Genomic DNA, 52223 nt, shown 5'->3' on the forward strand with positions numbered 1-52223 from the left:
CTGTTTCCGAATAACCATGATTCGATCTCGTATTGGTGTAAAACTGACCACTCGCACCGAGTTTTTGAAGCGATCAGGCTAAATCATTTTTTTACTTCGTAAACGGGATTCCCTTCAACTTCAAAATAATCTTGGCCATATATAAAAGGAATATACCAGCCACCACGCTTGACAGTGACATTTGATAGTCCTACAGCACCAGGTTTCTGTTCGATAGCATTATCCATGGCTTCTTTGATATTTGGAATGCCTGTTGGGAAGAAAATAATTATGTGTTTCACATCCTTATCTTTTAAGCGCACACTTTCATCAACTCTATGGAGTGTTTTTTTAATATCCATATTTTTTGTTGATGCGATAGTAAAATCGCCAATTCTGTTTGTGCATCCAGAGCAAAATAACATTATTAAAGACAACGTCATAATTTTTTTCATTATTACTCCTTTCTAAAGTTGTTCGTTTGACTATAAGCAGAAACTATAAATGACGTTTATTCAGGCATGGAATTTTAAGAATGGTTTCGTTCTATGACTAATGATAGGGGAAGCATTCTGGCGCAGGAGCCGTCACTACAGCATCCGCACCGAGCCAACCTATTTAGACAAGATTCGTTGCGTTCGTGTACACGAGAAGTGTTATCTGCAGGAAATGGGTGTTGAAGGAGCCGGTGTCTTGTTATGGCTCTGCTGTGGAGCGGTGGGTGTTCGTGATGGCACGTTGGCCAAATGACCGAGTGTTGCATGCTCATTCCCTTTGCGATCCATGTTGTTTACAACGACGTTTTTTCGTTAATCCTATTTCAGAGTAATCGGCAAGAATATTTGGAACTAAAGTCTGTTTTGCCATGCAATGGATGAAAGGCTTTGGGGTAACCGCGCTCTATGTCATTCCGACCACGAGGGCACAAACGGAGGAAAGTTTGCGTAATTCTTTAAAATCAACAACTTGTGAATTGATTGCGCTAATGTGGTGAATAGCCCGAGACTTCCAAGGTTTCTGCATTGATCTTTGCCCCTATACCTCTTTGACACTACACTCCTGCAGCGCCCGCCCCGGCAGCCAAACCAATCCGAAAAAGCTCGCCAACCCCGCCGTGCCCATGAGGGCGATGATGGCGGCCATGGCAAGTGGGGTGCCGCTGTGCAGGTGGCCGACGAGTATGCCGGCGGCGGCTGCGATCGACATTTGCACCATACCGAGCAGGGCCGAGGCGGAGCCGGCTATCTGGGGGAATGGTCCGATGGCGCCGGCGGTGGACTGGGGCAGCACGATGCCCACGCCGATCATGTAGAGCATCATCGGTAGCATCACCGCCAGCGCTGTGAAGATTTGCGCGAGCGCCAGCGCGGCCATCAGCGCACCGCCGAGGGTGGCGATCACGCCGCCGATCAGCAGCAGTCGGTTGATGCCGAGCCGGCGGCTCAGGCGGCCGGCGAACAGTGTGCCGGTTATGTAGCCGCCCACGGCGAGGGTGAAGTAATAGCCGAAGTGCTGCGCGGAGATGCCCAGGAACTCGATGAGCACGAACGCGGCCCCGGAGAGGAAGGCAAACAGCCCGGCGAAGGTGAAGGCGCAAGCGAGCATGTAGCCGACGAATTCCCGATGCCGCAGCAGAAAGCGGTAGTTGCGCACGATCGAGTGCAGGTGGATCGACTGGCGCTGCGCCGGTGCCAGTGGTTCCGGCAGGGCGAGCCAGAGCAGCGCCGTCGCGGCAAGTCCGTAGGCCGCGAGAAAGATGAACACCGAGGGCCAGCCGAAGGCCGCCAGCAGGTAGCCGCCGCCGATCGGTGCCAGCGCCGGGGCGAGCGCTGTGGCGGCGCCGAGATAGGAAAGGATGCGGGCCGCCTCCAGCGGGCCGTGCACGTCGCGCACGGCGGCGCGCCCGAGCACCGGTCCGGCCGAGCCCCCGAGCGCTTGGAGGAAGCGGAAAGCGATCACGGCCTCGATGGATTGCGCCAGCGCGCAGGCGAGGCTCGCCAAGGTGAACAGCACCAGCCCGACCAGCAGCGGTGGTTTGCGCCCGAAGCGATCGGAAAGTGGTCCGTAGACGAGCTGGGCCAAGGCGATGGCGATCATGTAAACGCTGAGGGTGAGCTGGGCCTGCGCCGGGGTAGCGTTCAGCGCCGTTGCCATGGCGGGCAGCGCTGGTAGGTACATGTCCGTTGCCAGCGGACCGAGGGCAACGAACGATGCCAGCGCCAGCGTTGCCGCAGTGGAGCGCAGTCGCAGCATTCCGGTTTCCCCGTGTATTACTGAACGGCGTATTTGAATGTGTTTCCGTGCGGGTGTAAAAAAGGAGCCTTAGCAAATAGGACAAGCCCGTTCGGCGCGCTCGAGGGTAGCATGGCCGGCCGCAGCGTGGGTCGATAGACTAAGGACGCGCGTGGCGCGCCGGTATGCGCGGTCGGTCGGGCTGTTTCGAGCTATCACAACAAAGGACGTTCGTGTGAAAATCCTCATTACCGGGGGCGCGGGATTCATCGGCTCGGCGCTCGTACGCTATCTGATAGGGGAGACCGAGCACTGCGTGGTCAATGTGGATGCGCTGACCTACGCGGGCGATCCGAGTACGGTGGCCTCGGTCGCGCAAGACCCGCGGTACCGGTTTTATCATACCGATATCTGTGATGCGGCCGCGCTGCGCGCGTTGTTTGCCAGTGAAAAGCCGGATGCGGTCATGCACCTGGCGGCGGAATCGCACGTGGATCGCTCCATCGACGGGCCTGCCGAATTCATCCGCACCAACATCCACGGTACGTATTGCCTGCTCGAAGCGGCACGGGCCTACTGGACGGAACTCGCGCCGACCGAGCAAGAACGTTTTCGGTTCCACCACATTTCCACCGATGAGGTGTTCGGCGCGCTTGGTGCGAACGGCTGTTTCACGGAAGCAAGCCCGTACCGGCCCAACTCGCCGTATGCGGCAAGCAAAGCCTCATCCGATCACTTGGTGCGTGCCTGGTGCCACACTTATGGTTTCCCTGCGGTACTCAGCAATTGCAGCAACAATTACGGGCCGTATCAGTTCCCGGAAAAGCTTATTCCGTTGCAGATCACCCGCGCGCTTGCCGGTCGTTCGTTGCCCGTGTACGGCGATGGCCGTAATGTGCGGGATTGGTTGTTTGTCGACGATCACGCCCGCGCCCTGGTGCGCGTGCTGACCCGCGGCCGCGTGGGGGAGAGCTATAATATCGGCGGCAACGCCGAGCGCACCAATCTGCAGGTGGTGGAAACGCTGTGCGCGCAGCTCGATCGCCTTAGACCGCAGACGCAGCCCCATGCGCGCTTGATCGAGTTCGTATCCGACCGCCCCGGCCACGATTTCCGCTACGCTATCGATGCCGGCAAGGTACGCCGGGAGCTGGGTTGGTCGCCGGAGGAGAGCTTTGACTCCGGGCTCGAGAAAACCGTGCGCTGGTATCTGGACCGCCCGGATTGGTGTAATCAATTGGCGGCCAAATACGACGGTGTACGTCTCGGCCTGAAAGACGCCGCTGCCCAGCCGGTGCCCTTGTCCGGACGGCAGGGGGCTTGACCATGGCGATGCGGCCGCGGCGCAAGGGGATTATTCTCGCCGGCGGTGCCGGTACTCGGCTGTATCCGATCACCACCGCCGTTTCCAAGCAGCTCCTGCCGATTTACGATAAGCCGATGATTTATTACCCGCTCACTACGCTCATGCTGGCGGGGATCCGGGAGTTTTTGCTCATCTCCACGCCTGAGCACACGCCGTTGTTTCAGAAGCTGCTAGGCGACGGTGCGCAGTGGGGGGTGAGCATGAGCTATCAGGTGCAGCCACGCCCGGAAGGATTGGCGCAGGCGTTTTTGATCGGTGAGCGGTTTATCGACGGCGAGCCCTGCGCGCTCGTTCTGGGCGACAATGTCTTTCAGGGGCACGAGCTCAGTCAGCTCGTCGATAGAGCCGCTCAGCGGGCGGAGGGCGCGACCATATTCGCCTATCCAGTCACCGATCCGCAGCGCTATGGAGTGGTGGCGTTTGACGGCACCGGTCGCGCCGTGAGCCTTGAGGAGAAACCGGCCAAGCCGCGCTCGCGTTATGCGGTCACGGGTTTGTATTTCTACGATTCCGCGGTGGTCGAGATCGCCAAGGCGGTGCGCCCGTCGGACCGTGGCGAGCTGGAGATCACCGACGTCAATCAGGCTTACCTAGAGCAGGGGCGGCTTTCTGTGGAGGTGATGGGTCGGGGGTTTGCCTGGCTCGATACCGGCACCCATGAATCCCTGGCCCGGGCGAGTGCGTTCATCGAAACCATCGAGACGCGCCAAGGTCTGCAGGTCGCCTCGCCGGAGGAAACCGCCTACCGCATGGGCTACATCGATGCCGAGCAAGTGCGCCGGTTGGCCGAGCCGCTGGCGAAGACCGATTACGGGCAGTATCTGCTGCGCATCCTGCATGAACGCGTCTTCTGAGCAGGGCTTGATATGGATTTCATCCCAACCCGCTTGCCTGATGTCATTCTCATCAAACCCCAGGTGGCCGGTGATGCGCGGGGATATTTCATGGAAACCTGGCACGAGCGTAAATTCCAAGACGCGGGGCTCGATGTCCGCTTCGTCCAAGACAACCACAGCCGCTCGCGGCACGGCATATTGCGCGGCTTGCACTACCAGATCCGCCAGCCCCAGGGCAAACTCGTGCGGGTAGTCTCGGGGGCGGTGTTCGATGTGGCAGTGGACCTGCGCCGCAGCTCGCCGAGTTTCGGCCAATGGGTAGGGGTCGAGCTCTCCGAGGAGAACAAGCACATGCTGTGGATACCGCCCGGATTCGCCCACGGCTTCTACGTGAGCGCAGAGCACGCCGAGTTCGTCTACAAGTGCACGGATTTTTGGGCGCCGCAGCACGAGCGCACCATTCGCTGGGATGACTCCGAGCTTGATATCGCCTGGCCTATCCCGACTCACGCCGCGCCGCTGCTCTCGGAGAAGGATCGCGCCGGGGTGGCCTTTAGCGATGCGGAGCTGTTTCCATGAAAGTGCTCGTCACGGGCGCGAATGGGCAGCTGGGGCGTGCGCTGGTGCGGCTGGCGCCCGCCGGTGTGGAGTTGCTGGCGTACGGCCGTGACGCGCTCGATGTCACGCAGCCGCAGAGCGTGCCGCGCGTGCTCGCCATGGAGCCGGCGGTGATCGTCAATGCAGCCGCCTACACTGCCGTGGATCAGGCGGAGACCGAGCGCGCGGCGGCCTATGCGGTCAATGTCGGTGGGGCGGAACACATGGCCCGGGCCGCTCGGGAGCTCGGCTGTCGGTTGGTGCATATCTCCACCGATTTCGTTTTCGACGGTGCGCAGGGTCGCCCCTACACGCCTGAGAGCAAGCCGAATCCGCTGAACGTGTACGGCGCCAGCAAGCTCGCCGGGGAGCAGGCGGCGCAGGCGATCAAGCCCGATGCGCTCATTTTGCGCACCGCCTGGCTTTACGGGGAGACAGGGAGCAATTTCGTGCACAGCATGCTGCGGCTCATGCGCACCCGTGCGGAACTCCACGTCGTGGATGATCAGATCGGTACGCCCACGGCTGTCGCTGGCCTTGCGCAATGCGTTTGGCGGGCGATCGAGGGACGACTGCTGAGCGGAATACAGCACTGGACAGACGCGGGCGTGGCGAGCTGGTATGATTTTGCCGTCGCGATTCGGCAAACGGCGATGGCGTTGGGTTTGCTGCAGCGCCCCGCAGCCGTGCTGCCGGTGCCGAGCAGTGCATATCCGACCCCGGCGTCCCGGCCGGCTTTCAGCGTTCTGGATAAGACAGCCACATGGCGCGCGCTGGCTTTGACCCCAGGGCATTGGAGCGCCGCCCTGGCCGACACCTTGGCGGCAGTGGCGAAGGCTGGCGGCGATTCTTAGCTTGGGGCCCTAGTAAAATGATCCGCCTATTGCAAAAATGGCAGCCGAGTGGAAGCAGGGCGGTTTGCTGAGACACGCCGTGAATATATCCTTGTAGGCGCGCAGGGGCCATCCGGGCGGCCTACGTTCTCAGTAGACCACCCCCATTTGCACATCGGCGCTACTTACGCTCAGGTCCGTACGTGTGCCAATATTGCCCCAGCAGATAAACTAGAGTGTTGCGTGTGTGAGCGGGGTATTAGATAAGCTGCGGCTGCGCGGGCACAGCATTGCCATTGCTATGGCGGTGGTGGTGCTGCTCGCACAGCTCATCCTTGCTCAGCATGGTGCGGCCCACCTGCCCAGTGCGGGACACGACCATTGCCAGATCGCGCAGCTCGCGCATTCCTTCGCCGCACCACTTCCCTCGGTCCCCTTGCAGTTCGTTGCTCCTCGTTTCCAACAGCCATATCGGATCGGTTCGCGGCCCGCCGTTGTGCAATCGGAACCGCGTCACGGACCGCCGATCCGCGCCCCACCGGTCGTCTCCCATTACCGGCTCGTTTCCAAAGCATAAGCGCTGGTCCAAGCGGCCCTGAGCGGCGCGCTTTATTGCAGTTTTCGGGGAGACGCAATCTGATGCATCGTCATGCAGCCTGCTTGTTGCTGGCTACGCTGGTATCTGTCGGCGCGTCGGCACAAAACATCGATGGCGACGACGGTCCGGTCATGCTGGAGCCACTGAGCATTACCGCGCGGCCACCGGGCTCGCAAAGCCTGGAGCACACCGCGCAGCCGGTGAGCATTCTCTCCGGCGAGGAGCTGGAACGCCGTCAGGCCAATACCCTTGGCGAAACCTTGAATCGGGAGCCGGGCGTGACCGGCACGCAATTCGGCGCCGGCGCCAGCCGGCCGGTGATCCGGGGCCTTGGCGGTCCGCGCGTGCGCGTGCTGCGCGACGGCATCGGCACGCTCGATGTCTCGACCATCAGCCCCGATCATCAAACGAGCGTCGAACCGTTCCAGGCCGAGCAGATCGAGATCATGCGTGGCCCGGCTACGCTGCTGTACGGCAGCGGTTTGTCGGGCGGTCTGGTCAACGTCACCACCGGCCGGATTCCCGAGTATGTGCCCGAATTCGAGGCCAACCTGCGCGGCCAATACGAATCGGCTAATAACGGTAAGCTGGGGGGCGTGCGGGTGAGGGGCGGCTTTGATCAATTGGCCTTGCACTTCGATGGTCTGACTCGCGACACCGATGACTACAGGGCTGCGAACGGCACTGTAAAAAACAGCTTTGTCGAGACCCAGGAAGCCAATCTTGGGACCTCCTGGGTCGGTAGCCGTGGCTTTTTCGGGTTTTCCTTCGGTCGGTACCAAACGAAGTATGGCATTCCAATCGATCCGCAGGAGCCGGACGAGGCGGTCTTCATCGATTTAGATCAGAATCGTTGGGACCTCGCCGGCCGCCTCGACGATCCATTCGCTGGTCTGCGCAGTATCAGTATTCGCGCCGGTTATAATGACTACCATCATACCGAGTTCGAGGGTCCGGGTGAGGTCGGCACGGTCTTCAAAAACAAGGCTTGGGAGGGGCGGCTCGAATTCAATCACAAGCCCGTTGGTCCGCTGACTGGTACCGTTGGCGTGCAATATGTCCATCGCGACTTTAAAGCCACAGGTGAAGAGGCTTTCGTGCAGCCGGCCAAACAACGAACGGTGAGTATGTTCTTGTTTGAGGACACGGATTGGCGCGACTGGCATTTCGAGGTCGGCGGTCGCGTCGAGCACCAGGCTATCGACCCGAGTATGACCGGAGACAATGACATCAATCATACAGTTTATAGTCTTTCCGGTGGTGCTATCTGGAATTTTACGCCAGGGTATGCCGTAGGCTTGACGGCTACCCGCGCGCAGCGGCCGCCGGCACTGGTGGAGCTGCTGGTCGGCGGACCGCATTTCGCCACTGGAACATTTGAAATCGGTGATACGCGGCTGAATGCGGAGACCTCGAATAACCTCGATCTGAGCTTGCGCAAGACCGATGGGCGTCTGACGTGGCGCGCCAATGTGTTCGTCAACCTGATCGATAACTTCATCTTTGCGCAATCGCAAGATCGCGACGGTGACGGGTCTGCCGACCGGGTCGACGATGAAGGCAATCCCGGCGGTAATTTACTGCTGGTCGATTACACCCAGACCGACGCCTTGTTCTTCGGCGCAGAGATGGAGGCCTTATACGGGTTGTTCGACAATGCCAACGGGACGCTCGATGCGCGATTGTTCGGGGATTGGGTCCGCGGCCAACTCAGCGGCGGTCCCGATCTGCCGCGCATCTCACCGGCGCGGTTGGGCTTTGGTCTCGATTATCACCGCGGTCCGCTCGAGGCCAATCTCGAGACTACGCAGGTGTTCACCCAAAATGCAACCGCCCCGCTCGAGACGCGAACCGGCGGCTATACCATGCTGGATCTTGGGCTTAGCTATACGTTGTATGTCGATCCGCTGGAGACGAAGGTGTTTCTGCGCGGCAGGAATTTGCTGGATGAAACTGCCCGGCGGCACAACTCCTTTATCAAGGACCGGGCACCGCTGCAGGGACGTTCGGCCATCGTCGGAGTCAATATCCAGTTCTGACAGCTGCGTTTCCCTCGTATTCGGAGTTTCCTGCGCCTGGATCGGGACCGGGCAGGTTTTGTGATGGTGTGCTCATTCTTTTTTCGACTGGATGAGTAGGTTAAGGCTTCCCTGGAGTCGACTCCCTTCAAGACTCGAAGGCAAGGATGAAAACCCTGTTAACCAAGGAAAACACATCATGGGCATCAGTATCAGCATCGTCGCCGGTCACGACAAATCCGCATCAAGCGTAAACGCCACCGGAACCGTGCAGCACGTCATTACGGATCAGGAACGGACGACTTTCCATCTTGGCGATAAGCAACTCAAGGACGCCGTCAAGGCGTATTTCGGGAAAAGCCCGAACGACGTGTACTTGCATAGCCCGACGCCGTGGGGTGATCTCTACAAGAAGTACAGTTGGCCGCAGGTCCAAATGATCCTGGTCGTCCAGAGCGCGGAGATTCTCGGCATCACCTCGGAGCCGGTGATCGTCAAGACTCAGGAGTTCGTGAATAATAGCCGCCAGAAAGGCACCTTTAACGTTGCCATCACGGAGTCGGTGAACAACACCACGTCCTCCAACTGGAGTACCGGCGGCACGCTTACGATCGGGCAGAAGTTCTCCTACGGTGTCAAGTTTCTCGGTGCCGGGGCCGAGGGGGAGACTTCGCTGTCGTACAGCCAGTCGTGGGGAGTCGGGGGGCAGGAGTCGAAATCGATCACTGTAGGTTCATCGTCCGGGGTGAGTGTAGAGCTTGATCCCGGCGAGTCCGTTCTCGCCGAGCTCTCTGCCAGTCGGGGCGTGATGAAAGTACGAATTCGCTATAACGCCTACCTCATCGGCAATACAGCCGTGAATTACAACCCCACCTATAAGGACCATCATTTCTGGAGCTTGGGTGTCGCGGGTGTCATGGCGAAAGGCGGCATTACCAATTCGGTGCAATCGACCGAAGACATCGAGATCGGTTATTACTCCAATTCCAAGATCGAGCTCAAAGATAAGGCGACGGGTGCCTTGAAGGCCGCCTACAATATGGCCGACGCGCCCGGGCAATCGGCCGCGGAGTCTCGCCAGCCTGCTCTCGATGAGGCCTAGTCCCTGCTGAGGGTTTGACTGCTGCGCTCGCCGCGGCGCGCAAGTGTCATCCGCTCTCGAGCACGAAGGCGTTGGAAAACCGCCATGACCAACGGCTGCCCACGGCGCTCCTCTTTAAAAGTAGGGAGGGGGTGGTGGGCAGCCTTATGAGCTGTTCAAGACACTTGCGCTCGGGGGCTTTGACCATCTGGAGGTGGATTTCGACGAGCGGGCTCGACCGGAGCTGACCGGCTTGCGCGCCAGCGGCGACCGGGTAGGCGTCAGCGGTATGAGCGACGGTACTGCGGACCAACTCTACTTCGCTCTGCGGGTGGCTGCGATCGAGGAATGCCTGGGCAAGGCGCCTGGGTTGCCGTTCGTAGCCGACGATCTGTTTGTCAATTTCGATGACGCACGCGCGGTGGCCGGGCTGGAAGTCTTGGCGATGCTGGCACGCCGCACGCAGGTGTTATTTTTTACTCATCACAGGCATCTAGTGGGACTGGCTGAGCGCGCTTTCCGAGGGCGACTGCGGGCGGTAGAACTCTGAGTGGGTTGGTTCGGTGAGGCTTGGGTCATAATTAGTTGTTTTTTATCAGCCATTTAATTGAAAAATGTTTTTATAAAAAAACTTAAATGGGTGATTAATGGTCTTTGGACAAGTGATCTCTCCAAGTATTACATAATAAATTCAATAAAAACAGCATTATATAAATTATTTTAGTTTTGTATCGGTTTTGGCATGTGATCTGCATTTATTTAAGCAACGAGAGCGAGACGGCTCTCGGAGCTGAAGGGCAGACGAGCTTTTGATCGACAACCGAGACCATTCTTAGGAGAGCAAGACCATGGCGAACATCATGATCCGTGATTTGAATGCGACCGAGACTCTGGACCGGCAGGCGAGCTTGCGGGTGAAGGGCGGCTGGTACGGCGGCCACCTCATGCCTCACATGCACCACTCACTAAGCTTGGATAAGAAGTTCACCAAGCAGATTCAGGTGGCCCAGGTCAACAACACGGCAGTCGGCATCAAAGGGCCTGGCGTGTTCAACTTGAACGGCACCATCGTCCAGAGCCAGAGCGCCTGAGTTTAGCGGCTCTACAACTCACTCTCACGCGGCAGGGATCAACTCGATCCCTGCCGCATCGTTTAGTTAACCAGCCCCCGTTAGTGCTTGACCCCGATTCCAAACTATCGCGCCTGCGTTGGCTCGCCTGTCCACGCAGCCGATCCTTTGGGGTGAAATGTTAAGTGCAGCCTGTAAAATGAGTGGTATTAGGAAAGCGGATTCAGCGCTTTTTGTCATCTCGGCGCGGTAAAAATCAGCCGAAGCACGCAGCTCGAGGTCGGCCCACGGTTTGCTGTCTGGGGCAAGCCGCGCCTGCGGGGCAGCATTCGAGGTATGATGCAAGAGGCCGCGATCCTTAGAAAAAACGACTTGGGCGGAAAAGCCCGCTCCAGTATTCAAAAGCAGCACGTTTATTAACAGAGCAGGCGAGGGTTGGAAAATGGATATCTCAGCAACGATCGAAACCAGTAAAGGGAGCATTCACCTTAAGCTGTTTGCGGATGCGGCGCCCGTTACCGTAGCCAATTTCGTCAATCTCGCGCAGAGAAATTTCTACGATGGTCTTTTCTTTCATCGCGTGATCCCTCATTTCATGATTCAAGGGGGGTGCCCGTTGGGCACGGGGACCGGCGGACCGGGGTATAAGTTTGAAGATGAGTTCAGCCCGACGCTTTGCCACGACAAACCCGGTGTGCTCTCCATGGCGAATGCGGGGCCGGGTACCAACGGCAGTCAGTTTTTCATCACCCACACGCCCACTCCGCATCTCGATGGTGCCCATACGGTGTTTGGTGAGGTGGTATCGGCTGCCGATCAAGAGGTCGTGGATAGCATCCAACGCGGCGATACGCTGGTGAGCATTTCCGTACAAGGCGATGTCGCCGAGCTGCTCGGAGGGCTGCAGGACCGAGTCAAGGAATGGAACACAGCCATAGACCGCAACTTTCCCGCCCTGGCCAAATAATTTGAGGGCGCCCAAGGCGTTGTGATTGCCTGGAGCTGATCACAACGCCCTTCTCCGGGCGGACATTGGCGCGCCGAGCTGTTGCTTATCGCGCGGATCGTCCCACTATAGGCTGGTTCGCATACCCAATAAAAACCAATCAGCCCGCTTTCACTTCTTGTGGGAATTTCATGCGCCAGGCTTCGAACCCACCGTCCATGCTGTACACGTCGGTGAAGTTTTTTTCGACGAAGAAGTGGGCTGCGCTCAAGCTGGTGTTGCCGTGATAACAATAAAGAATTAATGCCTGATCACGATCTGCAGCCTCGAGAAAGCCTGGCAGGCTTTGTTCGTTCAAGTGCGCCGCATTGGGAATATGCCCCTGTTGATAAGAGTGTTCGTCCCGGATATCGGCAACCTGGCAATCCTGTTCCTGCATCATCGTATGGGCTTGTTCGGGGGAAAGGTGCTTGAATCCTGGCATGGCTTGGCCTGTTGGTTGGTAAAACAGTGATGATGATCAAGAAAATTAACAGTTTGGCTTTCTATGCCTGGCTCGCCCAGTGTACGCATTTTAAGTCAGTCGGTCATCTTGGAGCTGGACTCGGCTCAAGGTTGTACGGGGAATGGGCCCATCCATGTCAGGCATTGAGAATCACCCGCAGTCAAACTAATATTCGTAATGTATTTATATAAATGAACAGCGGTCAGCGGCCGGAAGTGCCAAGGAGGGTTGCCGAGTTAGTAGCAAGTCCGTTAGCGGAGAGATAAGTCATGGTTACGGCCATTCAACGTCTCAGGCAAGAGCATCGGGATTTATCCCGGCTGCTCGATGTGCTTGAGCGGCAGCTGGATGCCATCCGTGGGGAGCGAACTCCCGATTATCATTTGATGCGGAATATTCTGCATTACCTCATGGAGTACCCTAACCACTATCACCATCCCTATGAAGATTTGGTGTATGACCGGCTCGCCGAACGCGTGCCGGGCATGGCCAGTGTGGTCGAATATTTCTTTGCAGAGCACGACCGACTTGCCACGCTCGGTTGGCAAAGCCTGACCCTTGTCGAACGGGTGTTGAATGAAGATCTCGTCGCGCGTGCGGAAGTGCACGCCTCTGGGAATGCCTTCGCGCGTGAGTACCGGGCTCACATGCAACGTGAGAACGAGGAGATCCTCACGGCGGCCGAGACATCGCTAACGGCGGTGGACTGGCTTCAGATCGAGACAATGTTTCATCGCCGACCGGACCCGCTGTTTGGACCCGAGGTCGCAGCGGAGTATCAGGCGCTGCACGATTGCATCACGATCGAGACCGCTCAGCGCGAGTCCGGCCGGGCGGGTGAGTCGTATTGCAGCGCCTGCGCAACGGATTAATGAAAAAGCAGTGAAGGAGGGAGACAGATGGGATTCGCGCTGTCGAACATGCAACTGACGAGCACCGCGTTTACGCACCACGGCAAGATACCCGCACGGTACACCGGCGAAGGGATCGACGTCTCGCCGCCGCTGGCATGGGTCGGTGTGCCCGAGGGCACGCAATCGTTCGGCGTGATTTGCCATGATCCCGATGCGCCTTTGGTGAAAATGGGCGCGTACGGCTTCGTGCATTGGGTGCTCTACAATCTTCCCGGTACGATGACGGGCTTGGAGGAGGGCAGCAGCGAGGGCACGCTGGGGTTTACCGATTTCGGCAAAGCCGCCTATGGTGGACCGATGCCGCCCGAAGGTCACGGCACCCATCATTACTTCTTCTGGGTACTCGCCTTGGATCAGGCATTAGGCTTGGCGCCGGGGCTTACTCTGGGGCAGTTTCTCGAGCAGGCTGAGCCGCACGTGCTGGGCATGAACCGGCTGGTCGGAATATACCGACGCGGCTGAAACCTTTGCTCGATTTCACTGCGCCAGTTGCTACCAGGGCGCTCGACGGTGCGAGGACTTCGGCAAACGGGGCTGGGGTGCGGTTATGCGATACCATCACTCGCCAACCCCAAAAATCAGCTCCTGCTGCCGGTAGGCACCAGCGAAATTAGATTTAGAGTCAGGGAACGTTTTGTTTTGCGCGGCCTACCCTACCAGGGCAGGATACTGCCATCTGAATGCCAGAAGGTACCGGTGTTGCTCAGGTTCAGCTCATCCAGCCGCTGAACCAGTCGCTCGGCCGCTTCTTGCGGTTCGATATGTCCGCTATGGTGGGTCATATCGGTACGTACGTAGCCGGGGTGCAGAATGGCCACGGCAATACCCCGGGGTTTCAAATCGATCGCCAAGGATTTGCCAGCGGCATTGAGGCCGGCCTTGCTGATCCGGTAGCCGTATTTCCCGCCGGAAGTGTTGTCTTCGATCGAGCCCATACGCGAGGTGATCAGCCCGATTTTGCCCTTGCCTGCCATTCGATCCAGTAGGGCGAAGGTTACCTGTAATGGGCCCAAGGTGTTGATTTCAAGCTGCTCGCGAATCGACGCGAAGTCCATGGCAGTTGGGGTTTCGCTGCGCATGATGCCGGCGTTGTTACAGAGGATGTCGATGCGAGCCGCATCAAGCGCCGCACGGAGTCGCTGGACGTCGGCGGTCCGGCTGACATCGATCCCTTCGATTATCCGCACGCCGAGCCCCTCGAGCCCTTCGGAAGGCTGACGGCATACGGCAATGACTTCGTCGCCGCGGTTTTTCCAGGTGCGGGCCAACGCCAGTCCGATACCGCGATTCGCGCCAGTGATTACGACGGTCTGGCTCATAAAGGTCTCCTGCTTGACAGAGTGAATGATCGAGCGGTTTACAGCCGAGGCGCCGGGACCCACGCAAAATATGGCCGACTAAATAGAGGCGCCCTGGGGCGTTCGCAGGCCGAGGCTTCAATTCGCATGAAATATATATGATAACGTGCGTATTTGTATACGAAAAATTGCATCGCACTCAGGCTTGCCGCGAGCTGTTGTATCTTTCTACTATCGGGTGTGTCGCGTGGCTGGCCTTGCCGGTTGATCGCGGCCGGCGTGTCTGTTGGAGACCGCACCGGTAATGATGACAGCCAGCTATTTGGCGCAATAATCAGCGCGTGCAAATCGGATCATTGGTCTTTCTTGGGGGTTGTGAAAAGGATAAGGGAGATTAGGATGGCGAAAAGAATGCCGTCAGACTAAGGGGGTGGCATATAGCCAAGGAATGAGAACCAAGATGCATCGGAAACTCGCCGCACTGCCCCGTCGCACGAAGCAACTCATTATGGTGGGGGCGGATATGGCCATGCTGCCGCTCGCGGTATGGTCCGCGTTTGCTCTGCGCTTCGGTACTGTCGCGCCGCCCTACCTGGATCGCTTTTGGTGGCTGTTCATAGCCACGCCGCTGTTGACCATCCCGATTTTGTATGCACTCGGTCTGTACCGGGCCATAGTGCGCTACATGAGCACCCAGGCGGTCTTTGCCGTGGTAAATGGGGTGGGACTATCGGCGCTGCTGATCATCGCGATGAGCCTGATGCTGGACATGCGTGGCCTGCCCCGCTCGGTGGTGCTGCTGTATGCGTTGTTTGCCTTACTCTATATCGGGGGCAGCCGGTTTCTCATCCGCACCTCGCTGCAAAGCCTCATTCGGCGGCGTACCAATAAGGAGCCGGTCGTTATTTATGGGGCCGGGGCGGCGGGCCTGCAAAGCGCGGCCGCGCTGCTCAATGGTAACGAATACGAGCCGGTGGCCTTCGTGGACGACAATCCGGCTCTGCAGGGCATGGTGATGCACGGCATCAAAGTCCACTCTCCCGAGCTTCTGTCGAAGCTGGCCGCGGCGCTCGAGGTTTCCTATGTGTTGCTGGCTATGCCTTCGTTGTCGAGGCTACGGCGCAATGCCATCTTGGACCGATTGGAGCCGTTGCCGGTCCGAGTGAAGACCTTGCCCGGCCTGGCGGATCTGGTCTCGGGGGCAGCCCGAGTCGACGAGTTCCGAGAAGTTGACATTGAAGATTTGCTGGGGCGTGACCCGGTGATCCCGCAGCAGCGGTTGTTAGGGCAATGCATCCACGGCAAGGTGGTCATGGTTACCGGAGCCGGGGGGACGATCGGTAGTGAGCTGTGCCGGCAGATCCTGCGCCTGGCTCCGCAGGCACTGATCTTATACGAGCTCTCCGAGCCCGCCTTGTACCGCATCGAGCAGGAGTTGCAGCGTATCGTGCAAGCCGAAGGCATAGCCGCGGAAGTGGTTCCCTTGCTGGGCTCTGTCACGGAACGCGCGATGCTGCGGCGGGTGATGTCCGGTTGGGGTGTGCACACGGTCTACCATGCCGCGGCCTATAAGCACGTGCCCATCGTCGAGCATAACTACATCAGCGGAGTGCGCAACAACATATTCGGCACCTGGTATGCCGCCGAGGCGGCGCTGGCGGCCGGAGTCGAGCGTTTCGTGCTGGTTTCAACGGACAAGGCCGTGCGCCCGACCAATGTCATGGGGGCGAGCAAGCGCCTGGCGGAGTTGGTGCTGCAGGGGCTGCACGATCGAGGTACTCGGGAAGGTGGGCCGGCGACCCGATTTTGCATGGTTCGGTTCGGCAATGTGCTCGGCTCCTCTGGCTCTGTGGTACCGCTGTTTCGCGAGCAGATTCAAAGCGGCGGCCCGGTTACCGTCACCGACCCGGAAGTTACCCGGTATTTTATGACCATCCCCGAGGCGACCGCGCTCGTTATCCAGGCGGGTGCCATGGGTCAGGGTGGAGATGTCTTCGTGCTGGATATGGGTGATTCGGTGAAAATCGTAGATTTGGCCCGCCGCATGATTCATCTGGCGGGCTATGAGGTGTGCGACGAGGAGAACCCCGACGGTGACATTGCCATCACATTCACCGGTCTACGTCCGGGCGAGAAGCTCTATGAAGAGCTTTTGATCGGCGCTGTCGACGCTCCTACGCAGCACCCGATGATTCGGCAGGCCCAGGAGTCATTTCAGCCTTGGCCCCAGCTGCAGCCCCACCTGGATAAGCTGTTGCGAGCCTGCGATCGGTTCAACTGCGAGGCGGTACGCAAGCTGCTCTTGGAATCGGTGAGCGGGTTCCAGCCGACGCCGGATATCCATGATCTGATCTGGCAGCGCGAGCCCCGGCCGTCGGTGGCGATTGTCCGGCATATCGAAGAAGGGCTTGCTGTCGCCGCCTCTCGCGCGCAGCCCCCCAAATCTTAGGACATTAGAGAAAGGGTCAGATCAGAAACGGTCAAGCGGGGCTTGTGTTTGCGCGTTCCCTCTATAGGGTTTCGCTTATAGCTGAACGTTCGCAGCCGGAATCGGTTGCCGTTAAAAGTGGTACCCTGATCTTGTACGTCGCTGCCAGGGTGCGTGACGATGAACAAGCTGACCGCGGTCATGCGCTTGGCGCGCGAGGCTCTGCGCTTGCCTCACCCGATCGATCCGGTGCGTGCGCCGCGCCGGCGCTGGATGCCTTCCCTTTGGGCCAGCAAGGTTCCGCTGCGCCATCGGGAGAATTTCGCCGAGATTTTCCGGGCGCTAAACGAGAACCGGGACAACCTCGATTACGCCTGGCGCATTCTCAACCATGGCGTCTGCGACGGCTGCTCGCTTGGCACCACGGGGCTGCGCGATTGGACGATGGAAAACATCCATCTGTGCAATGTCCGCCTGCGCCTATTGCGGTTGAACACGATGCCGCCGCTCGATGCCGCCCAGCTGGCGGATGCGGGCGCTTTGCAGCGCTGGCGCGCGCGCGATCTACGCGCGCTAGGGCGCCTGCCCCATCCCATGATCCGCCGTCGGGGTGAGCCGGGATTCAGGCGGATCTCGTGGGAGGCAGCGCTGTCGCTCATTGCCGAGCGGATCCGGGCGAGTCACCCGGAACGGTTGTACTTTTATATGACCAGCCGCGGCGAGCCGAACGAGAATTACTACGCCTTCCAGAAGGCCGCTCGCGCCATCGGCACCAACAATGTCGATAATGCCGCGCGCATCTGCCACTCGCCGAGCACTTTTGGTCTCAAGGCCACCCTCGGGGTCGGCGCCACCACTTGCAGTTATCGCGATCTCATCGGCACGGACCTGGTCGTCTTCGTCGGCTCCAACGTCGCGAACAACCAGCCGATGATCATGAAGTATCTCTACTATGCCCGTAAGGCCGGTACCCAGGTGGCGGTCATCAATCCCTACCGGGAACCGGCGCTCGAGCACAACTGGGTTCCTTCGGACCTGGAAAGCGCGCTGTTCGGCACGCGGATGGCCGACCGCTTCTTCCAGATCTCCGCCGGTGGCGATATCGCCTTTCTCAACGGTGCGCTCAAGGCCATGATCGAGCAAGACTGGGTCGATCATCGTTTCATCGCCGAGCACACGCGCGGCTTCGACGAGCTGCGTGCGCTGGTCGAGACCATGAGCTGGGATGCGCTCGCGCGCGTAAGCGGCGTTCCCCGAGAGCAAATGCAGGCGTTCGCCGAGATGCTCTCCCGGGCGGCGCGGGCCGTGTTCGTTTGGGGTATGGGAATCACTCAGCATGCCCGCGGCGAGGAGAACGTTTATGCGCTGGTCAATCTCGCCCTGGCCAAGGGCTACGTCGGTCGGGAGGGCTGTGGGCTGATGCCCATCCGTGGCCACTCCGGCGTGCAGGGCGGCGCGGAGATGGGCGCCTACGCCACCGCATTCCCCGGTGGGCGCGCCGTGGATGCGCAGAGCGCACGGCAGATGGCCGAGCTTTGGGGATTTGCGGTTCCCGAGCAACCGGGCCTGACCACGGCGGAGATGATCGGCTCGGCGTTGGCTGGCGAAATTGACGTGCTCTGCTCGGTCGGGGGCAGCTTCAACGAAGTGCTACCCGATCCGAAGCAGGTCAAGGCGGCGCTCGCCAACATTCCCCTGCGGGTGCATTTCGATATCGTGCTCGCCTCGCAGATGTTGATTGAGCCTAAGGAGGTTACCCTGCTCCTGCCGGCGGCAACTCGCTACGAGATGCCGGGCGGGGTGACCGAAACGACGACGGAACGGCGTATCATCTTCAGCCCGGAAATCCCCGGCCCGCGCATTGGCGAGGCGCGACCGGAGTGGGAGGTCTATTTGGAGCTGGCCCGGCGGGTGCGCCCCGAGCTCGCCGATCGACTGCAGTGTTCCGGGACGCCGGCGTTGCGTGAGGAGATCAGCCGGGTCGTCCCACTCTACCGCGGCATAGAGGCGCTTACTCGACAGGGCGATCAGGTGCAGTACGGCGGACGCCACCTCTGCGCCGGCTGGAAGTTTCCAACACCTGATGGCAAGGCTCACTTCATCACCGTACCCTTAGGCTATGAGGCGCCGCTCGATGGGCGCTTCCACGTGGTCAACCGCCGGGGCAAGCAGTTCAATAGCATCCTGCATGAGGAATCGGATCCCATCAACGCCAAACCGCGGGATGCCATACTCGTTAGCCAACCCGATCTCGAGCGCCTGCGGCTGTGTGAGGGCGATGAGGTCGTGCTGGAAAACGAGCACGGCGCCCTTTGCGGTCGATTGTTCGCCGCACCGGTGAGCGAGGGTACCTTGGAAGTGTATTGGCCGGAGGCGAACGTGCTGGTTAACCCGCAAAACCGCTCCGCTCTGGCGCGGATCCCGGCTTACCGGGATGTGACCGCTACGCTGCGCCGCTGCGAGCGAGAACATGACAGCGCGCTCAAATCCAGCGCGATGCGCCTATAAGCTCTGCTCATGAGCGCTTCTGACGAACTCTCCAAACTCTACGCGGCGGATCCGATGCTCGCCTACGACTCGCAACGGATTTCGCGGACTGCCTCGATTGCCCGTCGGCGGGTCATTGAATACCGTAATCAGCGGCTCCAGCGGCGCAGTGACGAGGTGGTCGGCGAGGAGCCTCTGGAGATCCGAGTGGTTACTTGGGAAAAGGGTGCCCAGCGCCGGCATTGTCTCGCGGTGACCATGCGTACGCCTGGGGCGGACTTTGAGCTGGCGGCCGGTTTCCTATTCTCGGAGGGAGTGATCGGAGATCGCACGGCCATCGAGCGGATAGCTTATTGCACCGATACAGGCGAAGCGCAGCAATACAACGTAGTCAACGTGTTTCTCAAACCGCCGGTGCAATTCGATCTCAAGCGGCTCAGCCGCAACGTTTACACTACCTCGAGCTGCGGCGTTTGCAGCAAGGCGGCGTTGGAGTTCGTGGAAAATATATGCTCCCGACCACCGCTCGGTCCGTCGCCTCTGACACCGGCCTACTTGTTCCGCCTGCAACGTGCCATGCGTGCATCCCAGCCGATTTTCTCGCGCACAGGTGGTTCCCATGCGAGCGCTTTGTTCGACCCGCAGGGTGAACCGATACTGCGGCGCGAAGATGTCGGCCGACATAACGCCACCGATAAGCTCATTGGTGGCTTGCTCTTGCAGGATAGGCTCCCGGCCTCCGATACCACCATCGTATTCAGCGGCCGAGCGGCCTTTGAGCTGGTGCAAAAAGCGCTGTTGGCGGGAATCCCCAAGCTCGTCTCCATCGGTGCACCGACGAGTTTGGCCGTCGATCTCGCCAAGCGCTATGGCGCGACGCTGGTCAGTTTTTTGCGCAAGGACCGCTTTAATGTCTACACCGGGGAGGAGCGCATCGATCGGGGTGCTGACGGGAACGGGTGATCGGGTGATCTGGTCGGCAGGATTCGCGGGTTACCCCGCCGCGCCGGTTGATGTGTGCCTGTGTGGTTTTTGCTCCGCTATCCAGGGGATGGAGGCATCATGAAAATTCTAGTCACGGGAGGCGCCGGCTACATCGGCTCACATGCCGTTCGCCAGCTTGTCGCCGCCGGCCACGAAGTCGTCGTCTACGATAATCTATCCACCGGGCACCGTTGGGCGGTAGCTGATGCGCCGTTGGTCGAGGGGGATTTGGCAGAGCGCGAGAAGTTATCCCAGCTCATGGAGCGCAGCCGTTTCGAGGCGCTGATCCATTTTGCCGCCAGCACGGTGGTTCCCGAATCGCTTGCTGTACCGCTCGCCTACTATACGAACAATACGGGCAATACGCTCGGCCTGCTCGAGCTCATCGATCGCCATCGCATACCTTGGTATGTCTTTTCCTCTACGGCGGCGGTTTACGGCCTGCCGGCTGCTTGGGCGGTAACGGAGGAGGCGCCGTTGGCGCCGATCAACCCCTACGGTGCCTCCAAGATGATGAGTGAGCGTATCTGCCAAGATCTGGCGGCTGCTTCGGAACTGCGTTACGTGATTCTGCGCTACTTCAATGTCGCCGGTGCCGAGCCCGCGGCGCGGATCGGTCAAGCCACTCCCCATGCAACTCACCTCATCAAGGTCGCCTGTGAAGCGGTGCTCGGCGTCCGTTCGGGACTGAAGCTGTATGGGACCGATTACCCAACCGCCGACGGGACCTGTATACGCGACTACATCCATGTCGAGGACCTTGCCCGTGCCCACGTGATGGCGCTGGAGTATTTGGCGGCGGGCGGTGCGAGCGAGGTTCTCAACTGCGGCTACGGGCATGGCTACAGTGTGCGTGAGGTGCTGGATCGGGTGCGGGTCGTCGCGGGCGTGGGCTTTTCGGTCGAGGAGGCCGGCCGGCGGCCTGGCGATCCGCCTGCCTTGGTCGCCGACAATACCCGCATCCGCCGAGTGCTCGGCTGGCAACCGGTGTATGATGATCTGGAACAAATCGTCGTTCATGCACTGGCCTGGGAGCGGGCTTATCAAGCAATGCGGCAACGTGCCTGATTCGGTGAAATCGGCGCCGTGCTCATTCGACTCGTCGCGATCCCACTCAGCATGTCGACGCTTGATGAGGGGCTACAAGCTTGCCCGAATCGAAGGTGCGCGGCATTATGCGCGGGCCGGCCGTCGGTCGACTCGAAGATGAGAGAGTGAACAGCGCCTTGCCCGGAGACTACGATGTGGTGGTCGCGGCGCCTTTCGGCGCAATTGCCGTGCGTTGCGAGGCGGCGGCAATCACTGAGCTCGAATTGTTGAGTCGAGCGGTTGCATCAACGCGGGCCATGAGCGGTTTTGCCGCGCAAGTAACGGCAGAACTCGAGGCTTACCTTAGAGACGGCCAGCATCGCCTGGCGTTGCCGGTACGCGCGAATGGCACGGCGTTCCAACGCCGAGTATGGGAGCGTTTGCGGCGAATCCCGGCTGGCGGCGTCTGTACGTACGGCGCATTGGCCCAGGATCTGCGCACCTCGGCGCGTGCGATTGGTGGGGCTTGTCGCGCCAATCCGGTGCCGTTGGTCGTTCCCTGCCATCGGGTCATCGCCGCCGGCGGAATCGGTGGCTTCGCCGGCTTTCTCGAGGGCAGTATGCTCGCAGTCAAAAGCTGGTTGCTCGAGCACGAACGGAACTAGCGTTTGTTATAAAGAGCCGCTGCGCTTGAATTAGTACATACGCGCGCCCATTTCCATCGGACTTATCGAATTCGGCTATCACAGGTTTAGGGGTTGATCAGACATGACCGTACAGGCAGAGAAAGAAACACTCGAGTTTCAAGCCGAGGTTCAGCAGCTGTTAAAGCTAATGATCCAATCGGTGTACAGCAACCGCGAGGCTTTTTTGCGCGAGCTGATTTCCAATGCCTCGGACGCCACCGACAGGCTGCGCTTTGACGCGCTGCGTGACGAGTCGCTGCTCGAGGACGATCCGGAACTCAAGATTCGGGTCGATTTCGACCTCACCGAGCGCACCATCACAGTGAGCGATAATGGCATCGGCATGAGCCGTGACGATGTAGTGAACAACCTCGGCACGATCGCTCGTTCCGGGACGCGTGCCTTCATCGATTCGCTCACCGGTGACCAGGCGCAAGACGCCCGGCTCATTGGCCAGTTCGGGGTCGGCTTCTACTCGGCGTTTATCGTCGCCGACCGAGTCACCGTGCACACGCGCAAAGCTGGCGAGGATCCTGATTACGGCGTGCGTTGGGAGTCCGCCGGCGAGGGCGCCTACTCCGTGGAATACGAGCACCGTACCCAACGCGGTACCGCGGTGGTGCTGCATCTGCGCATGGACGCCGAAGAGTATTTGGATGGGAAACGGTTGCGGGAGATCATCCGACGCTACTCCGACCACATCTCGCTCCCGATCGTCATGCCGGCGTTGCCGACGGACAAAGCCAAGGACGAAACTAAAGAGGGTGCGGCCGCCGAGCCTAGCGAGCAACCGACTGAGGAAACGGTCAATCGCGCCTCCGCACTTTGGATGCGCCCCAAGATCGAGATTTCCGATCCGGAGTACATCGAATTCTACAAGCACGTCGCCCATGACTACGAAGAGCCACAGAATTGGGTTCATTACAAAGTCGAGGGTACGCACCCCTATACAGCCTTGCTCTATATTCCCAGCCTACGCCCGCTTGATCTGTATGCGCGGGAGCAGACCCGTGGGGTGAAGCTCTACGTGCGCCGGGTGTTCGTGATGGAGGACACTAAACACCTGATGCCACGTTACTTGCGCTTCGTGCGGGGGATCGTGGATACCGATGATCTACCGTTGAACGTCTCCCGCGAGCTGCTCCAGCACAATCGCCTGATCGACACCATCCGTGCCGGCTCGATCCGCCGAATTCTAGAGTTGCTGGAGAAAATGGCGAAAAAGGAGCCTAAAAATTACCAAGAGTTTTGGACACGCTTTGGTACCGTACTCAAGGAAGGCGTGGTCGAGGACACCAGCAATCGAGAACGCATCGCCGGTTTGTTACGCTTTTGCTCGACGCATGATACCAGTGACCAAGCCAACGTTTCGCTGGAAGACTACATCAAGCGCATGAAACCCGAGCAGAAGGCAATCTACTATGTGACAGCGGAGACCTTGGGCGGGGCGCGCCGGAGTCCGCATCTCGAGGTCTTTAACAAGAAGGGGCTGGAGGTGTTGCTGCTCCACGAGCCGGTGGATGAGTGGTTGGCGGCCTATTTGCTCGAGCACGATGGCAAGCCGTTGCACTCGGTCGCCAAGGGTGAGCTTGATCTGGGCGGGTTGGAAGATGCCGAGAGCAAGGCGGCCTTGCAGCAGGCTCAAGAGGAATACAAGAAACTAGTGGGGCGGTTGCAGGAGACGCTCGATGAGCGTGTCTCTGATGTACGGGTGAGTCACCGATTGACCGATTCGCCAGCGTGCTTGGTGGTGGGCGAGCACGAACTCGGCGCAGGGGTGATGCGCATGCTACGCTCTGCCGGTCAGCCACTGCCAGCCGGGAAACCGGCCCTGGAGATCAATCCGGAGCATGAAATCGTTCGCCGGCTTAAGGAGGGGCAGGATGATGGACGCTTCGAGGATTGGGCGCAATTGCTCTTCGAGCAAGCCGTGTTGAACGAAGGCGGGCAGCTGGAGGATCCTGCGGCATTTGTCCAACGTTTGAATGGGCTACTCAGTACGCGTTACGCTTGCGACTAATCTTGCGACTAATCTTGCGACTAACGGATGGTCGCGTTATAAGACTTGGATGCGCCCTGTTTGGGTAAATAGGAACATGGCCTGCGGGGCGCGTTGCTCCATTCTGTATCGGCCAAGGGAAGCGCATGGCCCCGCAAATAATTTCTGAATCCCGCGCGGCCACTTTCGACCTGAAAGGTCGGATGGTGACCCTAACGGTGCTGCGTCTGAGTAGTACTGATATCGAAACCCTCCTCAGGCAGCTGGATGAGCGAATGGCGGCCGCGCCCGATCTGCTTCGCGCGTTACCGCTCGTCCTCGATCCACAGGTGGTTGCTGCGGAATTATCGGCATCGCGGCTGGCGGCGTTGCTCGTGGAGCTGCGCCGCAGGGCGCTGGTGCCCATTGCGCTCAGAGGTGAGGGGGAGGATCTCGAGCGATTGGCCACCGAGACCGGCTTGGGGATCCTGCGGCAGCTCACCGACAGTCCAGAGCCACAGCGTCACGATGGGTCGGCTTCGCCTTCGGAGGCGAGTTCGGTGCCGGGGCGCATCGTGCACCAACCGGTGCGCTCCGGCCAACAGATCTATGCCCGCGGCGGCGATCTGATCGTTCTCTCATCGGTGAGTCCGGGCGCAGAGCTGCTTGCCGATGGCAACATCCATGTTTATGGTGCATTACGGGGACGTGCGTTGGCGGGTGTTCAGGGCAATACCGAGGCGCGAATTTTCTGTCAAAGCTTGAACGCGGAGCTGATCGCCATCGCCGGGCACTACCAGGTGAGCGAACAGATCGGTGAGGCCGATCGGGGCCGCCAAGTGCAAATCTTCCTGCAAGGCGATTCGTTGTACGTTGCGCCCCTTGGCTAAAGGGTTGCTGAGGGGTTTTCGGGGGGAACGTGGCGAAAATCCGCTGGGCCGTCGATCGTATAAGCAGAGGGCTGGTATAGCCACCGAATCCTCGGGGGAGGGGAACAACGTGACGAGAATCATCGTCGTGACTTCTGGCAAGGGTGGGGTAGGGAAAACCACCACGAGCGCCGCTTTTGCAGCCGGGTTGGCAAGTGCCGGTAGACGAACGGTTGTGATCGATTTCGATGTAGGACTGCGCAGCCTGGATCTGATTATGGGTTGCGAGCGCCGAGTGGTCTACGACTTCATAAACGTCATCAACGGGGAGGCGGCTCTCAACCAGGCCCTGATCAAAGATAAGCGCGTCCCCGGACTCTTTATTTTGCCGGCCTCGCAAACTCGGGATAAGGACGCGCTTACTACGGAGGGGGTGGAACGGGTGTTGGACGAACTCAGCGAAGAGTTCGATTATATCATCTGTGACTCACCGGCTGGTATTGAGCGCGGTGCCTACCTTGCCATGTATTTCGCCGACGAGGCCATTGTGGTGACCAACCCGGAGGTCTCTTCGGTGCGAGACTCCGACCGGGTCCTTGGGCTGCTGGCCAGCAAAACCCGACGTGCCGAGCGTGGCGAGCCGTCGGTACGAGAGCGTTTGCTGGTGACCCGCTATGCACCATCACGGGTGGGCAGGGGCGAAATGCTCAGCGTCGAGGACGTCCAGGAGATCCTGGCCATCGAACTGCTGGGCGTTATACCGGAGTCTACGACGGTGCTCAATGCCTCCAATTCCGGCATGCCGGTAATATTGGAGGCACGCTCCGATGCCGGCCAAGCTTACCAGGATGCAGTGGCGCGCTTCCTCGGTGAAGAGCGCGAGCATCGGTTCTTGACCGAGAAGAAGGGGTTGTTCGGACGGCTCTTTGGGGGCTCTAGCGCATGAGTTTTTTGAGCTATTTCCGCTCCCAGCGTAAAAAGAATGCGTCGAGTGCGTCGCTCGCCAAAGAGCGGTTGCAGATCATCGTCGCCCGCGAACGCCTGCAGTGCGCTGGGGGGCCAGACTATCTGCCCATGCTGCAGGATGAGCTGCTGGCGGTCGTTCGAAAGTATATCCAGGTTGACCGCAATGCCGTGCGCATGCAACTGGATCAGGAAGGTGACTGCGAGGTCTTAGAGCTCAATATCACCCTTCCGGACGACCCGGAGACTTCCGTCCGGGTACGTTGAGCCCAGTCGCCAGGGTCAGCGAAACCACAGCAGCGCGGTTTTTGAGGGCGTTCGCGAATAATCAGCGGCGGTCGCTGAGATGGGTGACGTCCACTTGCAGTTGCAGTTTCTGACCGGGCTGCAGAAATTGCCCCTGGGGTAGGTCGTTCCAGCGCCGCAACTCGCCGACGGTCACCTTGAAGCGTTGGGCGATTTGATAAAGCGAATCACCGCGTTGGACCGTATACCGGATCAGCTGGATCGCTTCTGAAGGCTGCGTGTGGGTAAAGGCGACCGAGATCGGTCGTGTCTTTTGCAGAAGCAGGGGCTGTCCTGGGTGGAGTGCGGTGTCCGGAGCGATTTGGTTCAAACGGCAGAGGTGGTTCACCGTGGTCTGGTGCGCTTGGGCGATTCCCCACAGGCTATCACCACGCTGGACAGTATAGATCACTGGGTGATTCGAAGCGCGTTGGCCGTTCGGGTTGAGTGCAGCAGCGGCGACGGTAGCGGATCGCCGGGTCAGCGGTATGACCAGATGGCTACCGGTGCGGATGCGGCTGCTGCGCAGCCCGTTGATGGTTTTCAGGACGGCGGGCGTTGTATGATAGCGCTGCGCAAGCGCGCTGAGCGTATCGCCTCGCGCTATCCGATGGCGCCGCCAATGCATGCGTTCCTCCGGCGGGATTGCGTCGAGTCCTTGCTTAAATTGCTTCACCCGGTCCACCGGCAACACCAGCCGATGCGGGCCATCCGGTGCCGTCGCCCAACGGTTGTAGCCAGGATTGAGCTGGTAGAGCTCGGCAACACTAAGGCCGGCGAGCTGCGCGGCCAACGCCAAATCGATCTGCGAGCGGATTTCCACCACGGCAATCGGAAGCTTATCCGGTATCGTCGGTAGCTTCAGGCCATAGGCGAGCGGTGTGGCGATAAGGCTTCGTACGGCGAGCAGCCGCGGGACGTACGTTTCGGTTTCGGAGGGCAGATCAAGATGCCAGAAGTCCGTGCGTTGGTCCTGGGCGGCGTTGCGTTCGACCGCCCGCAGGACAGTGCCTTCGCCCGCATTATAAGCGGCGATGGCCAACAGCCAATCGCCGGCGAAAAGTTCATTGAGCCGCTGCAGGTAATCGAGAGCAGCTTGGGTGGCGGCGATCACATCGCGCCGACCGTCATACCACCAGTTCTGTTGGAGACCGTAGTATTGCCCTGTGGTTGGAATGAACTGCCAAATACCCGCGGCCTGCCCCGCCGAATAGGCGAATGGGCGGAAAGCGCTTTCGACGATTGGTAGCAGCGCGATCTCCGTCGGCATGCCGCGTTGTTCCAACGCCTGTACGATGTAGGATAGGTAAGGTCGGGCACGCTCGGCGATGCGGTCCACGAAGTCTTGACGACCGGAGAAATACTCGATTTCTTGGCGCACCAATGGCTGTTCACTAGCCTCGGGCAGTACAAAGCCTTTTCGTATGCGGGTCCACAGATCGGCTGAGCGTGCCGGCGGCGCCGTTGTGGGCAGATCGCTAGGCGCGTCGTTTTGCGGCGCGCTGTCCTTTGGGAGGAATTGAGTCCCGGTATCCTGAGCGGATGGCGGTGGGCCTGAGCGGGTCTGCTCAACTCCCAGCGGGGCGCAGCCGACGAGCAGCAATACGACGGCTGACCCCGCACCGATCAGCCTTACGCCTGCGACCAAAGCGTTTGCCCCCACCCCCGAGTCTCCTTGTTGATCCTGGATTTTTGTAGTTTTTGGCCATATATATTCGTGGCCGGGCCGAATCGGGATTGGAGGCGGTTTTTTTATGGACGCTTAGAAATCATCTTTCCAGGCCCGCACGGCGGCGAATACCTCTACATCAGAGGTTAGCTTGCGGCCCGAGTGCTGCTCTGCCGACCGTTTCACAGTTGCGATATCGGGGCGTAGGAAGGGGTTGGTTTCGAGTTCGATACCAATGGTGGAGGGCAGGGTGATCTCGTCGTTGGCCCGCATGGTTCGAATATGGGTATAACGTTCCCAAACCGCCGTATTATCAGGTTCGACCGTAATGGCGAAACGCAGATTGTTCTGGGTGTACTCGTGCGCACAATAGACGCGTGTTGGGTTATCGAGTTCGGCGAGCTTGCACAAGGAGGCGTACATCTGCTCCGCAGTGCCTTCGAAGATCCGACCACACCCTCCCGCGAACAGCGTGTCGCCGCAAAACAGCATCTGATGCCCCACATAGGCAATGTGTCCAGCGGTATGGCCCGGCACTTCCAAGACTTCGAGCTCGAGATCCTGTGCCTCTAAGCGCACCTTGTCACCCTCGCCGAGCGGGTGAGTCAGTTCCGGGATTTGCTCCTTGGCGGGGCCATAGACGGGTACCGGATGTTCTTTCACAAGCCGTGCTATCCCTCCGACATGATCCGCATGGTGGTGGGTTGCCAGGATGCCGGTGAGTTCGAGCTTTTCCTGTTTGAGGAAGCGCAGGACAGGATCCGGATCGCCCGGATCGACCACGCAAACGCGCCGTTTTTGCGCATCGTGCAGCGCCCAGATGTAGTTATCGCGGAAGGCTCTAAGGGGGAATGCTGGATCTATCATAGCCATCGATGGTAACGAGTTTCCGTCGTGGAATAAACCCGAGCCCTGCTCGTGCGGGCTTGACGGAAAAGATTCGCACAGGTTTCAGGGTCGGCCCTCCGGGTGCGAAACGGGTTGCTCCATAACCAGTCAGTGTAAGGGACCGACCTCGGCAGGTGAAGTTGCGGTTGCCGACGGGCTGACGGCACTCGCCGAGCGCGGTATTCTGAACACTTCCGCATTGTTTGCAAGTCCGATTGAGCTCTTGTGCGTTATGAATGGCATTCACGAGTGGTTTTGTACCCCCTTGGGTTACTCCGTGGTCGAGGCCGAATGTCGGTTGCTCAGTCAGCGATTGGCTTGTCTCCATGCCCGTCGCGTGCTGCAGGTGGGTGGTTTCGGCGGTGGACAACGCCCGGCATTGTTCTGCGGTGCGCGTCAGTGGGTATTGGAAAACTGGCTGGGCGGACCGGTGGATATCGCCGCATCGCCGGTCGAGCTGCCGTTCCAGAATGAAACCATGGACGTGGTCGTGCTCATCCACCAGCTGGAATTCAGCGATAAGCCGCATCAGATCCTGCGTGAAGCCGAGCGGGTGCTGAGCCCGGAAGGCCATTTACTGGTTCTTGGGTTCAATCCGTTTAGTCTATGGGGGTTGCGTTACCTGTTCACCAGACGCCGCTGCTGTGGTCCACCCTGGACAGGGCGTTATCGCTCGCAAGCGCGCATCGAGGATTGGATGAGGTTGCTGGGACTGAAAATCGAGTGTCGGGAGCGGCTGTATTTCCGCCCTCCACTGAATAACCGCACCATGCTCGGGCGCCTGCGCCAGCTCGAAGAGTTCGGGCCACGCTATTTGCATTGGCTCGGTGGCATTCATCTGACGGTCGGCCATAAACGCGTGGCCGGTATGATTCCGGCTCAGCCGCTAAGGCAACCACGCCTGACAGTAGTGCCGGGTGCTTTGGAACAACCGAGCGCCAGGAGCCGGGTTAATGGCGCCGGTTGAGATCTACACCGACGGCGCTTGCCGCGGCAATCCCGGCCCCGGCGGCTGGGGGGCCGTATTGCGTTATGGCGGGCACGAGAAGAGCTTGTGTGGTGGCGCGACGCAGACCACCAACAACCGCATGGAGTTGACCGCTGCGATCCAAGCGCTGGAGAGCTTGAAGCGACCGTGTCGGGTGGTGTTGACCACCGACTCGCAGTATCTGCGTCGCGGAATCACCGAGTGGCTGCCCAACTGGAAGCGCCGCGGCTGGCGTACCGCGGAGCGCAAGCCCGTGAAGAACGCCGATTTATGGCAGCGCCTGGATATGTTGGCCGCGCGCCATGAGGTCGACTGGCGGTGGGTTCGGGGGCACAACGGCCACCCGGGGAACGAACAGGCCGACCGTTTGGCCAACCAAGGTATTGACGAAATGCTGGCAAGGCGCTGACTTGCGGGAGTGAATCGATCGATGCGTCAGATCGTGCTGGATACGGAGACGACGGGGCTGGAGCCGGCCGATGGTCACCGGGTTATCGAAATCGGTTGCTACGAGTTGTGTTACCGGCGGGCGAGCGGGCGCACTTTCCATCATTACCTCAACCCGGACCGGGAAGTGGAACCGGGTGCGATCGAGGTGCATGGGATCACCAACGAATTCCTCGCCGACAAGCCGCGTTTTTGCGACATCGCTACGGATTTTATCGAGTTCATCCGGGATGCCGAGCTGATCATTCATAATGCTCCCTTCGATGTCGGCTTCCTCGACTATGAGTTCAGCCGCCTGACCGGTAGTTGGGGGCGGCTGGCCGATTACTGTCAGGTCACGGACACGCTGGCGCTCGCGCGCGAACGTCACCCGGGCCAGCGTAATAGCCTGGATGCACTGTGCACCCGGTATGCCGTTGACAATGCGCAGCGGAGTTTGCACGGAGCGCTGCTCGACGCTCAGCTGCTGGCTGAGGTCTACTTGCTCATGACCGGCGGGCAGACCGCGCTGTCGCTGGAGTCGGGCGCCGGGCTATCCGCTGACCTGGCGCTTGTGGGAGGGGTGCGCCGGCTCGATCCCGCGCGGCCCCGCTTGCCGGTGGTGCGGGCCAGCTCGGCGGAGCAGGCCGAGCATCGACACTGGCTGGACGAGTTGGATCAAGCGGTGGGCGGCTGTTGCGTGTGGCGGCAGCTCGAGCACGAGGCGGGCGAGGAGGCATGATCGAGCGTACACGGTTCAACGCGGCGGTAAAGGCGATCACCTTCGATCTCGATTTCACGCTTTGGGATCTCACCGGGGTGATCGAGCAAGCGGAGGAGCGGGCTCAGCGCTTCCTCGCCGCCCGGTATCCGGAGGTTGGGGCACGGTTCGGAGTGCAGGGGCTACGCGATCTGCACCGGCATTTGGCCGCAGAAAGCACGTTTTTGCGGCACAACGTGACCGCGCTGCGCAAGGCGGTGTTTCGAACGGCGGGTGCGACGCTCGGCTACCGCGATCGTGAACTCGATGCGCTGGTGGCGGATACTTACACGGAGTTTTGGGAAGCCCGCCACGAAGTCGTATTGTACGACGACACCATCCCCGCGCTGGAGGCTTTGCACGGCCGTTTTCTTATTGGGGCCGTAACCAACGGCAATGCCGATGTTCGGCGTTTGCGTCTGGAACATTATTTCGATTTTGTCGTCTCGGCCGTCGAGGTGGGAGCTTCCAAGCCGTCCCATCTCATATTCGATGTCGTCGGCGAGCGGGCCGGTGTGCCGGCGCGGCAGGTGGTCCATATCGGCGACGACCCCGAGAGCGATGTCATCGGCGCGGCGCGCAACGGGCTGCAGGCGGTGTGGCTCAACCGCGCTGCCACAGGCTGGCCGAGCCAGCTGGAGCGCGTTCCCCATCTCGAGTGCCGAGGTTTGCAGGAACTGTGTGCAGTGCTGGCGGTCTAGGTTGCGGGCTCGCTGCGGCGGCGCCCGCGGAGGTGGGCCATGAGTGAACGCCGCTTCGGTTTGATCGTGATCGGCGATGAGCTGCTCTCCGGTAAACGCCAGGACAAGCATTTAACCAAGCTCATCGAGCTGTTGGCGGTTCGCGGCCTTGAGCTCTCCTGGTGTCGCTTCATAGGTGATGACGCCGATTTGGCGAGTCGCGCGTTGCGCGAGAGCTTTGCCAGCGGGGACATTGTTTTCAGCTGTGGCGGTATCGGCGCAACCCCGGATGATCGCACGCGCATGAGCGCGGCGGCCGCGCTTGGAGTCGGGCTTGAGCGGCACTCGGACGGCGTGCGCGAGCTGGAGGCGCGCTTCGGACGGCCGGTCGCGCCGAGTCAGCGCTTGCGACTGATCGAGTTTCCGGAGGGCTCCCAAATCATCCCTAACCCGGTGAACCGGGTGCCGGGCTTTTCCATACACGAGCACTACTTTGTGCCCGGCTTCCCGAACATGGCTTGGCCGATGATCGAATGGGTGCTGGACACCGTCTACGCGCCTTTGCACGCACCAGGCGCGCGGACCGAGCAGGCGATCACCGTGCTCAACGCTCGCGAGAGCGATGTGATCCCGCTCATGGAGGAATTCGTGGTGTGCCACCCCGAGTTGCGCCTGTCGTGTTTGCCGGCTACGCACCCGGGTCGCTACCAGCTCGAACTCGGCCTGCGCGGCCCTTCGGCCGCCGTTAGCGCGGCCATGCAAGAGCTCAAGGCCGGTGTCGAGGCGCTCGACCTCGTCTGGAAGCCCGCCGAGCCGCCGCAGCCGTGAGGCTGCAACCGGCGCGAGTGGCGACTTCGCGGCGTTCGTTCTCTGGTTCATGGCGGGCTAGTTGCACGGCCGTGGCTGCGTCAACGCCGCCCAGCCGGCGTTGACAACCGTCTCTCACGGCAAAGCATTGCTGAACCGCCTGTCTTGGGCGCCTGCGAATACGGTCCCGTTGTGCCACAAGGCGATATGGGACGAAAGTCCCATCAGTCGGGGCGCATCAAGAAGCTAAGCTCGAGAGCGTCCAGTAAGCAAAATAAGGAGAATCTACTTCATGGGCACGATCAACCGAATCGTGGTGCTCAGCTTGCTGGCGAGTCTGTGGGGCGTGTCAGCGTTCGCACAGGAAATGAGCGTTGGGCTCAACCGCACCGTCCTGCCGATCCCTGAGCCCAAACGGCCCTTGTACACCGAGTTGGACGTGCGCGACACGAAGCCACCGCCACGCTTCGAGGTCAAGGCACCAGAGGGTGCGCCGAACGTATTGCTCGTATTGGTCGATGACCTCGGGTTTGCCGGCACCAGCACGTTCGGCGGTCCGGTCGGCACGCCCACCTTCGACCGCATCGCTAACGAGGGGCTGCACTACAATAACTTCCACACCACGGCTGTGTGTTCACCGACACGTGCCGCGCTGAAAAGCGGGCGTAACCACCACGTCGCCAACATGGGCTCGATCATCGAGACCGGCACGGCGTTCCCCGGCAACACCGGGCAGATACCCGAAGACGTCGCTCCCCTCGCCGAGATGCTGCGCCTGAACGGCTACAGCACCGCCGCGTTCGGCAAATGGCATGAGCTTGCCGCCTGGGAAGCGAGCGTTTCCGGTCCATTCGACCGATGGCCGACCCACCGGGGCTTCGACAAATTCTATGGTTTCCTCGGCGGCGAGACCAATCAGTGGGCGCCGTTCATTTATGACGGCACCCATCCGGTCGAGCTGCCGGAGGATCCAAGCTACCATTTCCTGACTGATATGACCGACCAGGCGGTCGCCTGGGTCAAGTATCAGAAAGCGCTGACGCCGGACAAGCCGTTCTTCGTCTACTATGCGCCGGGCGCCACACATGCACCGCACCATGTGCCGAAGGAGTGGATCGCGCACTGGAGGGGCAAGTTCGATCAGGGCTGGGACAAGCTGCGTGAGGAGATCTTGGCGCGCCAGATCGAACGCGGCATCGCGCCCGAGGGCACCAAGCTGGCGCCTAAGCCCGAGGCCATCCCCGATTGGAACACGCTCTCGGCCGATGAAAAGCGCCTGTTCACCCGTCAAGCCGAGGTGTTCGCGGCCTATGTCGAGATGACCGATCACGAAATCGGGCGGGTCATCAAGGCGGTCGAGGCGACCGGCCAGATCGACAACACACTGGTGATCCTCGTCTACGGCGACAACGGCACCAGCGCCGAGGGCGGGCGCAACGGCATGTTCAGCGAGATGACCTACTTCAACGGCGTGCAGGAGAAAGTGTCGGACATGCTCAAGCACCTCGACCAGTGGGGCGGTCCCGAGACCTATCCGCACATGGCTGCGGGCTGGGCGGTCGCCTTCGACACTCCGTACCAGTGGACCAAGCAGATGGGGTCGGACTACGGCGGCACCAAAGTCGACCTGGCCATCCAGTGGCCGAAGGGCATCAAGGCCAAGGGCGAGCTGCGCACACAGTTCCACCATGTGATCGACGTCGCCCCAACTGTCCTCGAAGTCGCTGATCTGCCCGAGCCTCGAGTAGTCAACGGCGTGCCACAGCGACCGATGGACGGCATCAGCATGGTCTACAGCTTCGATGATGCCAAAGCGAAGGACCGACACACCACCCAGTACTTCGAGATGTTCGGTAACCGGGCCATGTACCACGACGGCTGGTTGGCCAGGACCATCCACAAGGCGCCCTGGGAAGCCAAGCCGCGCCGAGCGCTCTCCGATGACGTTTGGGAGTTGTACGACACCCGCAGCGATTTCAGCCTGGTCAACGATCTGTCGGCGAAATATCCGGAAAAGTTGGCCGAGTTGCAGGCGCTGTTCATGTACGAGGCCAAGATGAATCATGTGCTGCCGATCGACGATCGCACGCTCGAGCGCTTGACTGCAGAGCAGGTAGGCCGCCCCGAGCTGCTGGCCGGCCGCACCTCGTTGACGCTGGCCGACGGCATGACCGGTATGGCCGAGAACGTGTTTCTCAGCATCAAGAACAAGTCCAACTCCGTTACGGCGGAGGTGGTCGTGCCTGAAGGCACAACGGCCAATGGGATCATCATCGCGCAGGGTGGCCGCTTCGGCGGTTGGGCGCTCTACGTCAAAGACGGCAAGCCCGCCTACGACTACAATTTCCTCGGATTGCAGCGCTTCACGGTTGCGGCCGACGAAGCGCTCGGGCCCGGCAAGTCCACGATTCGCTTTGAATTCGCCTACGATGGCGGCGGCGTAGGCAAGGGGGGCATGGGTACGCTTTACGTCAACGGCCGCAAGGTGGGTGAAGGGCGCATCGCGCGTACGCAGCCAAGGATCTTCTCGGCCGATGAGACCGCCGATGTCGGTATCGATCTGGCAACGCCGGTGGTCGAGACGATCGGCTCGGAAGGCAAGTCGCGCTTCACCGGTCAAATCCCGAAAGTGACGGTGAGCGTGCAGTGAGAGTGTTCGCGGCGGCTGCACTGCGAAGCGCCAGCCAACAACAGCCGGTTGAAGCGGCTGGCGCTCGCGTGCCGCCGTTCAACCGAACGGTCATAAAATTTCCGAGGTAGAGCAACGGATGCCCTGATCAGGGTGGCGCGGCTGATTATTGATCTCGAGAACGACAACCCCGCCGCTGCAAATTACTATCTTTACGATGTCAAGGAGTTCGGGCCGCGTCTCAGTATCACTTACACGTTTTGACCCGATGGGAGCCGAGTCCGCTTGAAGGGTGCCGATTCCTCCGAGCTGAACGCAGGTGCGGCGTTTTGTTGTGCGCCAATGTGCTTTCGGGAAGGCCGGGGATGAAAAACGGGAGCGCGACTGGAAAGCGTATCTCAATGTCGCTCTATGGGAAGAACGCTCGGCGGACAAAAATTTTTATTAGCTCACCATGAGAAATCTTTGGAGATATAGTAAAGATGAAATTGCGTATTTTAATGCACGCTATTGTCGTCGGAGCGGCATTGTGGGTGGCGCATTCTGCGGTGGCGCAGTCACCCATCATTTATCCGTCGAAAGGGCAGAGCGCAGAGCAGAAAAATAAGGACACGGCAGAATGCAAGGGCTGGGCACAGCAGAATACGGGAGTAGATCCCGTCGCCCTTGCCGAGGCGCAAGCGCAGGCAGCACCGAATTCTGGAGCTGCGCGGCATGAAGGGATCCGAGGGGCGGCCCGAGGTGCAGGTGCCGGCGCTATAATAGGAGCGATCGCCGGTGATGCCGGCAAGGGCGCGGCGATCGGTGCAGCGAGCGGCGGATTGGCGGGCGGAGCGCGCCAACACCGTGCCCAACGAAGGGCTGAGGAAACCGCCGAAGCGCAACAGGGGCAGACTTTACAAGCGCTCGCGCGTTATCGAAAGGCGTTCGCTGCATGTATGGAAGGGCGCGATTATGTCATTAAATAGTGCCGTACGCGGTTAATCGAGCGCGGCGCTGTGATTCGAATCGCCGGCGGCATGGCCTCAGTCTTACAATGCGCTGATAGCGGGCAAGGATGCGGCGGGATGGCGACATCGCGCTGCCCGCATCGTCTAGTGCCTTGAGTGGGGGCGTTCTGAGCAAAACATACGTAAACGGCCGGGCTATAAATTCAAACATTTTAGAAGCCATCTGGCGCACTGCAAAAAAAAGGAGAATCCACCATGAATCATCTAACCGGCCGAAGCGGGCCGCGTCATTTTTCGCCCCCCGCTTCGGCTAGACTATCGAGTGAATCGGTAACGCTCCGCAAGTACTTTTCATTAACCGTTCTGTGCTTGCTGAGCATAGGCTTGGTTTTCGGTTGCACTTCCACCAAGATCACCGACCGCGAGCATCCCGCGACGGAGCAGCTTCCGCAGCTTCCGCGACCCAATCACATATTTGTTTACGATTTTGCCGCCACGCCAGCCGATGTGCCCGCCTATTCCAACATTGTCAGCCAATACTCGGTGGCGGCCACAGCCCAAACACCTGAGCAGATCGAGCTCGGCCGGAAGGTAGGTGCCGAGCTTGCGACGCAGTTGGCCGAGGCGATCCGCGAGATGGGAATGCCTGGGGTACACGCCGATCGAGGGGCGATGCCCGAAGTCAACGACATTATATTGCGTGGTTACATTGTCGCCGTCGACGAGGGTAGTAGGATCAAGCGCGTTACGATTGGTTTTGGTTCTGGCGCGTCCGCGATGAAAGCAGCCCTAGAAGGGTTTCAAAAGACGGCTCAAGGTATGCGTAAGATCGGCGGCGGGGCCGTGCAAAGCGGCGGCGGTGGTGCTACTCCGGGCGGGGCTGTGGGGGCGGCCGCCTTTGTAGCTACCGCGAATCCGGTGGGGTTGATCGTCTCCAGCGCAGTGAAAGTGAGTGGCGAGGTAACCGGCAGCAGCGAAATCGAAGGTCGAGTCGAGGATGCTGTCGAAGAAATCGCCAAAGCGCTCAAGCAGCGTTTTCAGGAGCAAGGTTGGATCGACTGAGGCGGATGGATACGATAATGCCCTGCACGGATTCCCGTGTAGGGCATTGACGCTATTATGGACCGAGGGATCGGCGCTTCGGCTGGGTGCGGCGGGCCGCTGTACTGGGTGATGGTTTGGCAAGTGCTGGTCGGCGGCTCGTAATTCACTGGGGTTGACTTTCGATCATGCCAATACCATTTACCGATTTAGCGTGGTGTGGGTGCGCCGATCGGCAGTGAGGGCCGAGTTTTCTGTGATTATGTCGTAATGGATGCCATGGCGGGACAATTTCAGCTGGTCCCAGGCGGTGCGCCCCTTAATCCTTACGAATCGCTGGGCAAGTGCAACTTCCGCAAGCGGTTGCAAGCATTAGGTTGCATCGAGGCAACCGATGAGATGTCCCGACCCGGCGGGCACCGGCCACCCCGGCTGTATCGGGGCAGGCAGTTCAATCGGCTACGATTTATTAAACAAGGCCCGCGATCCAGTGTTTCGAGCCGGGTCGCCACGGAGGTCAAAGCAATATGACACACCCGCAGGCGATGCCCCGGGAGCAGACGGTTCGTTATCTGCGCGAGCGCGCCTTCGAGGCGGACGAAGATCTTGCGCCGGCTGAGCGTGAAGCGTTAACGGAGCGTATCCGCACGCTGTTACGGGAGCGCAACGCGGTGCTCGTCGCCCATTATTACACCGCGCCCGATATTCAAATCCTCGCCGATGCGACCGGTGGGCATATCTCTGATTCCCTCGATATGGCCCGCTTCGGAGCCGAGCACCCGGCCGAGACCCTGGTGGTGGCGGGGGTTCGTTTCATGGGGGAAACGGCCAAGATTTTGACCCCCGAGAAGCGGGTGATCATGCCCGAGTTGGAGGCTACCTGCTCGCTCGATGTCGGCTGTCCGCCCGAGGAGTTCGCCGCTTTCTGTGATCAACACCCCGAGCACACGGTGGTGGTTTATGCCAATACCAGCGCTGCTGTCAAGGCACGGGCCGATTGGGTGGTGACTTCGAGCATTGCCGTCGACGTCGTCCGCCATTTGCATGGGTTGGGAAAGAAAATTCTTTGGGCGCCGGACCGCCACCTCGGTGACTACATTCGCCGCCAGACCGGTGCCGATATGTTGCTCTGGGAGGGTGCCTGCATCGTCCACGAGGAGTTCAAGGCGCGGGAGCTGCAGCAGTTGCGGGCGCAATACCCGCAAGCCAAGGTGCTGGTGCATCCGGAATCGCCGGCCGCTGTGATCGCGCAGGCCGATCGGGTCGGCTCGACCACCCAGCTGCTCAAAGCGGTCGTAGAGATGTCGGCGCCGGTATTCATCGTCGCCACGGACAACGGCATTTTCCATAAGATGCGCGAGGCGGCCCCGGAGAAGACCTTGTTGGAGGCGCCGACTGCAGGCAAAAGCGCAACTTGCCAGAGCTGCGCGCACTGCCCGTGGATGGCGATGAACGGGTTGCGCAATTTGGCGGGTGCCCTGGAGCGTGTGGACAATGAGATTTTTGTTGATCCGGCAATCGCCGCGCAGGCAAGGATTTCGTTGGGGCGGATGCTGGAGTTCGGGCGGCAGCGCCGCACGCCGATCCACGGGGCCGGTGATGCTTGAACGGCCAAGGAGGGCCTACAGCGCCCGTTTGCTTGGCCCTTGATCTCGCCCGTCTCATAGATGCGGCGTGAACAGCCAGCAGAACGCATCTCGTACGCGGGCTGGAAAGGGCCGTTCATCGAGTTCCCGCAGCGTGACCTCGCGGCTGCCCAGGCGAACCTGGTCGACATGGTAGGCAAGCCCTCCGCCGACGCCCGGGTCGTAGACTTCCGCCACCAGCTCGAAATTCAGATACAGGCTGCGTGGGTCCAGGTTGGCCGAGCCGATCTGCGCGTAATGACTGTCGACCACGAACAATTTGGTATGGCTGAAGGGCGGGGGGCGATAGTAGACGTGTACACCCCAATCGATCAGTTGCCAGAGCATATTCCGGGTCGCCCAGTGCATGAAGGGTAGGTTGTTTTGCTCCGGCAAGACGATGTCCACTCGGATGCCTCGAATGGCGGCGGCCTGTAAAGCCGAAATCAGCTCACGCGGAGGCAGGAAATAGGGCGTCATGATCGCAATACGGTGACGGGCCGCGGCGATGGCCCCCACCAGTACCATAGCCAGCCGGTTGAGGCTCTCATGAGGACCGTCGATGATTGTTCGGCAAAAGGCGTTGCCCGCTGCAGCAGGTGGCGGGTGTTCGGGCAGCCGAGAATCACCCGTGGTGAACAGCCAATCGCTGAGAAAGACGGATTCGATTTGGCGGGCCACTGGGCCTTCGATGCGAAAGTGCATGTCCGTGATCCCGCGACGGCCGTCGTAGCGGTGAATCAGGTGCCGATCACCGATGTTCATTCCACCGATGAAGGCGGTATCGCCATCGACGGCGAGGATTTTGCGATGATTGCGCAGGTTAAGTAGCAGCCGCGGTGGCAGCAGCCGCGGTGGCAGGAAGACGGCGACTCGAACGCCGCAGCGGTGCAATATGGAGCGGATGCGTGGCAATGAGTACCACTCGCCGGCGCCGTCGAGCAGCACGCGGACATCCACACCACGAGCGACGGCCCGCGCCAAAGTGTCCGCGAACTTCCGCCCGGTACGGTTGCTCTCGAAGATATAGGTTGATAGGAAAACCGTGCGTTGCGCGTGCTCGATTGCATCCAGCATCGCCGGGTAGGCGCTCTCGCCGTTGTGCAACGTCTCGACGCGGTTATCCGGCATCAGCGGTAGTCCGGTGACGGCCAGCGAGATCCGTGCCTGCTGTGAGAATTCAGGTGGCACCCGGTTGCTACGCTCGAGTTTCGCGGCGCCATTGTGCCGCGGCTTTGGTTCGGCGCGTAACGCCCGGGCACGCATGTGGATGCGGTTAATGCCGAGGAGAAAATAGAGCAACGGTCCGAGTATGGGAAACAGTAAACATACGGCGATCCAGCCAAATGCCGCCGTTGGTTCGTGCTTATTGAGCAAAGCGTGTAAGGCGGTGCCGGTTGCGAAAAGACCATTTACGAAGGCACCGATCCAATACACGATTTCCATGCGCTTCCTCAGTTTTCAGCCTGCTGCCTCATGCAGCAGGGCCTGTAATCCGCTGGAGGCGCCGAGCGGGCCGCGCTCGAGGCTCTTGAATCAATTTCCGATGCGATCAATAGTATTCTATAAAGCGAACAGACGGTCGAAACCGCCGCGATCGACGCCTAAGAGGGTGGTGATTCCGGTGATTTCGTTGGGCGGCGCAGGTATCGCTATCACTCTGGGGCTAAGAGCGGGGCAAGCACTACGGCATCGTGCGCTTGCGACTCGACGAAGCCGCGGTGGGTACGAGACTTGCTTTTACGCGCAAGATTGTAACGTCACCGATTCGCTTGGCACGTAGGGTACGGCATGGAGTAGCTGGCGTCGAGACGACGCGTTCGTTGCCTCAGGCGCACCACGTCCTCTACGGATTTAGTATGGGAGCCACTCCAGTCAATATAGAACCACGCTAAAAACTCGGAGAATTAACGGGAGCCATCATGCTGGAGGCCATCAAGCACTTCTATGCAGACCATATCAGTCCCACCAGTGCTACCAGCCAAGTTTCGCCCCAGCGTAGACTGCAACTCGCGACCGCGGCGCTGCTCCTCGAAGTGGCACAGGCCGACAATGAACGTCATAGCGTCGAGTTCCAGGCTATCCACGAGGGTATCCGCGAAGTGTTCAATCTCACGGACGAGGATACCATTGCGCTAATCGAACTCGCCGATCGCGAGGCGCATGAGACGACGGATAATTTCGAGTTCACCAATCTCATAGACGAGCAATACGATTACGCTGAGAAATGCCAAGTGGTGGAGCTGCTGTGGCGCGTATGCCTTGCCGACACCGAAATGGACCGCTACGAAGAGCATTTGGTACGCAAAATCGCGGGTCTTCTGCACGTGGAACACAAGGATTTCATCGCGGCCAAGCTGCGTGTCCAGCGTCGTTACAGTCGCGGCTATTACCGTGACTTCGATCGCTACGAATGATCTACAGCGATCGCAAGCGCATAGACGTGCCTACTACGGTTAGGCCGTGGTGGCTGGGCGGGCAGAGTGGCCGCTGCGCCAGATTAGCCGGAGCTCGGTTGCTGCAGCCAATGTTTTGGGAGTTAAGCTAGCCGATGGTCGGTTATCGTGCTCGACAGCTCGCGGCCATCCGCGATGCCGTTGCCGCAGCACGCGAGGCGCTGCGCTGCAACGGCACCGATGATCCGTTGGTATTCGCCAGGGCCTTCGTTGCCCAGGGTGGTATCCAACTGCCGGGTCGTGCCGACGACGTGGCTGCGAGGCGCTCGCTCGGCGAGCAGCTGCTCCGGGCGCTTGCCAGCGGAGTTCGTCATCGTCCGGAGAATCCCGACTTGCAGCGCGAGATCGACCGGGTTCATAACGAGGTGCAATGGGTTGCGGCGCAGCGCGATGACAAAATCGTGGGGTTTTTTTTGCAGCTGCCGACGCAGGCCCGGCGCAGTCCGACCGTGGAGGCGCTTAGCCATAGCAACAGCGGTCTCGGCCCCGGCGTGTTTCGCAAGGGGGATATCGTAGTCTTGCAGCCTGAATGCGACGGAGCGCGTTTCATTGCGGTCCTTGAAGACGAGATCGAGTGTTGACGCTCGGGGGAGGGCGTGGTGAATGCAACGGCCCTGATCACGGGCGCCTCGAGCGGTTTCGGTGAAGCGCTCGCTCGCCGGTTTGCCAACGAGGGTTGGCGTTTGGTGCTCGTCGCGCGGCGCTTCGGGCGGTTACAAAGGCTTCAAGAAGAGCTCGGCGGGCCGGCGAAGGTTCATATAATAGAGCTGGACGTGCGAGATCGCGCGGCCGTGGTAGCAAAGCTCGGCGAGCGGCCGGCACCGTTTCTCGACGTGAGCTTGCTGGTCAACAATGCCGGGCTGGCGTTAGGACTCGAACCGGCGTGGCAAGCCGACCCGGATGACTGGGATACGATGGTCGACACCAACATCAAGGGTCTGTTGTATGTCACCCGTGCCATTCTGCCTGGAATGGTGAAGCGCAACCGTGGCCACGTGGTCAACCTGGGTTCGATCGCCGGGAGTTGGCCTCATCCTGGTGCCCATGTCTATGGGGCGAGCAAAGCCTTCGTGCAGCAATTCTCGCGCAATCTGCGCGCCGATCTCATCGGTACCCGGATTCGGGTGACCAATATCGAGCCTGGGCTGTGTGAGACCGAATTCTCGTTCGTACATTTTAAGGGTGATCGGGCGAAAGCCGAGGAGCTTTATCGAGGTAACGACCCACTCGTGCCGGAAGATATCGCAGAGATCATCAACTGGGTGGTAAAAATGCCCTCGCAGGTGAATATTAACAGCATCGAGGTCATGCCGATCACCCAAACCTGGGGCGCATTGCCGGTTAAACCGGTTCGTGCCCCATCGGGCGGGAAGCCATGATGCGCACGTTGCGTGCGGTTACGTACAGAAGGGCGTGAAGCGATACCCTTGAGTGATTCATGGCGGCCAGATAGCGCCACGAGCGCGGCGCCGAGACATTTTTATAACATAATAGATTAAAGTTAGAGGTATTCATTCCTTCCCAATATGGGCTCGCATCCGTAATTTCCTTACTAACTTACCGATTTTCCCGGTGATGCCCAGGGGGGCATGCCTACCGAAGGGGATGGTGATGAATAGGGCGGTGCGAGTTCTGAGGGAAGAGCAAATGGTTCTCGATCCGGAACAGCTGGATCTCGATCGCATCAACTCAGAGCTGGAACAGGCGGATGCCGAGAGCCGAATCGCCTGGGCTTTGCAAGCGTTTGGTCGCCGCGTGGTGCTCTCCTCGAGCTTCGGAGCCCAGTCCGCGGTGATGCTGCACATGGTCAGCCGGCAGCGGCCCGATATCCCAGTGATCCTAATCGATACCGGCTATCTGTTTCCGGAAACCTACCGGTTCGTCGATGAACTGACAGAACAGTTGTCACTCAACCTGAAGATTTATCGCTCCGAGCTGACGCCGGCCTGGCAAGAAGCGCGCTACGGCAAGCTCTGGGAACAAGGTGTAGAAGGAATCGAGCGCTATAACCGGATCACCAAGATCGAGCCAATGCAGCAGGCGCTGCGCGAACTCGACGCCCACGCCTGGCTTGCCGGCGTGCGTCGCCAACAGGCACGGACTCGGCAATTCCTGCCAGTCGTGGGGCTTCAGAATGGGCGAGTGAAGGTGCACCCCATCGTCGACTGGACCGATCGCCATGTCTATGATTACCTCATAAGCCATGATTTGCCCTATCACCCGCTTTGGCACGAGGGCTATGTCTCCATCGGCGATATCCATACCACGTTGCCATTGGCTGAGGGTATGGAGGAGGAGGAGACGCGGTTTTTTGGTCTGAAGCGCGAGTGCGGCCTCCACAAATACGCCTGAATTTACCCGCTCGATAAATCGCGCCCGCCTGTGCTGCCTGGATTCCGCGCTGGCAGCGCCCATACGCAGCGGGGCTCCACGATCGATCGCCGCTCGCCCCCGGCCAGCGTTCTGTGTTTTGCTGCCACAGGCTTGCCAAACCGGCGTCTCTGCTGGTACTCATGCTGCTAGGAATCGCCAGCAAGATGGTTGCACCGAGGAGAGGCGTTGTCTGGGCGCGGGACCAGTAGTGTGACAAAGCCAACCGTTGGCCTCGTGTTGCCCGGAGGTGGAGCGCGGGCCGCTTATCAAGTGGGTGTCCTAAAGGCGGTAGCGGATATGTTGCCCCCACGGGCGCGCAATCCCTTCCCAGTGATTTGCGGCACCTCGGCCGGGGCCATCAATGCCGCCGTCGTGGCGACGCACACCGCCCATTTTCGCGCCGGCATCCGTGGGTTGGAGATCATTTGGAGTAACTTCCATGCACACCACATTTACGTCACCCGCTTCAGCAGGTTAACTCTCAACGCGGTACGTTGGCTGATTGCGCTGTTCTTCGCCGGGATCGGCGCCCGCCGTCCGGTGTCATTGCTCGATAACGAGCCTTTGCGCGCACTGCTCGCCCGTCGGCTTCGGTTCGAGCGTATCAACCGGGCCATCGAAGTAGGGGGGCTGCGAGCACTGGCCATTACGGCATCGAGCTATGGCAGCGGCGAATCGGTGAGCTTCTTTCAAGGTAGTCCGGAGCTGCATGGTTGGCGCCGGGCGCGGCGAGTGGGTAGGCCGGCACAGATACGCCTTGAACACCTTTTGGCCTCAGCAGGCATTCCGGCCATTTTTCCCGCAGTGGCGATCAACCGGGAGTATTTCGGTGACGGCTCGATACGGCATTTAGCGCCGATCAGCCCGGCGCTTCATTTGGGCGCCAATCGTATCTTAGTCATCGGAGTGGGCGAGGACAGCCGGCAATCGCCGAAGTACAAGGAAGCGTTGTTGCGTCCGCCCTCGCTTGCCCAGATCGCTGGCCATCTGCTGGACAGCGCCTTTTTGGATACGCTGGAGGGGGATCTCGAGCGCGTAGAGCGGATTAATCGTACCGTCTCCCTGATTCCTGAAGAGATCCGCCGACGGGAAAATGTGGGATTGCACCCGGTGGAGGTGCTCACCATCTCGCCCAGCGATTCGCTGACCGCTATCGCCGCTCGCCACGCTTATGAGCTACCATTATCAATGCGGTTTTTCCTGCGCGGCAGTGGTGCCACCAAATCCTCGGGCTCCACCGTGATGAGTTATCTGCTTTTCGAGCGGGGTTATTGCCGGGAACTGATCAATCTCGGCTACGCCGATGCCCTCCGCCAGAAAAACAAAATCCTGCCTTTCCTAGGGTACGCTCCGGTAGCCGTCTATGGAGCGGTTGACTCTCCGCAGCAGGATTTTCGGTAACGACCGATTCCGATGAAAGACGCAGACGCCCGGTCTGTGGGGGGCGCCTCCGAGTCGATTGATAGCCTCTATCAGGCAATGTGAATAAACTATTAAGTACAACATATTGGGCTTGACCAAATCCTGATAGCATATATGTTGTATATGAAATCGATTGTGCGTGGTGGTTATTTCGCGGTTAACGGCCCCGGAATGGGTTGTGACAGAACCAAAGGAGCATGTTGTCTATGGCCAAAGCAGCGCAGGCTGGCGTGGCGCCGGAAACCGTTGCAGACATTCCTCTGCAGCCCGCTTCTCAGGACATATGGGATACCAAATACCGGCTGAAGACGAAAGCGGGTCAGATCCTCGATGAGACTTTGGGTGCCACCTTCCAGCGGGTGGCCCGGGCGCTTGCCGACATCGAGCAGACCCCGGAACAGCGCGCGCAGTGGTACGAGAAATTCATCTGGGCGCTGCGCCACGGGGCTATCCCGGCCGGGCGCATCATCTCAAACGCCGGGGCTTGGGCGCACAAACCGGCCACCTCCACCATCAATTGCACCGTCTCGGCGACCATCGAAGACTCGATGGACGATATCCTGGGTAAGGTCCATGAAGCCGGCCTGACGCTGAAGGCCGGTTGTGTTGCGGCTACCAGCCGGGTCGTCACCGAACACGGGGTGGTCAGCGCCGCGCGCGCTGTGCGCGAGCGCCACGCTCGGATGCTCTGCTATGACCGCGAGCGCAAACGCTTCGAGATGCGGCGCATCGAGCGCCATATGACCACCCACGTGCCGCGTCAGGAGAATATCGAGATCGTCTCCAACGCGGCGGCGCTCAAGACCTCCATCCGGCACCCGGTGTTGATCTATCGACAGAACCGGCTGCGCTATGTTCGCGCCGATGAGGTCCGCCAGAGCGACGCTTTGGTCCACTATGGTTTCTCCTGGACGGCTGAGCAAACGAGCGCGTTGCAAGCGTGGCACGCGGGTGTGCGCTTGGCGCGCGGGCGTGGGGTTCGCTCGTGCTCGGCGCAGTCGCTGCCGCCTCCCCTGGTGCGGTTTCGGTTGCCCTGGGCACAGATCACTGCAACGCGGCTGTTCTTTAAGCTTCGCGCGGGCGGTCGGGATCTGATCAAACGTGATTGGGAACTCGTAGGGGCCTTTTGGGCCCAGTCGCCGCAGATGGCCGTGGTTGACACGCCGCCGGACACACCGGCCTGGAACTATCCGATCGCGGCCTTCGAGGCGGAAGCGACGGAAGCGGCGGATGGCGATGACGGGCCGGTCGGGAAGGCACGTGGCGCCCAGTTGCCTGAATGGGTCGCCGCGCAGCCGCAAAAGTACTTCCTGCCGTTTCTCGCCGGCCTAATCGAGGCTTGCGGCACCGTAAGCGGTGAATGCGGCAGCGTCGCTCTCGTCTTGTCCAGCCCAGCGCTGGCCGAGCGGCTCATAGGGCTGCTGGGTTTGTTCGGCGTGCGCGGGGTGATCATGCCGCGCGCCCATCATGGAGGGCGTGTCTTCCAACCGGCCCGCGCTGAACCGGCACCGGACGGCGTACTGCTCAAGATCACCGACACGGCCTTTCTGGCACGCGTAGCCAGCTACATGGCGGCCGGGGGCACGCGCGAACGGATCATCGAACATTGCAGCCAGGCTGGGCAATACGATCACTACGTGCTGCCGGGCGAGCTCGCCGAGGCACTGGAGCGCAAGGACGCGGTGCTGAACCGCACGGAGCGCCAGGCGCTCGGCTTCTATCATGGTTATCATCGTCGGGCCGTGGTCAGCCGGATCTGGTTGGAGCGCTGGAGCGCGTGCTTCCCCGAGCTGGGTGCGCTGATCGCCTTTGCCCGCACCCTGCGCCCCGTCGACGCCATCCGGCGCGGGCTGGACATTGCCGAGACCTTCTACGATTTTACGGTCGAAAAGCACAGCAACTATCTGGCCGGCGAAAACGGTCTAATGGTGATCCACAACTGCGGTATCGGTTACGAATTCTCCACCCTGCGGCCGAAGGGCGCCTATGTCTGCGGGGCCGGGGCCTACACCTCGGGGCCGCTGTCGTTCATGGACATCTACGACAAGATGTGCTTCACGGTGTCCTCTGCCGGTGGGCGGCGCGGGGCGCAGATGGCTACCTTCGATGTTGGGCATCCGGATGTGCTCGATTTTATCCGCGCCAAGCGCGAAGCCGGCCGGCTGCGGCAATTCAATCTCTCGCTGCTGATCACCGATGAGTTCATGAAGGCCGTAGAGCGCGGCACCGACTGGCCGCTCGCCTTCCCGTTGAGCGCGCAGGAGGCGTCGGTCGACGGCATCGACCTCGATGACCCCGAGCAGGTGGTCTGGCGTGAGTGGCCGAGCCCGCAAACTTATGTGACGCGCAAGGACGGCTTGGTCGCCTGCCGAATCTTTCGCCGGATCAAGGCCCAGCGTATCTGGGACATGATCATGACGGCCACCTACGACTACGCCGAGCCGGGCTTCATCCTGATCGACCGGGTCAACGAGCTGAACAACAATTGGTTTTGCGAGGAGATCCGCGCGACCAACCCGTGCGTGACGGCCGATACCCGGCTCCATACCCAGCATGGGCTGGTGCCGATCGGTGAGCTGCAGGCAGCCGGCGTGCCGATCGAGGCCACGGTGGACAAGCGCGCCCTCGGTGCGGGGCGCGGTACGGTGGCTCGGGCGGCGAAACCGGCCTTCATGACGGCACGGCAGGCCGATGTCTATCGCGTGGTCACCGAGGATGGCTACGAGATCAAGGCCACCGAGTGGCACGATTTCTACACCGAGCGCGGCAAGATCAAGCTGCGCGATCTCAAGGCGGGGGATCGCCTGCTGGTGCAGTCCGGCAGGGGCCAGTTCGGCGTCGAGGGCTCACTCGAGCTCGGCAAGCTGCTCGGACTTATAACCGGCGATGGTCATTTCACCAACCGCGGCAGTGGCAAAGAAGCCGTGGTGATCAACTTTTGGGGGCAGGAGCGCTCGTTGGCCGATGCCGTGGCCGGCTATGTGAACAGCTTGATTGCCGAGGTGGCTGTCACCGAGCGGCACTATCGAGTAGCCGCCGTCGCGGTGCCGCAGCGCCAGCAGGTATTTATCCGCTCTATCCTGCTCGCCCGCGTGCTCGCACACTATGGGTTCACCCGCCACAGCAAGCTGCGCGTGCCCGAGGTCATTTGGCGCGGCTCGCAGGAATGCGTCAAGGCCTACCTGCAGGGGCTGTTCCAGACCGACGGCACCGTCAACATCTCCAGCAAGAGCCTGAGTTGCTCGATCCGGCTGGCGTCCAGCCACCCGAGCCTGCTCAAGGACGTGCAGATGCTGTTGGCGAACTTCGGTGTGTTCTGCCGCCTCCGGGCGCGCCGCAAAGCCGGCTCCCGGAGGCTGCCCGACGGTCGCGGCGGCAGCCGGGAGTACGAGTGCCGCGCCGACCATGAGCTGATCATCGATGGCGAGTCCCGCGAGGTCTTCATGCGGGAGATCGGCTTCCTGCTCGACTACAAGAACGCGCGTTACCGCCAATGGAGCAAGGGACGGGTTCTGCGCAAAACGCAGCGCTTTGCCAGCCGTATTGCTTCCATCACCTACGCGGGCCGCGAGCCGGTCTATGACACAACGCAATCGGACAAAAATACAGTTATTTTCAATGGCTTGGTGACAGGGCAATGCGGCGAGCAACCTCTCCCGGAGTTCGGTGCCTGCCTTTTAGGCTCGGTCAATCTCACCAAGTTCGTCCGTGAGCCGTTTACCGAGCGGGCCTGGTTCGATTGGGAGGAGTACCGCCGGGTGGTCGCAATCTTCACCCGCATGCTCGACAACGTGGTGGAGATCAACGGTCTGCCGCTCGAGCGTCAGCGTGAGGAAATCCTGCGCAAGCGCCGCCACGGCATGGGCTTTCTCGGGCTCGGCTCGGCGCTCACCATGCTGCGCATGCAATACGGTGCGCCGGACTCGCTCGCTTTCACCGAGCGCGCCGCCAAGGAGATGGCGCTGGCCGGCTGGCGTGCCGGTCTCGAACTCGCCGAAGAAAAGGGGCCCGCGCCGATCATGGACGAGGAGTTCACGCTGACCGAGGCGCTGCTCGCCAAACGCCCGGAGATGCGAAAGGACGGCTACCGGGTGGGTCAGAAGGTCAAGGGCCGGGTGCTCTGGGCACGCTACAGCCGCTACATGCAGCGCATCGCCGAGGCGGACCCGGAGCTCGTCGAGCGGCTCGCGGAGCAGGGCGCGCGGTTTACCCACCACAGCTCCATCGCGCCGACCGGGACCATCTCGCTCTCGCTCGCCAACAACGCCTCCAACGGCATCGAGCCGAGCTTTGCGCACCACTATTTCCGTAACGTGATCCGAGCGGGGCGCAAGTCGAAGGAGAAAATCGATGTCTACTCCTTCGAGCTGCTGGCGTACCGCCACTTCGTCGATCCGCAGGCCCTGCCGAGCATGGACCCCCAAACCCGCAACCTGCCTGATTACTTCATCACCGCGGATGACATCACCCCGCAGCAGCACGTGGACATTCAGGCCGCGGCGCAGAAGTGGATCGATTCCAGCATCTCTAAGACCGCCAATGTGCCCACGGATTACCCCTACGAGGACTTCAAGGGCATCTATCGCTACGCCTATCAGCAGGGGCTCAAGGGCTGCACGACGTTCCGCTTCAACCCGGAGGCCTTCCAGGGTGTGTTGGTCAAGGAGCAGGATCTAGCGAGCACGACCTATCGCTTCCAGCTCGAAGACGGGCAGGTGATCGAGGCCAAAGGCGGCGATGAGATCGAATACGACGGCGAGATCCACACCGCCGCCAATCTCTACGATGCGCTGAAGGAAGGCTACTACGGCAAGTGGTAATCGCAGTGGCTCCTTGACTGCACCCGGTTTCGGGAATGTAAGCCGACTCTGCAATCGACAGCGAAGCGAGTAACCCGACGATGGCGATCAAAATCGACAGTAAGATCATCGACTACGATGTCGCCAAGGCCGACGCCGAGCGAACCCAAGGGTCGGGCGGTGACATCGAACAGATGCACGAGAAGATCCAGCGCCCGGAAGCGCTGGTGGGGCGGACCTACAAGATCAAGACTCCGCTCTCCGAGCACGCCCTCTACGTCACGATCAACGACGTGGTGCTGAATCCGGGAACACCGCACGAGGTGCGTCGGCCCTTCGAGATCTTCATCAACTCGAAGAACATGGATCACTTCCAGTGGATCGTGGCGCTGACCCGGATCGTCTCGGCGGTATTCCGCAAGGGCGGCGACTGCACCTTCCTGGTGGAAGAACTGCGCTCGGTGTTCGACCCGCGCGGCGGCTACTTCAAGCGCGGCGGCCGGTTCATGCCCTCGCTGGTGGCCGAGATCGGCGATGTCATCGAGCAGCACCTCAAAAGCATCGGCCTGCTCGACGAGAACACCCTGGATGCGCACCAGCAGGCCTTCGTCCAAGCCAAGCGCGCGGAGTTCGACTCCCGCCAGGCGCCGGTGAGCCAAGTGGCCGCCGACTGCGAGGACAGCGCCAACGGCGAGAGCCCGTATCCGGAGAGCGCCGTCCTGTGCCCCCGCTGCCACACCAAAGCCATGGTCCAGATGGAAGGGTGTCTGACTTGTCTTAGCTGTGGGGAGAGTAAGTGTTCATAAAGCGGATAGTGATAGAGGTATGTACCTGACATGTACCGAACGGAGTTGGCGATGAGCGCGGAAAGCGCGAGATTAGGCACCAAGGCTGACCGGGGCACTCAACAAGCGGAGGGACGGGCTTGATGCCTAATCTCGCGCTCCTTTCGTTCGATTCAGTGCCGGCGCGAAGCACCGCCGAACTGGCGATCGAGTTCCCCATACGCTGGGGCATTGAGCCCCGACGCACGGGGACCGCTCATCGCCAACACCGTTAGATGCCGCGTGGGGGTATAGGGGTAGGACACGATGAAAATAAAAGCCATAACCGTGAACCGGTTCCGTGGCTATTCAAGCCCAGTCACGGTAGATGTTGATGATCTGCTCGTTCTGGTTGGCCGTAACGACATTGGGAAGTCAACGATTCTTGAAGCATTGGATATCTTCTTTAATGAGGGTAAGGGCTGCGTCAAGATCGACAAAGACGACATAAATAAAGATTGTCTTGCTCAGGGCCAGGACTGCATTGAGATTGGCGTTGAGTTTACTGATCTGCCCGCAAACATCGTGATTGACGCCACGAACCAGACGACACTGCAGGAAGAATACTTGCTTACGTCAGCGGGAACCCTGTATGTCGTCAAGAGATACCCAAATGCCGGGAAAGAAAAGGTATTTATCAGGGCTAATCACCCCGCAAATGCAGAATGTGCTGACTTGCTTCTGAAGAAGAATGCTGACCTTAAGAGGATATTGGACGCTGGTGGCTTCGATTGCTCGGATAAGACAAAGAATGCTGAGCTACGTAAGGCTATCTGGCTTGGTCAGGCAAATTTACAGTTAGGCGACTGCGAAATTGAAGTTGCTAAGATTGACGCCAAGAGCATTTGGGAACAGCTCAAGGCATATATGCCGCTGTACACGCTGTTCCAGTCGGATCGAAAAAATAGCGATTCTGATGATGAAGTTCAGGATCCAATGCGAATTGCCGTCAGAGAAATTCTCGGTGATCCACAGATTCAAGCAGACTTGACGCAGGTCACGGACACAGTCAAGGCCCGTCTGGATCAGGTAGCCCAGAGAACCCTACAGAAGCTTGGAGAAATGAACCCGGCCATTGCCAATTCGCTCGATCCTCAAATTCCAGATTTTGCCAGTCTGAAATGGCCGGATGTCTTCAAGAATGTCTCTATTACCGGTGATGATGAAATCCCCATCAATAAGAGAGGAAGCGGAGTAAAGCGCCTCGTTCTAATCAGTTTCTTCCGGGCAGAAGCAGAGAGAAGACAAAATGAGGCAAATTTGCCCGACATCGTATATGCCATCGAAGAACCCGAAACCTCTCAGCACCCAGAACATCAGCGTGCTTTGACCGACGCGCTGATCGCCTTGTCTGAGGCCCAGAACACCCAGGTGTTGCTTACAACGCACAGTCCCGAAATCGTCAAGCGTCTAAAGTTTGAAAACATCATTTTGGTTTCTGATCAAACGCCGGATCGAGTCTCACCGGTGCTTGAGCACGAGCTTCCTTACCCGAGTCTGAATGAGGTGAATTTTTCGGCGTTTGGAGAAGCTTCCTACGAATATCACAATGAGCTTTACGGGTTCATTGAGGCAGAAGGACGCTTGGCTGACTATAAAGTGGGTAAACTACAGCGACAGTACATCCGTCTTCGCAAAGATGGTTCTACGGTGCCACAGCAGGTCATTCTTACAGAGTACATTCGCCATCAAATTCACCATCCAGAGAACGAGCACAATGCATTGTTTACCGCCGATGAACTCACAGAATCCATTGAGGCTATGCGGCAGTTTCTCCAGGTTTGAGGCGTTGGGAGAGGCGGCATCTAACTAATCGCTGCAGGTGACGTTTGACCCGCCACCCACTTTTGCTACCGCAAAAGCGGCTGTCGCCTCAAACGCACCTGAGCTCAGGCGTTCGGTGA

46 protein-coding genes are annotated in these 52223 nt (G+C 60.0%); 38 read left to right on the top strand and 8 right to left on the bottom strand.

Translation table 11 applies throughout. The annotated features are described in order from the left end of the window. Window positions 1-83: 83 nt before the first annotated feature. Both NB231_RS18185 and NB231_RS01625 read right to left on the bottom strand, forming a co-directional pair. Window positions 84-434 (bottom strand): hypothetical protein, encoded by a 351-nt coding sequence (locus tag NB231_RS18185; RefSeq protein ID WP_156776858.1) that lies wholly within the window; start codon window positions 432-434, stop codon window positions 84-86. Between the two features lie 580 nt (window positions 435-1014). Then, a complete protein-coding gene (locus NB231_RS01625; RefSeq protein ID WP_004999205.1) occupies window positions 1015-2232 on the bottom strand; it encodes a multidrug effflux MFS transporter in 1218 nt (405 codons plus the stop codon). A gap of 214 nt (window positions 2233-2446) precedes the next feature. Here NB231_RS01625 and rfbB point away from each other — a divergent pair, with 214 nt between their 5' ends. From rfbB to rfbD, 4 genes are read left to right on the top strand one after another with little or no spacing between them, the layout of a single operon-like run. Next, complete coding sequence (rfbB, locus tag NB231_RS01630; RefSeq protein WP_004999206.1) at window positions 2447-3535, top strand: dTDP-glucose 4,6-dehydratase; 1089 nt, start codon at window positions 2447-2449, stop codon at window positions 3533-3535. 2 nt (window positions 3536-3537) lie between these two features. Beyond that, window positions 3538-4431, top strand: coding sequence for a glucose-1-phosphate thymidylyltransferase RfbA (rfbA, locus tag NB231_RS01635; protein ID WP_004999207.1), 894 nt, complete (start codon window positions 3538-3540; stop codon window positions 4429-4431). A gap of 12 nt (window positions 4432-4443) precedes the next feature. Continuing rightward, window positions 4444-4992, top strand: a complete 549-nt coding sequence (gene rfbC / locus NB231_RS01640) for a dTDP-4-dehydrorhamnose 3,5-epimerase (protein ID WP_004999208.1) — start codon at window positions 4444-4446, stop codon at window positions 4990-4992. Then, the gene (gene rfbD / locus NB231_RS01645; protein ID WP_004999210.1) at window positions 4989-5864 is read left to right on the top strand and encodes a dTDP-4-dehydrorhamnose reductase; all 876 of its coding nucleotides are present in this window, start codon (window positions 4989-4991) and stop codon (window positions 5862-5864) included. Before rfbC ends, rfbD begins: the two co-directional genes overlap by 4 nt. Before the next feature lie 238 nt (window positions 5865-6102). Here rfbD and NB231_RS01650 read toward each other — a convergent pair whose 3' ends face one another. Further along, complete coding sequence (locus tag NB231_RS01650; RefSeq protein WP_004999212.1) at window positions 6103-6396, bottom strand: hypothetical protein; 294 nt, start codon at window positions 6394-6396, stop codon at window positions 6103-6105. 86 nt (window positions 6397-6482) lie between these two features. Here NB231_RS01650 and NB231_RS01655 point away from each other — a divergent pair, with 86 nt between their 5' ends. The 5 genes from NB231_RS01655 (at window position 6483) to NB231_RS01675 (ending at window position 11577) form a co-directional block, all read left to right on the top strand. Beyond that, window positions 6483-8480: a TonB-dependent receptor gene (locus tag NB231_RS01655; RefSeq protein ID WP_004999214.1), complete on the top strand. Its 1998-nt coding sequence runs from the start codon at window positions 6483-6485 to the stop codon at window positions 8478-8480. 178 nt (window positions 8481-8658) lie between these two features. Then, the gene (locus NB231_RS01660) at window positions 8659-9561 is read left to right on the top strand and encodes a hypothetical protein (protein WP_004999216.1); all 903 of its coding nucleotides are present in this window, start codon (window positions 8659-8661) and stop codon (window positions 9559-9561) included. A 193-nt stretch (window positions 9562-9754) separates the two neighbouring features. Next, window positions 9755-10090, top strand: a complete 336-nt coding sequence (locus NB231_RS16555) for an ATP-binding protein (RefSeq protein WP_004999217.1) — start codon at window positions 9755-9757, stop codon at window positions 10088-10090. A 298-nt stretch (window positions 10091-10388) separates the two neighbouring features. Then, window positions 10389-10631 (top strand): hypothetical protein, encoded by a 243-nt coding sequence (locus NB231_RS01670; RefSeq protein WP_004999219.1) that lies wholly within the window; start codon window positions 10389-10391, stop codon window positions 10629-10631. A gap of 421 nt (window positions 10632-11052) precedes the next feature. After that, on the top strand, window positions 11053-11577 hold the full coding sequence (locus NB231_RS01675) for a peptidylprolyl isomerase (RefSeq protein ID WP_004999221.1): 525 nt from the start codon (window positions 11053-11055) through the stop codon (window positions 11575-11577). A 139-nt stretch (window positions 11578-11716) separates the two neighbouring features. On the opposite strand, the gene glpE is transcribed toward NB231_RS01675, so the two are convergent. Continuing rightward, a complete protein-coding gene (gene glpE, locus NB231_RS01680) occupies window positions 11717-12040 on the bottom strand; it encodes a thiosulfate sulfurtransferase GlpE (RefSeq protein WP_004999222.1) in 324 nt (107 codons plus the stop codon). 290 nt (window positions 12041-12330) lie between these two features. On the opposite strand from glpE, the gene NB231_RS01685 reads away from it, so the two are divergent. Further along, window positions 12331-12933: a hemerythrin domain-containing protein gene (locus NB231_RS01685; protein WP_004999223.1), complete on the top strand. Its 603-nt coding sequence runs from the start codon at window positions 12331-12333 to the stop codon at window positions 12931-12933. A gap of 27 nt (window positions 12934-12960) precedes the next feature. Further along, entirely contained in the window at window positions 12961-13437 is a 477-nt protein-coding gene (locus NB231_RS01690) for a YbhB/YbcL family Raf kinase inhibitor-like protein (protein ID WP_004999224.1), read from the top strand. Between the two features lie 191 nt (window positions 13438-13628). Here the strand turns inward: NB231_RS01690 and NB231_RS01695 are convergent, their stop codons facing one another. Then, complete coding sequence (locus NB231_RS01695) at window positions 13629-14294, bottom strand: SDR family oxidoreductase (protein WP_040661566.1); 666 nt, start codon at window positions 14292-14294, stop codon at window positions 13629-13631. A gap of 439 nt (window positions 14295-14733) precedes the next feature. On the opposite strand from NB231_RS01695, the gene NB231_RS01700 reads away from it, so the two are divergent. The 9 genes from NB231_RS01700 (at window position 14734) to minE (ending at window position 25964) form a co-directional block, all read left to right on the top strand. Continuing rightward, the gene (locus NB231_RS01700; protein ID WP_004999226.1) at window positions 14734-16722 is read left to right on the top strand and encodes a polysaccharide biosynthesis protein; all 1989 of its coding nucleotides are present in this window, start codon (window positions 14734-14736) and stop codon (window positions 16720-16722) included. 159 nt (window positions 16723-16881) lie between these two features. After that, the gene (locus NB231_RS01705) at window positions 16882-19209 is read left to right on the top strand and encodes an FdhF/YdeP family oxidoreductase (protein WP_004999227.1); all 2328 of its coding nucleotides are present in this window, start codon (window positions 16882-16884) and stop codon (window positions 19207-19209) included. A 9-nt stretch (window positions 19210-19218) separates the two neighbouring features. Beyond that, window positions 19219-20151 carry a formate dehydrogenase accessory sulfurtransferase FdhD gene (fdhD, locus tag NB231_RS01710; protein WP_004999228.1) on the top strand — a complete coding sequence of 311 codons (933 nt, stop codon included), beginning with the start codon at window positions 19219-19221 and terminating at the stop codon, window positions 20149-20151. A 99-nt stretch (window positions 20152-20250) separates the two neighbouring features. Beyond that, the gene (gene galE, locus NB231_RS01715) at window positions 20251-21240 is read left to right on the top strand and encodes a UDP-glucose 4-epimerase GalE (RefSeq protein WP_004999230.1); all 990 of its coding nucleotides are present in this window, start codon (window positions 20251-20253) and stop codon (window positions 21238-21240) included. Between the two features lie 80 nt (window positions 21241-21320). Further along, the gene (locus NB231_RS19310) at window positions 21321-21866 is read left to right on the top strand and encodes a methylated-DNA--[protein]-cysteine S-methyltransferase (RefSeq protein WP_084766194.1); all 546 of its coding nucleotides are present in this window, start codon (window positions 21321-21323) and stop codon (window positions 21864-21866) included. A 103-nt stretch (window positions 21867-21969) separates the two neighbouring features. After that, complete coding sequence (gene htpG, locus NB231_RS01725; protein ID WP_004999234.1) at window positions 21970-23907, top strand: molecular chaperone HtpG; 1938 nt, start codon at window positions 21970-21972, stop codon at window positions 23905-23907. Between the two features lie 125 nt (window positions 23908-24032). Continuing rightward, on the top strand, window positions 24033-24755 hold the full coding sequence (minC, locus tag NB231_RS01730) for a septum site-determining protein MinC (protein WP_004999236.1): 723 nt from the start codon (window positions 24033-24035) through the stop codon (window positions 24753-24755). Window positions 24756-24864: 109 nt separating this feature from the next. Beyond that, on the top strand, window positions 24865-25680 hold the full coding sequence (gene minD / locus NB231_RS01735) for a septum site-determining protein MinD (RefSeq protein ID WP_004999237.1): 816 nt from the start codon (window positions 24865-24867) through the stop codon (window positions 25678-25680). Continuing rightward, the gene (gene minE, locus NB231_RS01740; protein WP_004999238.1) at window positions 25677-25964 is read left to right on the top strand and encodes a cell division topological specificity factor MinE; all 288 of its coding nucleotides are present in this window, start codon (window positions 25677-25679) and stop codon (window positions 25962-25964) included. The genes minD and minE overlap by 4 nt, the downstream gene beginning before the upstream one ends. A gap of 61 nt (window positions 25965-26025) precedes the next feature. On the opposite strand, the gene NB231_RS01745 is transcribed toward minE, so the two are convergent. Next, window positions 26026-27645: a lytic transglycosylase gene (locus NB231_RS01745; RefSeq protein ID WP_004999239.1), complete on the bottom strand. Its 1620-nt coding sequence runs from the start codon at window positions 27643-27645 to the stop codon at window positions 26026-26028. A gap of 99 nt (window positions 27646-27744) precedes the next feature. After that, on the bottom strand, window positions 27745-28518 hold the full coding sequence (gloB, locus tag NB231_RS01750) for a hydroxyacylglutathione hydrolase (RefSeq protein WP_004999240.1): 774 nt from the start codon (window positions 28516-28518) through the stop codon (window positions 27745-27747). A 253-nt stretch (window positions 28519-28771) separates the two neighbouring features. Between gloB and NB231_RS01755 the strand changes: the two genes are divergently transcribed. The 10 genes from NB231_RS01755 to nadA all read left to right on the top strand — a co-directional run bounded on the left by NB231_RS01755 (window position 28772) and on the right by nadA (window position 38427). Further along, on the top strand, window positions 28772-29506 hold the full coding sequence (locus NB231_RS01755) for a class I SAM-dependent methyltransferase (RefSeq protein WP_004999242.1): 735 nt from the start codon (window positions 28772-28774) through the stop codon (window positions 29504-29506). Then, window positions 29493-29936, top strand: coding sequence for a ribonuclease HI (gene rnhA, locus NB231_RS01760; RefSeq protein WP_004999243.1), 444 nt, complete (start codon window positions 29493-29495; stop codon window positions 29934-29936). The genes NB231_RS01755 and rnhA overlap by 14 nt, the downstream gene beginning before the upstream one ends. A 21-nt stretch (window positions 29937-29957) precedes the next feature. After that, window positions 29958-30695: a DNA polymerase III subunit epsilon gene (dnaQ, locus tag NB231_RS01765; RefSeq protein ID WP_004999244.1), complete on the top strand. Its 738-nt coding sequence runs from the start codon at window positions 29958-29960 to the stop codon at window positions 30693-30695. Then, window positions 30692-31414, top strand: coding sequence for an HAD family hydrolase (locus NB231_RS01770; protein WP_004999245.1), 723 nt, complete (start codon window positions 30692-30694; stop codon window positions 31412-31414). The genes dnaQ and NB231_RS01770 overlap by 4 nt, the downstream gene beginning before the upstream one ends. 39 nt (window positions 31415-31453) lie before the next feature. After that, complete coding sequence (locus NB231_RS01775) at window positions 31454-32221, top strand: competence/damage-inducible protein A (RefSeq protein ID WP_004999246.1); 768 nt, start codon at window positions 31454-31456, stop codon at window positions 32219-32221. A gap of 271 nt (window positions 32222-32492) precedes the next feature. Continuing rightward, window positions 32493-34850, top strand: coding sequence for an arylsulfatase (locus NB231_RS01780; RefSeq protein ID WP_004999247.1), 2358 nt, complete (start codon window positions 32493-32495; stop codon window positions 34848-34850). 461 nt (window positions 34851-35311) lie between these two features. Next, a complete protein-coding gene (locus tag NB231_RS01785; RefSeq protein ID WP_004999249.1) occupies window positions 35312-35797 on the top strand; it encodes a YMGG-like glycine zipper-containing protein in 486 nt (161 codons plus the stop codon). A 237-nt stretch (window positions 35798-36034) separates the two neighbouring features. Beyond that, window positions 36035-36841 carry a DUF4410 domain-containing protein gene (locus NB231_RS01790; protein ID WP_084766195.1) on the top strand — a complete coding sequence of 269 codons (807 nt, stop codon included), beginning with the start codon at window positions 36035-36037 and terminating at the stop codon, window positions 36839-36841. A gap of 258 nt (window positions 36842-37099) precedes the next feature. After that, window positions 37100-37351, top strand: coding sequence for an NrtR DNA-binding winged helix domain-containing protein (locus tag NB231_RS20195; RefSeq protein WP_408634351.1), 252 nt, complete (start codon window positions 37100-37102; stop codon window positions 37349-37351). Next, the gene (gene nadA / locus NB231_RS01800; RefSeq protein ID WP_004999253.1) at window positions 37348-38427 is read left to right on the top strand and encodes a quinolinate synthase NadA; all 1080 of its coding nucleotides are present in this window, start codon (window positions 37348-37350) and stop codon (window positions 38425-38427) included. The genes NB231_RS20195 and nadA overlap by 4 nt, the downstream gene beginning before the upstream one ends. Window positions 38428-38481: 54 nt before the next feature. Here nadA and NB231_RS01805 read toward each other — a convergent pair whose 3' ends face one another. Continuing rightward, on the bottom strand, window positions 38482-39891 hold the full coding sequence (locus NB231_RS01805) for a phospholipase D-like domain-containing protein (protein ID WP_004999254.1): 1410 nt from the start codon (window positions 39889-39891) through the stop codon (window positions 38482-38484). 476 nt (window positions 39892-40367) lie between these two features. On the opposite strand from NB231_RS01805, the gene NB231_RS01810 reads away from it, so the two are divergent. The 8 genes from NB231_RS01810 to NB231_RS01845 all read left to right on the top strand — a co-directional run bounded on the left by NB231_RS01810 (window position 40368) and on the right by NB231_RS01845 (window position 52104). Next, on the top strand, window positions 40368-40862 hold the full coding sequence (locus NB231_RS01810; RefSeq protein WP_004999255.1) for a tellurite resistance TerB family protein: 495 nt from the start codon (window positions 40368-40370) through the stop codon (window positions 40860-40862). A gap of 134 nt (window positions 40863-40996) precedes the next feature. Beyond that, window positions 40997-41482, top strand: a complete 486-nt coding sequence (locus NB231_RS01815; RefSeq protein ID WP_004999256.1) for a hypothetical protein — start codon at window positions 40997-40999, stop codon at window positions 41480-41482. An 18-nt stretch (window positions 41483-41500) separates the two neighbouring features. Continuing rightward, window positions 41501-42280 (top strand): SDR family oxidoreductase, encoded by a 780-nt coding sequence (locus NB231_RS01820; RefSeq protein WP_040661570.1) that lies wholly within the window; start codon window positions 41501-41503, stop codon window positions 42278-42280. A gap of 226 nt (window positions 42281-42506) precedes the next feature. Continuing rightward, window positions 42507-43253, top strand: a complete 747-nt coding sequence (locus tag NB231_RS01825) for a phosphoadenylyl-sulfate reductase (RefSeq protein WP_004999258.1) — start codon at window positions 42507-42509, stop codon at window positions 43251-43253. 231 nt (window positions 43254-43484) lie between these two features. Continuing rightward, on the top strand, window positions 43485-44675 hold the full coding sequence (locus tag NB231_RS01830) for a patatin-like phospholipase family protein (protein WP_040661573.1): 1191 nt from the start codon (window positions 43485-43487) through the stop codon (window positions 44673-44675). A 227-nt stretch (window positions 44676-44902) separates the two neighbouring features. Beyond that, window positions 44903-49516: an LAGLIDADG family homing endonuclease gene (locus NB231_RS01835; protein ID WP_198007212.1), complete on the top strand. Its 4614-nt coding sequence runs from the start codon at window positions 44903-44905 to the stop codon at window positions 49514-49516. A gap of 80 nt (window positions 49517-49596) precedes the next feature. After that, window positions 49597-50301, top strand: a complete 705-nt coding sequence (locus tag NB231_RS01840; protein ID WP_004999265.1) for a TSCPD domain-containing protein — start codon at window positions 49597-49599, stop codon at window positions 50299-50301. 285 nt (window positions 50302-50586) lie between these two features. Continuing rightward, complete coding sequence (locus NB231_RS01845) at window positions 50587-52104, top strand: ATP-binding protein (RefSeq protein WP_004999266.1); 1518 nt, start codon at window positions 50587-50589, stop codon at window positions 52102-52104. The last annotated feature ends 119 nt before the right edge of the window (window positions 52105-52223 follow it).

The sequence above is a fragment of the Nitrococcus mobilis Nb-231 genome (assembly GCF_000153205.1).
In the GTDB taxonomy this organism is placed as follows: domain Bacteria; phylum Pseudomonadota; class Gammaproteobacteria; order Nitrococcales; family Nitrococcaceae; genus Nitrococcus; species Nitrococcus mobilis.

Excerpts from the sequence above, each read along its gene's own strand:
- NB231_RS18185 (WP_156776858.1), bottom strand. The coding sequence starts at position 434 with ATGAAAAAAATTATGACGTTGTCTTTAATAATGTTATTTTGCTCTGGA.
- NB231_RS01625 (WP_004999205.1), bottom strand. The coding sequence starts at position 2,232 with ATGCTGCGACTGCGCTCCACTGCGGCAACGCTGGCGCTGGCATCGTTC.
- rfbA (WP_004999207.1), top strand. The coding sequence starts at position 3,538 with ATGGCGATGCGGCCGCGGCGCAAGGGGATTATTCTCGCCGGCGGTGCC.
- rfbC (WP_004999208.1), top strand. The coding sequence starts at position 4,444 with ATGGATTTCATCCCAACCCGCTTGCCTGATGTCATTCTCATCAAACCC.
- rfbD (WP_004999210.1), top strand. The coding sequence starts at position 4,989 with ATGAAAGTGCTCGTCACGGGCGCGAATGGGCAGCTGGGGCGTGCGCTG.
- NB231_RS01650 (WP_004999212.1), bottom strand. The coding sequence starts at position 6,396 with ATGGGAGACGACCGGTGGGGCGCGGATCGGCGGTCCGTGACGCGGTTC.
- NB231_RS01655 (WP_004999214.1), top strand. The coding sequence starts at position 6,483 with ATGCATCGTCATGCAGCCTGCTTGTTGCTGGCTACGCTGGTATCTGTC.
- NB231_RS01660 (WP_004999216.1), top strand. The coding sequence starts at position 8,659 with ATGGGCATCAGTATCAGCATCGTCGCCGGTCACGACAAATCCGCATCA.
- NB231_RS01670 (WP_004999219.1), top strand. The coding sequence starts at position 10,389 with ATGGCGAACATCATGATCCGTGATTTGAATGCGACCGAGACTCTGGAC.
- NB231_RS01675 (WP_004999221.1), top strand. The coding sequence starts at position 11,053 with ATGGATATCTCAGCAACGATCGAAACCAGTAAAGGGAGCATTCACCTT.
- glpE (WP_004999222.1), bottom strand. The coding sequence starts at position 12,040 with ATGCCAGGATTCAAGCACCTTTCCCCCGAACAAGCCCATACGATGATG.
- NB231_RS01685 (WP_004999223.1), top strand. The coding sequence starts at position 12,331 with ATGGTTACGGCCATTCAACGTCTCAGGCAAGAGCATCGGGATTTATCC.
- NB231_RS01690 (WP_004999224.1), top strand. The coding sequence starts at position 12,961 with ATGGGATTCGCGCTGTCGAACATGCAACTGACGAGCACCGCGTTTACG.
- NB231_RS01695 (WP_040661566.1), bottom strand. The coding sequence starts at position 14,294 with ATGAGCCAGACCGTCGTAATCACTGGCGCGAATCGCGGTATCGGACTG.
- NB231_RS01700 (WP_004999226.1), top strand. The coding sequence starts at position 14,734 with ATGCATCGGAAACTCGCCGCACTGCCCCGTCGCACGAAGCAACTCATT.
- NB231_RS01705 (WP_004999227.1), top strand. The coding sequence starts at position 16,882 with ATGAACAAGCTGACCGCGGTCATGCGCTTGGCGCGCGAGGCTCTGCGC.
- fdhD (WP_004999228.1), top strand. The coding sequence starts at position 19,219 with ATGAGCGCTTCTGACGAACTCTCCAAACTCTACGCGGCGGATCCGATG.
- galE (WP_004999230.1), top strand. The coding sequence starts at position 20,251 with ATGAAAATTCTAGTCACGGGAGGCGCCGGCTACATCGGCTCACATGCC.
- htpG (WP_004999234.1), top strand. The coding sequence starts at position 21,970 with ATGACCGTACAGGCAGAGAAAGAAACACTCGAGTTTCAAGCCGAGGTT.
- minC (WP_004999236.1), top strand. The coding sequence starts at position 24,033 with ATGGCCCCGCAAATAATTTCTGAATCCCGCGCGGCCACTTTCGACCTG.
- minE (WP_004999238.1), top strand. The coding sequence starts at position 25,677 with ATGAGTTTTTTGAGCTATTTCCGCTCCCAGCGTAAAAAGAATGCGTCG.
- gloB (WP_004999240.1), bottom strand. The coding sequence starts at position 28,518 with ATGATAGATCCAGCATTCCCCCTTAGAGCCTTCCGCGATAACTACATC.
- NB231_RS01755 (WP_004999242.1), top strand. The coding sequence starts at position 28,772 with ATGAATGGCATTCACGAGTGGTTTTGTACCCCCTTGGGTTACTCCGTG.
- rnhA (WP_004999243.1), top strand. The coding sequence starts at position 29,493 with ATGGCGCCGGTTGAGATCTACACCGACGGCGCTTGCCGCGGCAATCCC.
- dnaQ (WP_004999244.1), top strand. The coding sequence starts at position 29,958 with ATGCGTCAGATCGTGCTGGATACGGAGACGACGGGGCTGGAGCCGGCC.
- NB231_RS01770 (WP_004999245.1), top strand. The coding sequence starts at position 30,692 with ATGATCGAGCGTACACGGTTCAACGCGGCGGTAAAGGCGATCACCTTC.
- NB231_RS01775 (WP_004999246.1), top strand. The coding sequence starts at position 31,454 with ATGAGTGAACGCCGCTTCGGTTTGATCGTGATCGGCGATGAGCTGCTC.
- NB231_RS01780 (WP_004999247.1), top strand. The coding sequence starts at position 32,493 with ATGGGCACGATCAACCGAATCGTGGTGCTCAGCTTGCTGGCGAGTCTG.
- NB231_RS01785 (WP_004999249.1), top strand. The coding sequence starts at position 35,312 with ATGAAATTGCGTATTTTAATGCACGCTATTGTCGTCGGAGCGGCATTG.
- NB231_RS01790 (WP_084766195.1), top strand. The coding sequence starts at position 36,035 with ATGAATCATCTAACCGGCCGAAGCGGGCCGCGTCATTTTTCGCCCCCC.
- NB231_RS20195 (WP_408634351.1), top strand. The coding sequence starts at position 37,100 with ATGGCGGGACAATTTCAGCTGGTCCCAGGCGGTGCGCCCCTTAATCCT.
- nadA (WP_004999253.1), top strand. The coding sequence starts at position 37,348 with ATGACACACCCGCAGGCGATGCCCCGGGAGCAGACGGTTCGTTATCTG.
- NB231_RS01805 (WP_004999254.1), bottom strand. The coding sequence starts at position 39,891 with ATGGAAATCGTGTATTGGATCGGTGCCTTCGTAAATGGTCTTTTCGCA.
- NB231_RS01810 (WP_004999255.1), top strand. The coding sequence starts at position 40,368 with ATGCTGGAGGCCATCAAGCACTTCTATGCAGACCATATCAGTCCCACC.
- NB231_RS01815 (WP_004999256.1), top strand. The coding sequence starts at position 40,997 with ATGGTCGGTTATCGTGCTCGACAGCTCGCGGCCATCCGCGATGCCGTT.
- NB231_RS01825 (WP_004999258.1), top strand. The coding sequence starts at position 42,507 with ATGGTGATGAATAGGGCGGTGCGAGTTCTGAGGGAAGAGCAAATGGTT.
- NB231_RS01835 (WP_198007212.1), top strand. The coding sequence starts at position 44,903 with ATGGCCAAAGCAGCGCAGGCTGGCGTGGCGCCGGAAACCGTTGCAGAC.
- NB231_RS01840 (WP_004999265.1), top strand. The coding sequence starts at position 49,597 with ATGGCGATCAAAATCGACAGTAAGATCATCGACTACGATGTCGCCAAG.
- NB231_RS01845 (WP_004999266.1), top strand. The coding sequence starts at position 50,587 with ATGAAAATAAAAGCCATAACCGTGAACCGGTTCCGTGGCTATTCAAGC.